This window comes from Streptomyces sp. NPDC058664, assembly GCF_042716635.1.
GTDB lineage: Bacteria > Actinomycetota > Actinomycetes > Streptomycetales > Streptomycetaceae > Streptomyces.
Genome location: NZ_JBHXRW010000054.1, coordinates 1 through 48,380, shown reverse-complemented (window position 1 = coordinate 48,380; position 48,380 = coordinate 1). Strand labels below are relative to the sequence as shown.

General features: G+C 70.3%; 51 protein-coding genes. 17 read left to right on the top strand and 34 right to left on the bottom strand.

Annotation, left to right across the window (positions count from 1 at the left end; translation table 11 throughout):
* Positions 1–127 precede the first annotated feature (127 nt).
* From ACFWUY_RS32155 to ACFWUY_RS32105, 11 genes are all read right to left on the bottom strand, one after another.
* On the bottom strand, positions 128–409 hold the full coding sequence (locus ACFWUY_RS32155) for an acyl carrier protein (RefSeq protein ID WP_384118134.1): 282 nt from the start codon (positions 407–409) through the stop codon (positions 128–130).
* A gap of 60 nt (positions 410–469) precedes the next feature.
* Positions 470–1,927, bottom strand: a complete 1,458-nt coding sequence (locus tag ACFWUY_RS32150; RefSeq protein ID WP_384118132.1) for a cytochrome P450 — start codon at positions 1,925–1,927, stop codon at positions 470–472.
* A gap of 49 nt (positions 1,928–1,976) precedes the next feature.
* Positions 1,977–3,227, bottom strand: coding sequence for a beta-ketoacyl-ACP synthase II (gene fabF / locus ACFWUY_RS32145; RefSeq protein WP_384118129.1), 1,251 nt, complete (start codon positions 3,225–3,227; stop codon positions 1,977–1,979).
* Positions 3,224–3,703: an SCP2 sterol-binding domain-containing protein gene (locus ACFWUY_RS32140; RefSeq protein ID WP_384118126.1), complete on the bottom strand. Its 480-nt coding sequence runs from the start codon at positions 3,701–3,703 to the stop codon at positions 3,224–3,226. Before ACFWUY_RS32140 ends, fabF begins: the two co-directional genes overlap by 4 nt.
* The gene (locus ACFWUY_RS32135) at positions 3,700–5,424 is read right to left on the bottom strand and encodes an FAD-dependent monooxygenase (RefSeq protein ID WP_384118123.1); all 1,725 of its coding nucleotides are present in this window, start codon (positions 5,422–5,424) and stop codon (positions 3,700–3,702) included. The genes ACFWUY_RS32140 and ACFWUY_RS32135 overlap by 4 nt, the downstream gene beginning before the upstream one ends.
* A complete protein-coding gene (locus tag ACFWUY_RS32130) occupies positions 5,421–6,431 on the bottom strand; it encodes a hypothetical protein (protein ID WP_384118120.1) in 1,011 nt (336 codons plus the stop codon). Before ACFWUY_RS32130 ends, ACFWUY_RS32135 begins: the two co-directional genes overlap by 4 nt.
* A gap of 4 nt (positions 6,432–6,435) precedes the next feature.
* Entirely contained in the window at positions 6,436–7,572 is a 1,137-nt protein-coding gene (locus tag ACFWUY_RS32125; protein ID WP_384118117.1) for a 3-oxoacyl-[acyl-carrier-protein] synthase III C-terminal domain-containing protein, read from the bottom strand.
* Positions 7,573–7,591: 19 nt separating this feature from the next.
* On the bottom strand, positions 7,592–7,852 hold the full coding sequence (locus tag ACFWUY_RS32120) for an acyl carrier protein (protein ID WP_384118114.1): 261 nt from the start codon (positions 7,850–7,852) through the stop codon (positions 7,592–7,594).
* 441 nt (positions 7,853–8,293) lie between these two features.
* The gene (locus tag ACFWUY_RS32115) at positions 8,294–9,511 is read right to left on the bottom strand and encodes an MFS transporter (RefSeq protein ID WP_384118109.1); all 1,218 of its coding nucleotides are present in this window, start codon (positions 9,509–9,511) and stop codon (positions 8,294–8,296) included.
* 7 nt (positions 9,512–9,518) lie between these two features.
* Entirely contained in the window at positions 9,519–9,986 is a 468-nt protein-coding gene (locus tag ACFWUY_RS32110) for an ArsI/CadI family heavy metal resistance metalloenzyme (RefSeq protein WP_384118103.1), read from the bottom strand.
* Between the two features lie 33 nt (positions 9,987–10,019).
* Positions 10,020–11,387, bottom strand: coding sequence for an NAD(P)-binding domain-containing protein (locus tag ACFWUY_RS32105; RefSeq protein ID WP_384118098.1), 1,368 nt, complete (start codon positions 11,385–11,387; stop codon positions 10,020–10,022).
* 153 nt (positions 11,388–11,540) lie between these two features.
* Here ACFWUY_RS32105 and ACFWUY_RS32100 point away from each other — a divergent pair, with 153 nt between their 5' ends.
* The gene (locus tag ACFWUY_RS32100) at positions 11,541–11,903 is read left to right on the top strand and encodes an ArsR/SmtB family transcription factor (protein WP_384118093.1); all 363 of its coding nucleotides are present in this window, start codon (positions 11,541–11,543) and stop codon (positions 11,901–11,903) included.
* Positions 11,900–12,400, top strand: a complete 501-nt coding sequence (locus ACFWUY_RS32095) for a GNAT family N-acetyltransferase (protein ID WP_384118091.1) — start codon at positions 11,900–11,902, stop codon at positions 12,398–12,400. Before ACFWUY_RS32100 ends, ACFWUY_RS32095 begins: the two co-directional genes overlap by 4 nt.
* A 95-nt stretch (positions 12,401–12,495) precedes the next feature.
* Here ACFWUY_RS32095 and ACFWUY_RS32090 read toward each other — a convergent pair whose 3' ends face one another.
* Positions 12,496–12,891: an ArsR/SmtB family transcription factor gene (locus ACFWUY_RS32090; protein WP_384118088.1), complete on the bottom strand. Its 396-nt coding sequence runs from the start codon at positions 12,889–12,891 to the stop codon at positions 12,496–12,498.
* A gap of 11 nt (positions 12,892–12,902) precedes the next feature.
* Positions 12,903–13,232 (bottom strand): metalloregulator ArsR/SmtB family transcription factor, encoded by a 330-nt coding sequence (locus tag ACFWUY_RS32085; protein WP_229902042.1) that lies wholly within the window; start codon positions 13,230–13,232, stop codon positions 12,903–12,905.
* 387 nt (positions 13,233–13,619) lie between these two features.
* On the opposite strand from ACFWUY_RS32085, the gene ACFWUY_RS32080 reads away from it, so the two are divergent.
* Positions 13,620–14,747, top strand: coding sequence for a permease (locus ACFWUY_RS32080; protein ID WP_384118085.1), 1,128 nt, complete (start codon positions 13,620–13,622; stop codon positions 14,745–14,747).
* Between the two features lie 131 nt (positions 14,748–14,878).
* On the top strand, positions 14,879–15,391 hold the full coding sequence (locus tag ACFWUY_RS32075) for a GNAT family N-acetyltransferase (RefSeq protein ID WP_384118082.1): 513 nt from the start codon (positions 14,879–14,881) through the stop codon (positions 15,389–15,391).
* A 79-nt stretch (positions 15,392–15,470) separates the two neighbouring features.
* Here ACFWUY_RS32075 and ACFWUY_RS32070 read toward each other — a convergent pair whose 3' ends face one another.
* The 7 genes from ACFWUY_RS32070 to ACFWUY_RS32040 all read right to left on the bottom strand — a co-directional run bounded on the left by ACFWUY_RS32070 (position 15,471) and on the right by ACFWUY_RS32040 (position 21,545).
* A complete protein-coding gene (locus tag ACFWUY_RS32070) occupies positions 15,471–16,292 on the bottom strand; it encodes an S-methyl-5'-thioadenosine phosphorylase (protein ID WP_384118079.1) in 822 nt (273 codons plus the stop codon).
* Positions 16,285–17,067 (bottom strand): acireductone synthase, encoded by a 783-nt coding sequence (gene mtnC, locus ACFWUY_RS32065; protein WP_384118076.1) that lies wholly within the window; start codon positions 17,065–17,067, stop codon positions 16,285–16,287. The genes ACFWUY_RS32070 and mtnC overlap by 8 nt, the downstream gene beginning before the upstream one ends.
* A complete protein-coding gene (locus tag ACFWUY_RS32060; RefSeq protein ID WP_384118073.1) occupies positions 17,067–17,642 on the bottom strand; it encodes an acireductone dioxygenase in 576 nt (191 codons plus the stop codon). The genes mtnC and ACFWUY_RS32060 overlap by 1 nt, the downstream gene beginning before the upstream one ends.
* Entirely contained in the window at positions 17,639–18,331 is a 693-nt protein-coding gene (gene mtnB, locus ACFWUY_RS32055; RefSeq protein ID WP_384118070.1) for a methylthioribulose 1-phosphate dehydratase, read from the bottom strand. Before mtnB ends, ACFWUY_RS32060 begins: the two co-directional genes overlap by 4 nt.
* A complete protein-coding gene (mtnA, locus tag ACFWUY_RS32050) occupies positions 18,328–19,353 on the bottom strand; it encodes an S-methyl-5-thioribose-1-phosphate isomerase (protein ID WP_384118067.1) in 1,026 nt (341 codons plus the stop codon). Before mtnA ends, mtnB begins: the two co-directional genes overlap by 4 nt.
* Before the next feature lie 36 nt (positions 19,354–19,389).
* On the bottom strand, positions 19,390–20,652 hold the full coding sequence (locus ACFWUY_RS32045; RefSeq protein WP_384118065.1) for an ATP-grasp domain-containing protein: 1,263 nt from the start codon (positions 20,650–20,652) through the stop codon (positions 19,390–19,392).
* Between the two features lie 584 nt (positions 20,653–21,236).
* Positions 21,237–21,545, bottom strand: a complete 309-nt coding sequence (locus ACFWUY_RS32040) for an ArsR/SmtB family transcription factor (RefSeq protein ID WP_384118062.1) — start codon at positions 21,543–21,545, stop codon at positions 21,237–21,239.
* Between the two features lie 88 nt (positions 21,546–21,633).
* Here ACFWUY_RS32040 and ACFWUY_RS32035 point away from each other — a divergent pair, with 88 nt between their 5' ends.
* Positions 21,634–22,047, top strand: a complete 414-nt coding sequence (locus ACFWUY_RS32035) for an arsenate reductase ArsC (protein WP_384118057.1) — start codon at positions 21,634–21,636, stop codon at positions 22,045–22,047.
* A 10-nt stretch (positions 22,048–22,057) separates the two neighbouring features.
* Here ACFWUY_RS32035 and ACFWUY_RS32030 read toward each other — a convergent pair whose 3' ends face one another.
* The 4 genes from ACFWUY_RS32030 to ACFWUY_RS32015 form a co-directional block, all read right to left on the bottom strand.
* Positions 22,058–22,429: an ArsR/SmtB family transcription factor gene (locus ACFWUY_RS32030; protein WP_384118052.1), complete on the bottom strand. Its 372-nt coding sequence runs from the start codon at positions 22,427–22,429 to the stop codon at positions 22,058–22,060.
* A gap of 88 nt (positions 22,430–22,517) precedes the next feature.
* On the bottom strand, positions 22,518–23,576 hold the full coding sequence (locus ACFWUY_RS32025) for an ArsO family NAD(P)H-dependent flavin-containing monooxygenase (RefSeq protein ID WP_384118049.1): 1,059 nt from the start codon (positions 23,574–23,576) through the stop codon (positions 22,518–22,520).
* The gene (locus ACFWUY_RS32020; protein ID WP_384118046.1) at positions 23,573–24,343 is read right to left on the bottom strand and encodes an aquaporin; all 771 of its coding nucleotides are present in this window, start codon (positions 24,341–24,343) and stop codon (positions 23,573–23,575) included. The genes ACFWUY_RS32025 and ACFWUY_RS32020 overlap by 4 nt, the downstream gene beginning before the upstream one ends.
* 43 nt (positions 24,344–24,386) lie before the next feature.
* On the bottom strand, positions 24,387–24,701 hold the full coding sequence (locus ACFWUY_RS32015) for an ArsR/SmtB family transcription factor (RefSeq protein WP_384118043.1): 315 nt from the start codon (positions 24,699–24,701) through the stop codon (positions 24,387–24,389).
* Between the two features lie 71 nt (positions 24,702–24,772).
* On the opposite strand from ACFWUY_RS32015, the gene ACFWUY_RS32010 reads away from it, so the two are divergent.
* Both ACFWUY_RS32010 and trxB read left to right on the top strand, forming a co-directional pair.
* Complete coding sequence (locus ACFWUY_RS32010; RefSeq protein ID WP_384118040.1) at positions 24,773–25,192, top strand: arsenate reductase ArsC; 420 nt, start codon at positions 24,773–24,775, stop codon at positions 25,190–25,192.
* A 5-nt stretch (positions 25,193–25,197) separates the two neighbouring features.
* On the top strand, positions 25,198–26,196 hold the full coding sequence (gene trxB, locus ACFWUY_RS32005; protein ID WP_384118137.1) for a thioredoxin-disulfide reductase: 999 nt from the start codon (positions 25,198–25,200) through the stop codon (positions 26,194–26,196).
* Between the two features lie 361 nt (positions 26,197–26,557).
* Here the strand turns inward: trxB and ACFWUY_RS32000 are convergent, their stop codons facing one another.
* The 5 genes from ACFWUY_RS32000 to ACFWUY_RS31980 all read right to left on the bottom strand — a co-directional run bounded on the left by ACFWUY_RS32000 (position 26,558) and on the right by ACFWUY_RS31980 (position 31,704).
* Positions 26,558–26,893 carry an ArsR/SmtB family transcription factor gene (locus ACFWUY_RS32000; protein ID WP_384118037.1) on the bottom strand — a complete coding sequence of 112 codons (336 nt, stop codon included), beginning with the start codon at positions 26,891–26,893 and terminating at the stop codon, positions 26,558–26,560.
* 318 nt (positions 26,894–27,211) lie between these two features.
* Positions 27,212–28,000, bottom strand: a complete 789-nt coding sequence (locus ACFWUY_RS31995; RefSeq protein ID WP_384118034.1) for a methyltransferase domain-containing protein — start codon at positions 27,998–28,000, stop codon at positions 27,212–27,214.
* Positions 28,001–28,019: 19 nt separating this feature from the next.
* On the bottom strand, positions 28,020–29,126 hold the full coding sequence (locus ACFWUY_RS31990) for a GTP-binding protein (RefSeq protein WP_384118031.1): 1,107 nt from the start codon (positions 29,124–29,126) through the stop codon (positions 28,020–28,022).
* A 37-nt stretch (positions 29,127–29,163) separates the two neighbouring features.
* Entirely contained in the window at positions 29,164–30,423 is a 1,260-nt protein-coding gene (locus tag ACFWUY_RS31985) for a GNAT family N-acetyltransferase (RefSeq protein ID WP_384118028.1), read from the bottom strand.
* Between the two features lie 30 nt (positions 30,424–30,453).
* Entirely contained in the window at positions 30,454–31,704 is a 1,251-nt protein-coding gene (locus ACFWUY_RS31980) for an RCCLKC-tail radical SAM protein (RefSeq protein ID WP_384118025.1), read from the bottom strand.
* Positions 31,705–32,564: 860 nt separating this feature from the next.
* On the opposite strand from ACFWUY_RS31980, the gene ACFWUY_RS31975 reads away from it, so the two are divergent.
* The 4 genes from ACFWUY_RS31975 to ACFWUY_RS31960 all read left to right on the top strand — a co-directional run bounded on the left by ACFWUY_RS31975 (position 32,565) and on the right by ACFWUY_RS31960 (position 38,099).
* Positions 32,565–33,476, top strand: a complete 912-nt coding sequence (locus ACFWUY_RS31975; protein ID WP_384118022.1) for a phosphate ABC transporter substrate-binding protein — start codon at positions 32,565–32,567, stop codon at positions 33,474–33,476.
* 2 nt (positions 33,477–33,478) lie between these two features.
* A complete protein-coding gene (gene pstC / locus ACFWUY_RS31970; protein ID WP_384118019.1) occupies positions 33,479–35,311 on the top strand; it encodes a phosphate ABC transporter permease subunit PstC in 1,833 nt (610 codons plus the stop codon).
* Complete coding sequence (locus ACFWUY_RS31965) at positions 35,299–36,033, top strand: ATP-binding cassette domain-containing protein (protein WP_384118016.1); 735 nt, start codon at positions 35,299–35,301, stop codon at positions 36,031–36,033. Before pstC ends, ACFWUY_RS31965 begins: the two co-directional genes overlap by 13 nt.
* A gap of 1,166 nt (positions 36,034–37,199) precedes the next feature.
* On the top strand, positions 37,200–38,099 hold the full coding sequence (locus tag ACFWUY_RS31960; RefSeq protein ID WP_384118012.1) for an IS5 family transposase: 900 nt from the start codon (positions 37,200–37,202) through the stop codon (positions 38,097–38,099).
* Positions 38,100–38,111: 12 nt separating this feature from the next.
* Here the strand turns inward: ACFWUY_RS31960 and ACFWUY_RS31955 are convergent, their stop codons facing one another.
* Positions 38,112–38,588, bottom strand: a complete 477-nt coding sequence (locus ACFWUY_RS31955) for a hypothetical protein (protein ID WP_384118009.1) — start codon at positions 38,586–38,588, stop codon at positions 38,112–38,114.
* A gap of 134 nt (positions 38,589–38,722) precedes the next feature.
* Positions 38,723–39,631, bottom strand: a complete 909-nt coding sequence (locus ACFWUY_RS31950; protein WP_384118007.1) for a sulfurtransferase — start codon at positions 39,629–39,631, stop codon at positions 38,723–38,725.
* Positions 39,632–40,030: 399 nt separating this feature from the next.
* On the opposite strand from ACFWUY_RS31950, the gene ACFWUY_RS31945 reads away from it, so the two are divergent.
* From ACFWUY_RS31945 to ACFWUY_RS31920, 6 genes are all read left to right on the top strand, one after another.
* Positions 40,031–40,969 (top strand): ABC transporter substrate-binding protein, encoded by a 939-nt coding sequence (locus tag ACFWUY_RS31945; RefSeq protein WP_384118004.1) that lies wholly within the window; start codon positions 40,031–40,033, stop codon positions 40,967–40,969.
* 126 nt (positions 40,970–41,095) lie between these two features.
* Positions 41,096–42,136: an ABC transporter substrate-binding protein gene (locus ACFWUY_RS31940; protein WP_384118000.1), complete on the top strand. Its 1,041-nt coding sequence runs from the start codon at positions 41,096–41,098 to the stop codon at positions 42,134–42,136.
* A complete protein-coding gene (locus ACFWUY_RS31935; protein WP_384117997.1) occupies positions 42,136–42,912 on the top strand; it encodes an ABC transporter permease in 777 nt (258 codons plus the stop codon). The genes ACFWUY_RS31940 and ACFWUY_RS31935 overlap by 1 nt, the downstream gene beginning before the upstream one ends.
* Complete coding sequence (locus ACFWUY_RS31930; protein ID WP_384117994.1) at positions 42,909–43,703, top strand: ABC transporter ATP-binding protein; 795 nt, start codon at positions 42,909–42,911, stop codon at positions 43,701–43,703. The genes ACFWUY_RS31935 and ACFWUY_RS31930 overlap by 4 nt, the downstream gene beginning before the upstream one ends.
* Positions 43,700–44,794, top strand: coding sequence for a phosphotransferase enzyme family protein (locus ACFWUY_RS31925; protein ID WP_384117987.1), 1,095 nt, complete (start codon positions 43,700–43,702; stop codon positions 44,792–44,794). Before ACFWUY_RS31930 ends, ACFWUY_RS31925 begins: the two co-directional genes overlap by 4 nt.
* 825 nt (positions 44,795–45,619) lie before the next feature.
* Positions 45,620–46,192 (top strand): hypothetical protein, encoded by a 573-nt coding sequence (locus tag ACFWUY_RS31920; RefSeq protein ID WP_384117979.1) that lies wholly within the window; start codon positions 45,620–45,622, stop codon positions 46,190–46,192.
* 215 nt (positions 46,193–46,407) lie between these two features.
* Here the strand turns inward: ACFWUY_RS31920 and ACFWUY_RS31915 are convergent, their stop codons facing one another.
* The 3 genes from ACFWUY_RS31915 to ACFWUY_RS31905 all read right to left on the bottom strand — a co-directional run.
* Positions 46,408–47,361: a hypothetical protein gene (locus ACFWUY_RS31915; protein ID WP_384117973.1), complete on the bottom strand. Its 954-nt coding sequence runs from the start codon at positions 47,359–47,361 to the stop codon at positions 46,408–46,410.
* A gap of 167 nt (positions 47,362–47,528) precedes the next feature.
* Entirely contained in the window at positions 47,529–47,798 is a 270-nt protein-coding gene (locus ACFWUY_RS31910; protein ID WP_384117967.1) for a hypothetical protein, read from the bottom strand.
* Between the two features lie 319 nt (positions 47,799–48,117).
* Positions 48,118–48,380 (bottom strand): DUF1214 domain-containing protein (locus ACFWUY_RS31905; RefSeq protein WP_384117964.1); only part of this gene is annotated, 263 nt, incomplete at its 5' end.

The window sequence follows — 48,380 nt, the reverse complement described above, 5'->3', positions numbered from 1 at the left end:
CCGCACGCTAACCCGGCCCCTACCGGAATCCGGGGAGCCCGCGCACACGGCGGCGGGGCCGGGCCCCCGGGGGGGGGGCGCCCGCCCCCCCCCCCCACGGCCGGCCGCGTGAGCCGCGGGCAGGTCGTCAGAACGCGGCCTGCGCGGTGCGCTTGTCGGTGATCAGCTGAAGGACCTGGGTGAGCGACGAGAGCTGCTTGAAGTCGCTCTCCTCCATCTTGACGCCGTACTGCTTCTCCAGCCGGACGACGATCGCCAGCGCCATCAGGGAGTCGACCTCCAGGTCCCGTACGAAGTCGGCGTCGTCCGTGACCTCCTCCACGTCGAGCTCGAGGACGTCGGCGACGAGGGAGCGCAGCTCTTCCTTGTCGAGTGCGATGTCGAGTGCGATCCGGGTGTTGTTCGACATGTGCGGGTGTTCCCTTCGGATGTGTGTCGGTGAGGGTGGCTGCTCATGGACGCGACACGCTCAGCGGCGCCTGGCGGTCACCGGCAGGCCGTGCCGCGGCCGGATGGTGATCCTTGCCAGCGGGTCGACCACGTACCCGGGAACGGGCTCGAACTCCCAGTTCCGCCCCACGGTGGCCAGCGCCATGACGCCCTCCATCCACGAGAAGGTGTTGCCGATGCACTGCCGCGGACCGCCGCCGAAGGGAAGGTAGGCGAGGCGCGGGCGTCCGGGCTGTACCGCGTGGCCGGTGAGCTCGTCCGCCGCGTCGGAGGGCCGCGGGTCCTTGAGCCAGCGCTGCGGGGCGAAGCGCTCGGGCTGCGGCCACCACCGGGGGTCGCGGTGGTTCACCCACGGGACGATCGCGACGAAGCTGTCCTTGGGGATCCGGTGGCCGAGGAGCTCGAAGTCGTCCAGGGGACGGCGGGCCATGCCCATGATCGGCGGGTAGAGGCGCATCGCCTCGGAGAGAACCGCGTCGGTCCAGGCGAGGCGGGGCAGGTCCTCGACCGTGGGCAGCCGGTCGCCGAGCACCTCGTCGATCTCCTCGTGCATCCTGGCCCGCGCCTCGGGGTGGTGGCCGAGCAGGTGGTAGGACCAGGTGAGCGCGTTGGCCGTGGTCTCGTGACCGGCCATGAGCATGGTGATCGCCTCGTCCCGGACCTGGTGGTCCTCCATCGGCTCCCCGGTGTCGGCGTCACGCGCCGCGAGCAGCATGGAGAGCAGGTCGGCGCCCTGGCCGTCGCCCTGCCTGCGCTCCGCCATGAGCCGGTAGACGATGGCGTCGAGCTTGTCCCGGCCCGCGAAGAAGCGCTTGTTGCCGGGCAGCGGCAGCTTCGCCAGATAGCGGGCGAAGGGCAGGGAGTCCCAGCGCAGCGGGCCTTCGTCGCGCGGGATCGCGGTGCGGACGGTGCGGGCCACATCGCTGTCGAGCGAGACGTCGAAGATCGTGCGGGCCACGACGGAGAGGGTCAGCTCGATCATCTCGACCGACATGTCGAGCCGGTCCCCGTCCTTCCAGCCGGACTGGATGTCGTCGGAGAGCTCGGCGAAGGCACGGCCGTAGCCGGCGATGCGCTCGTGATGGAACATCGGCTGTATCAGCCTGCGCTGCTTGCGGTGGTACTCGCCGTCGCTGGTGGTCAGGCTGTTGCCGAAGATCACCGAGAGCGGGGCTTCCCACTTGCCGCGTCCGGCGCTCATGGTGGCCTTGGTGAAGTTGCGGTGCGAATTGACCAGGACCTCGTGGACCGCCTCCGGGTCGCTGACCAGGTACAGATCGCGCAGGCCGAGCGGGACGCGCACGAGGGGGCCGTACTGGTCGCGCAGCCCGGTGAAGTAGTCCATCGGATTGCCGGACATCGCGATCAGGGCGCGCAGCCGGCCGGTGGGACCGGGGACGGCGGTGGCCGTGGGGGTGCCGGCCGTGGGGACGGTGGAGACCTGGGTCATCGAGGTGCCTTCCTGAGGTGTGGTCACGAGTGGCGCCGTGTGCTCGGTCGTCGGCCCGACGGGGCGTGGTGCGGAGTCACTCCCTGACGAAGCGTCGGAGGGCGAGCGCGACGTTCTGCCCGCCGAAGGCGAAGGAATTGGAGAGGGTCGCCCGGACCTCGTACGGGCGGGCGGTGTTCGGCACGTAGTCGAGGTCGCACTCGGGGTCGGCCGCGTCCTGGTTGATGGTCGGCGGGATGACCCCGCGATCGATGGACAGGGCGCAGAACGCCGCCTCGGTCGCGCCGGCCGCGCCCAGCAGATGACCGGTCATCGACTTGGTGGAGCTGACGGCCAGGTTCCCGCTGTGCGTGCCGAAGGCGGACTTGATCGCCTTCGTCTCGGCGGCGTCGGAGAACGGGGTCGAGGTGCCGTGGGCGTTGACGTGGTCGATCTCGTCGGGCTTGAGGTCGGCCTCGCGGAGCGCGGCGAGCATGGCGCGGGCGGCACCCTGCCCGGTGGGGTCGGGGGCGGTGACGTGGTGGGCGTCGCTGGTCTGGCCGTAGCCACAGACCTCGGCGTAGACGTACGCGCCCCGCGCCCCGGCCGACTCCGCGGTCTCCAGGAGCAGCATGGTGGCGCCCTCCCCCATGACGAAACCGTCCCGGTCCGCGGTGAACGGGCGGGAGGCTCGGCCGGGTTCGTCGTTGCGGCGCGACAGCGCGCGCATGTTGGCGAAGCCCGCGACCAGCGGCGAGGCGATGCACGCCTCGGAGCCGCCCGCCAGTGCGGCCCCGGCATAGCCGTCGCGGACCATCCGGTAGGCCTGCCCGATCGCGTCGGCCGAGGAGGCGCAGGCGGTGACCGGTGCGGCGCCGGGGCCGCGGAAGCCGAAGCGCTGGGCGACCGTGCCCGCGCCCATGTTGACGATGGAGCTGGGCACGAAGAACGGAGAGACCATCTGGGGCGCCGCCGCGTCCTTCAGCACCCCCGCCATCATGGTGCCGGCGCCTCCGATGGCGCTGCCGATCACGGTGGCGGCGCCGTCCCGGTCGATGCCGTCGAGGCCCGCGCGCTCCACGGCGAGTTCGGCCGCGGCGATCGCGAAGTGGCAGAACCGGTCGAGGCGTCTGGCCTCCTTGCGGGTCAGCCAGTCGGTCGGGTCGAAGTCCGTCACCTCGGCGGCGATGCGCACCGGCAGCCGGCCGGCGTCGAAGCCCCGGATCGGTCCCACGCCGGAGGTTCCGGCGAGCAGCCGCGTCCAGACCGTCTCGGTGCCGGTGCCGAGCGGGGTGACCATGCCGATGCCCGTCACCACCACCCGGTGGCGCCCCGGGACGGTGTTCATACGGGTTCACCCGGTTCGGCGAGCCCGAAGAGGGACTCCATCCGCATCGCGAGGTGCACGTCACCCTGGATGTGCAGCCGGCCCTGGAGCAGCAGGTCCATGCCCTTGGCCGCGGCGGAGGCCATCTCCACGAAGCCGACCGCGTCGAGGGCGAGGGTGACCGCGGGTGCGCCCGAGTTCCCCGTCCCGCGCACGTCGCAGGCGTCCTCGGTCAGTACGAGGTCGTACGCGACGGTGTCGGCCGGTGCCCTTTCGACCTCCCAACGGGCGGTCCGGGGACCGTCCATAGGGCCTCCGGTGTAGCGCTCGGGCATCCGCTCGAAGACCGTGCGCAGCACGTCCTCGCCGTCGGGTGTGGCCAGCCAGGCCGCGAGGTCCTCGCGCGGCAGCCCGGTAAGGGCGGCGCGGACTTCGGGCAGTGCGCCGGAGCGCAGTCCGGCGACTCGCTCCGGGGAGAGGGGGGGTCCGGCCGTCATGAGGGCTCTTCCGTTCGTGCGGGCAGGGGCCCGCTGTCGACAAGTCGGTCGGCGGCCTGCCGGAGTTCCCGCCTCGGGGAGACGCCGGGCAGCCGGGCGAGGACATGGCCGTCGGGCCGTACGAGAACCGCTTCCGCCCCCCGCAGGGCGTAGATGTCGGCGAAGGCTCCGCTGACATCGCGCAGCCGGGGTCCGTCCGGGGTGACCACGTCCGCTGTGCTCGTGTCCGCTGTGATCACGGCCGCCGTGAGGGGCAGGCCCATGAAGGTCGGGGTCTCCTGCGCCACTCGCCGCCAGACGTCTCCCTCAGCCCCGGTGAGCAGGGCGAAACCGGTGCGGGCCAGGTCGGTCGTGGAGATCCGGTCGCCGGCCCGGTCGAGCCAGGCGTGCGGGGCCCGGTGGCCGGCCCGGGCGGTCGGCACATAGGTCACCACGTCCTGGACCACCGGATCGCCGGGGCCCGGTGCGTAGGTGAAACCCAGTGTCTGTCCCTCGAAGTCGAAGTGTGGCCGGTGCTCTTCGATGTTCCGGGCGAACTCCGCCGGGTCGGCGTCGGATTGGAGCAGCGCCCGCTTCTGGAGGGCGTTGACCTCGCTGTGCCGGGCGTTGAACTCCGCGACCGGGCGCCGTTCACGCTCGTACGAGTCGAGCAGCGCGTCGGGGGCACCGCCGCGCAGCACCGCGGCCAGCTTCCAGGCGAGGTTGTGGGCGTCCTGGATGCCGGTGTTCATGCCGAAGCCCCCGGTGGGCGGGAAGGTGTGGGCGGCGTCCCCCGCGGCGAGCACCCGCCCGTCGGCGCTGCGCCAGGAGGCGAGCCCGGTGGAGCCCATCACCCAGTTCCGTACGGAATGCACGCGCAGCCCCTCGATCGCTTCGCGTGACTCGCCGATGGCGGCCTCGATCAGCTTGTGGTGATCGACTCCCTGCTCGAAGTAGGTGTGCTCCTCCTCGGCGGTGAGGGCGGGGATCTCCAGGAGCCATTCGCCGCGCACCGGGTCGACGGTGACGAGGACGCCCCGCACGGTGTCGTTGAGCACCCAGTACAGGGCGCTCTCCCGGCCGGCCGTCCAGGGCGACAGGTCGGCGCTGAAGTGGATGTCGAGGAGCCTGCCGAGCGGCGTGGACGCGGTCTGCCGCAGGCCCACCGTCTCGCGCAGCGTGCCGTGCAGCCCTTCGGCCAGGACGGCGTAGCGGGCCTCGACGACGGTGGGGCGCTCGCCGGAGGCCGTCACCCTGACACCGGACGGAGTCCGGGTCAGCCCCTCGGCCCTGACCCCGCGGATCAGTCGTGCGTTCTCGGGGAGCAGGTCGACGAGCAGCGCTTCCACCCGGTTCTGCGAGCAGATGACGGGAAGGACCGGGCTGTTGACGGCCCGCTGCATCAGGGCGTCCGCCGAGGCGATGATGTCGAGGCCGGCGAGCTCGGTGCCGGCGAGCTCGGTGCACCAGGTGATGCGCGCCGTCTTCTCCAGGGGCACGCCGGCACGGCGCACCTCGGCATCGACGCCCAGGTGCCTGAGCAGCTCCATGGTGCGCGAGTTGATCACCGTGGCGCGGGGGTGACCGGACGGTGCGGGGCGGTGCTCCAGGACGACCGTGCGGACGCCGAGTCCGGCGAGGAAGTGGGCCGCGGCGAGGCCGGTGGGCCCGCCACCGACCACCACGACGTCGGCCTCCACCCGCGCGGCGGCCTCCGGCTGATGCGATACGGCTGCGGTCATCGGCGTACCTCTCCAAGACGGGCGACGACCGGTGCCAGGCGCCGGGCCACCGCGGCGTCGAAACCGGCCTTGAACAGGACGCGGGCGACGACGACCGCGGGCAGTCCGGCCAGGATGGCGCCGGCCAGCCAGAGCACGAACACCCCGGTCAGCGCGGTGCGCTGGACCTCGCCGCGCCGGTCGGCGGCGCGGATGACCCGGCCCCAGACCCGGAAGACCTTCCCGGCCAGGAGGTCCGCCGCGGCCAGCGGAGGGTGCACGGGGGCCGCGTCATGGGCGGCCAGGACGTCACGGACCCGGTCGGCCAGGGCGTCCTCGGAAACGGCGTGGGCCGCGGATTCGCCCTGGTCCGGGACGAGTTCGTTTTCCGCCGGGGCGAATTCGTTTTCCGCCGGGGCGAGTTCGGCGAGGCGCTCACCGAGGAGCGCGAGCCGGTCCAGCTCGTCCATGCCGACACCGGCACGCGGGAACCCCCAGGACGCCTCCCGCTTGCCGGCGAGCAGCCAGCGCAGCGTGGTGACGAAGGTGACCCCGGCGGAGGCGGTGTCCACTGCGGCGATCGTGCCCAGGTAGCGGCCGCCCGCGGCCTGGAGCAGCCGCTGCACCTCGACGGCGGCCGAGTACCACATGTTCCGGCAGGCAACCAGGCCGATGACGGCACGCCCGTCGAACGCCTTCGGTTCGGAGCCGACGAGCGCACGCATGGGCAGCGCCGGAGCCAGGAACCAGACGGGGAAGGCGAAGACGACCAGGTCCGCCTCGTCGTTCCCGGCCACCGGCGGCCGGGCGGTGATCCCGGGCGCCCCGTCGGGATCGACAGAGGCGGGAAAGACACCGAAGAAGCGGCGTATGGGCCAGGGGAAGGGAAAGGGTTCCCGCGGCCTGATCTCGACCTTGCGTATGTCCCAACCCGCCTTTTCCAGCGGGTCAGTGACGGCGGAGACGGATTCCAGGAGCTGACCGGTCTGTGAATACCAGTAGACCGTCACTCGGGGCTGTGCGTTCACGGCCTCAGACCTCTCCGGCGGAGACGGCCGTCAGATGCGCGAAGGAGATCGCGAACCGGCCGGACTCGGGAACCATCACCAGAAGCTTGTCTCCGGGCGACACCAGGCCCTCGCTGAGCATCTCCTCCAGGATCACGTAGATGCTGGCGGATCCCGTGTTCCCGACCCGGGTCAGATTGCTGTACCACTTCTCGACGGAGGGACCCCTGACCTTCTTCCGCTCGATCTCCTTGAGCACCATGGACTTCATGCGCTCACTGGAATAGTGCGCGGGGAACCAGGCGAGCTCGTCCGGGTCGAAGCGGCCCTCGTCGAGCAGTCGCTGGTATTCCTTGACCCCGATCCGCACGAGGTGCGGCAGCAGGCCCAGGTTCTGGCGCAGTGCCAGCGCGCCGTCGACGGCGGCGTCGGCCGCGGAGGGGTGGTCCCACCAGGTCCGCTCCGCCGAGTTGTCGGCCGAGCCCATGTACATGCAGGTCTGCTCGGTGTTGGCGTAGGAGGTGAGCGAGATCCAGTCGATCCGCAGGCTCACCCCGTCGGCGGCGGGGCGGTCCTGTACCAACGCGGCGCCGGCGCCGTCCGAGAGCATGTAGCGCAGGAACGCCATCTCCATGGCGATGGCGCCGTCGTCCGAGACCGGCCGGACGTCGGCGAACCGTTCGCTCCTCAGGAAACGCGAGGCCAGTTCGGATGCGGAGGCGATCGCGTTCTTCTTCTCCCCGGCCGCCACCTGGAGGTAGGCGTTCTTGAGCGCCATCATCCCGGAGCTGCAGATGCCGTGGGTGGTGACGATCTCGCAGGGCGGGCTGCCGAGTTCGCCGTGGATGCCGCTGGCGATACCGGGCGCGACGAGGTCCGGGACGGCGGTGGCCGCCGCGATGAGGTCGATGTCGTCGAGCGTGATGTCCGAGCGGTCCACCGCCTGGCGGATGGCCGCGACCGCCATGTCGGTGTTGGAGAACAGGGTCCTCTGCTGCTTGTCGATGGCGTAGTGCCGTGACTTGATCCCGCAGTTGCCGAGGATCTGCTCGCGCAACTCCGAACTCGCCCGGCCCACGCTGCCGATGTAGTCCTCGATCTCCTCGTTGGGCACCGGTTCGCCGGGCAGGAAGCGTCCCATGGCGGTGATGTAGGCAGGCATTGCGGAGACTCCCCGTGATCTAGGCGGTTGCTTTGGACTCGACCTTGGAGACGGCGAAATCCAGGACGTCACCGACGGTGCGGAGCGAACCGATGCGCTCGTCGTCCATCGAAATGCCGTACGCACCCTGAAGGGTCTGCGCCATGGCGACGAGGTCGAGAGAGTCGATGCCGATGTCGTTGTAAAGATCGGATTCCTCGGAGAGTTCGTCCGGGTCGGCATCGCACTTGGCCAGGAGGAATCCCGTGATATCCGCGTAGAGATCGTCCCTCAAAGACATGTTCACCTCCCGTGCCCCACCCCCTGTGCGGCATGGGATTCACTCTGACCCAGGCCGCGGGACGGGGCATCGGAGAGGCTCACGCGGCCGTCCTGAATTTTTCCCGCTCGGCCCTCGATTCGATCTTCGACCCGCTCCCTCGAATCCGCGCCGATCACCACGTCACGGTTCGGCCGCACGAAAGCCTTGCCCTGGACGCGGCAACCGCGTCACCGCGCACCTTCTCCCGCGATGCGAAATGCGCTGTGCCTGACGGCAAGCCCACGCAAGACGGCCGGCAGGTCTGCCGATCAGCGTGGGTCGGCGACCTCGACCTCGACCTCGAGAATGAGCGTCCGTGGTGGAACCCGTCGCCCCCGCACCGCCGCGCGGGCGCCCTCTCGTACCGCTCGCAAGACCGAAGCGGCAGGACGAGGGCATCTTCAAGGATCTGGATCGGACCTAGTTCTTGCCTCGTACAGATGTAGCCGTGGCCACGAGAGCAGACGCCGTCGCGAGACTGGCAAGCACTCCGAACAACTCTGGGTAGCCTCCCAGAATCGAGGCAAGGGTGGTTGCCGCGAAGGGTGCGAGAGCTGAGGCTGTCATGGCTGGGGCACTCAGGATCGCGGAGAGCCGACCGTAGTGCTGTGTGCCCCAGCGGTCGGTGATCGCGGTCGCCTGGAGGAGGGTGAGGTTGCCGCGGACCATGCCTGCCGCGATGGACACCGCGATCACCAGGCCGTACGGGCCCGGCGTGACGGCGAGAGCCGCAGTGGTCAGGGCGCCGAGTGCGAGGAGGGTCGTGGTGCGGACTGTCGTCCCGGTATGGCGGGCGAGCAGCGCGTAGAGGGTACGGCCGAGAGTCTGGCCCGCGCCGCCGAGGCCGAGAGCCCAAGCCGCTTGGGATGTGGTGTAGCCACGTTCGAGCAGGAGCGGGACGAGAGTGACGACGACGGCGTACATCGCGAAGGCCGAGAGCGTGAACGCGACCGCGAGCAGGAGGAACGGTCGGCTTCGGGTTACGGCGCCGGGGCTCGCGTCCGTGCCGGCCGGGGAGGGTGGTGCCGGGGGCCAGGGGGCTCTGAGGGCAATCGCGTGGGCCGGGATCGTGACGGCGGCGAGAATCGCCGCCAGCACCAGATAGGTCTCGCGCCACGACAATCGGTCGGCCAGGGCGGCGGTGAGCGGCGCGAAGACCGTGGAGGCGAGGCCGCCTGTGAGGGTGACGATCGTGAGGGCGCGGACGTGATCGGGGGCCCACCAGCGAGTGAGTGCGGCGAACGCGGGCTGGTAGAAGGTGGCCGCCATGGCAAACCCGCCCAGCAGCCACCCGGCGAAGAACACCGGCAGGTTCGGCGCCAGGGCCACGGTCACCAGACTCAGGACCCCGGCCACGGAGCCTGCCGTCATGACCGTGCGTGGGCCGCGGCGGTCGATGATCCGGCCGACCCGGATTCCGGCGAGGCCAGAGATGACCAGGGCGAACGAGAACGCGGCCGTCGTGGCGCCGGTGGACCAGCCGCTGCCAGCGGTGATCTGCGGATTCAGGACCGGGAAGGCGTAGTAGACGATGCCCCAACTGGTGATCTGGGTGGCGCAGAGCGCGGGCAGGACGGCGCGCGGCCGCGACCGGTCCCCTGTTCCGGTCGCGGCTCCGCGGGTGTGAAGGTCGGCCATCGAGAGGTCAGCAGCATCCGCCGGTGGTGACCGGTGCACTGGCCTCGTTCTCGGCGGTGGCCGCCGTGCCGGCGCAGCAGGTGCTGCCCTGCTGCTTGGTCAGGGTGTCGGCGTCGGCCTTGACGACATACACCTCCCACGGTTCGCGGCCGGGGCCGTGCACCCACACCTTGTCCTGAAGGGCGTAGCAGCAGGCGGTGTCGTTCTCCTCCGTCGTCGACAGGCCCTCCTCCGCCAGCCGGGCGGTGGCGGCGTGGACCGCCTCGGTGGTGTCGACCTCCACGCCGAGGTGGTCCATACGGGTGTCCTCGTCGTCGGCGCCTTCGATGAGGACGAGCTTGAGCGGCGGTTCCGCGACGGCGAAGTTGGCGTAGCCGTCACGGAGCTTGGCCGGCTCGGTGCCGAAGAGCTTGGTGTAGAAGGCGACGGAAGCCGCCAGGTCGGGAACGCGCAGGGCGAGCTGTACGCGGGACATCGTGTTCCTCCAGCTGTGGGTGGACGGGTGGGGTCAGCAGCCGCCGGAGGCGGCCGGGGCTCCGGCGTCGATCTGGATCGTCGTCGGGGTCGCGCAGCAACCGCCGCCGTCGTCCGTGGTGTCGGCGGGCTGGTCGAAGAGGCCGGCGCCGCCGCAGACGCCGGTCTCGGGGAGGACGAGTTCGACGCGCTCGGCGCCCTCGCGGTCACCGGCGAGGGCGGCGACGACCGAGCGGACCTGCTCGTAGCCGGTGAGGGCGAGGAAGGAGGGAGCGCGGCCGTAGGACTTCATGCCGACGAGGTAGACGCCCTCTTCCGGGTGCGCCAGCTCCTTCACACCGTGCGGGTAGACGGTGCCGCAGGAGTGCTGGTTGGGGTCGATCAGCGGAGCCAGCTCGACGGGGGCCTGGAGGCGGTCGTCGAGACCCAGGCGCAGTTCGTCCAGGAAGGTCAGGTCGGGGCGGAAGCCGGTCAGGACGATCACCTCGTCGACCGGGTCGAGCCGGCGGCCGTCCTCGGCGACCAGAACCAGCCGTTCGCCGTCGCGTTCGATCGCGTCCGTGCGGAAGCCGGTGACGGCGTCCGCGTGCCCGTCGTCGACGGCGGCCCTGGCGGCGAGACCGAGGGCGCCCCGGGCCGGGAGCCGGTCGGCGGTGCCGCCGCCGAAGGTGGAGCCGGAGATGCCCCGGCGCAGGATCCAGGTGGCGTGCGTGCCGGCGCCGTCCTCGGACGTGGCGAGGCCGGCGAGCGAGGCGAGTGCGGTGAAGGCGGAGGCGCCGGAGCCGATGACGGCGGTGCGCTTGCCGGCGTGACGGGCCCGCACGGCGGGGTCCTCGAAGTCGGGTACCCGGTAGGAGATCCGGTCGGCCGCCGCGCGTTCGCCGACGGCCGGGAGGCCGTCGCCGCCGGCGGGGCTCGGGGTGGACCAGGTACCGGAGGCGTCGATCACGGCCCGGGCGAGGAGGCGTTCCTCGCGTCCGTCGCCGTACCGGACGTGGACGGTGAAGGGCTGGGTCCCGCGGTCGGCGTCGACGATCCGGTCGCGGCCGGTACGGGAGACGCCGGTGACCCGGGCGCCGAGGCGCACCCGGTCGCCGAGGACGTCCGCGAGCGGCTGGAGGTAGCCGTCCGCCCAGTCCCCGCCGGTCGGGTACGTCCCCGCGTCCGGCCTCACCCAGCCGGTGGGAGCGAGCAGCTTCTCGGCGACCGGGTCGGTGACCTCGCTCCAGGGAGAGAAGAGCCGCACGTGGGACCACTGCCGTACGGCCGCGCCCGCCCGGGTGCCGGCCTCCAGGACCAGGGGCTCCAGGCCCCGGTCGAGGAGGTGCGCGGCGGCGGTCAGACCGGTGGGCCCGGCCCCGATGACCACGACGGGCAGCTGGTCGGTGGCGGTGGAGTTCACGGCGATACCCCTTGTGATTCGACGTTCGTCAATCTCTTACGTCTCCAGCATGGCGGTTGATTCGATGAACGTCAACATAGACATTTATCGAATTCTCCTGCCCCGGGACCCCGAGCCCTGGGTGGCTGATTCGACATGTGTCAACATAGATGCATGTCGAACGTGAAGGCGCCGCCGCTCCTGGAACCCGCCGTCGAGCCCTGCTGCCCGCCGCTGAACGAGCGGCCGCTGACCGCCGAGGAGGCCGAGCGGACGGCCGTCATGTTCAAGGCGTTGGGCGATCCGGTCCGGCTGCGGCTCTTTTCCGCCGTCGCCTCGCACGAGGGCGGCGAAGCGTGCGTCTGCGACATCTCCGACGTCGGCGTCTCCCAGCCGACCGTCTCCCACCACCTGAAGAAGCTCAAGGAGGCCGGCCTGCTCTCCTCCGAGCGGCGCGGCACCTGGGTCTACTACCGCGTCGAGCCGGCCGTCCTCGCCGCCATGGGAGCCCTCCTCGGCACGGCGGCCGCCGCATGACGGCCCCGGTGACCGTCGCACCGCTCACGGCCGACCACGCCGACGAGGTCGTCGCGATCTACCAGGCCGGCATCGACGAGGGCGACGCCACCTTCGAGACCGTCGCCCCGACCTGGGAGCGGTTCGACGCGGCCAAGCTGCCCGAGCACCGCTTCGTCGCGCTCGACGAGGACGGCCGGGTGCTCGGCTGGGTCGCCGCCACCCAGGTCTCCGACCGGTGCGCGTACGCCGGAGTCGTCGAGCACTCCGTGTACGTGCACCCTGACGCACGGGGACGCGGCGTCGCCTCGGTGCTGCTGAAGGCGCTCATCGACTCCACCGAGGCGGCGGGGATCTGGACCGTTCAGTCCGGCATCTTCCCCGAAAACACCGCCAGCCTCGCCGTCCACGCCCGTGCGGGCTTCCGGGTCATCGGAACGCGTGAGCGCGTCGGCCGTCACCACGGAGTCTGGCGCGACACCGTCCTCGTGGAGCGTCGCAGCCCGCACATCGACTGACGCAGTCGAGCACGGGCGCGCGGATACATGCAGGCAGTCACGCCGCGGCAGAACCGGCGCCGCCGCCCCGGCTTCAGGGGTGGCGGCGCCGAACGTCAGGAGGCCTGGGCCGCCAGAGAGATCTCTTCCTTGCCCGCCTTCTCGGTGTCGGCGAGAAAATCACCGAGCGAGGCCAGGACGCCGGGCGCCGGACGGTAGTACACCCAGGTGCCGCGCCGCTCGGAGGTGAGCAGGCCCGCTTCCCGGAGCTTCTTCAGATGGTGGCTGACCGTGGGCTGGGAGACGCCCACGTCGGCTATGTCGCAGACGCATGCCTCACCGTTGGGGTGTGAGGCCACTCTGGACAGGAGGCGGAGCCGGACGGGGTCGGCCAGCGCCTTGAACATCGCCGCCATGATCTCCGCGTCCCCTTCGGACAGCGCGGCGCTCACTATGGGTGGGCAGCAGGCGGTAGCGGTCGCACCGGATGTGGGCGGGGTCGACTTGGTCAAGGGGCCGGTCCTCACGCCGAGGCCGCGGGGCGGCCCATGACGGCGTCGGCAGCACTGGGGAAGCAGGCCACGCAGGCGACGTTGATGGAGTAGAGCATCGAGGTCCCCTGGCGCTCGCGCAGGACGAACCGCACGTCCGCGAGCAGCTTCAGGTGGTGGGACACCGTCGACTGTCCGACGCCCATCCGGTCCACGATCTCTCCGACACTCATCGGCCCGGTCGCCAGCGCGAGGAGATTGAGGATCTGCACGCGAGTGGGATCGGAGAGGGCCTTGAACCAGGTTGCGTAGGACTCGGCCGTGCTTCGGTCGATCAGCTGGGCATTCATCGTACCGCTCATGATCCATCGATGTTATTCGATGACCGCCCGCGACGGCAAGGTTCGTTCCGCATGGAGAAGGCCCACGGAGGCCCGTCGGTGCCTCATGTACGCCCGAAACCGCCGGCACGAGCGACTGTGTAGACGCCACATGGAAGGTGGCCGCATCGGTGCGACCTGGGAACAAGCTCCACTCCCTGGCTGCCGCCACCGAAAGCGCGAGACGGATCCCTTCGGCGCGACGAGGGACATCGGATCCCCATTGCCGGGCATCTCTTTAATCGTCTATCATCGATATTCGATAAAAGGGATGCCGATCGAGCCTCCCCACGCGGCTCGCCACGTCCCCCGTACGTACCTTCACGGCGCCGCTCCCCTCATGTGTCACCGTCTCAGAGAGGTTCACCCGTGGACGAATTGCGGGCCCTTGGCCTGTTCATCCTGTTCGAGGTGCTGCACTATCTCCCGTGGTTCCTGGTCGCCATCGTCCTGGGAATCGCCGTACAGCGTCTGTCGATCGACGTGGTCGCGCGCCGCAGCTTCGCCCACGGGCGCAAGGGCGTCCTCGGCATCGCCATCGTCACGGCCATCGGAGCGTTCAGCCCCTTCTGCTCCTTCACCGTGATCCCGCTGATCCGCCGCTTCCTGATAGCCGGCGTCCCGCTCTCGGCCGTGATGGCGTTCTGGATCGCCTCCCCCTCCATGGACCCGGAGATCTACGCGCTCTCCGCCGCCCAGCTCGGCTTCCCCATCGCCACCGCCCGTCTCATCGGCGCCCTGGCGCTGAGCTTCGGCGCGGGCCTCATCGTTCTCGCGCTCGAACGGCGCGGACGGTTCGCGGACCCACTGATCGCCTCCACGGAGGAGAAGGCGCCGGCGAAGAGCTGCTCGCAGGAGGCGGTGACCGTGCCGGAGACCGCGTGCTCGGCGGCGAAGGCGACCGTGCCCGAGACCGTGGCCGTCGGAGGCGGAAGCGGCAGCGGTGGCAGTGCTGCCGGCGGGTGCGGCGGTGCCGCCCAGGAAGCCGAGCCCGTTCCTGCGGCCGGTGGCTGCTCCACCGCCGCGCGGAACGACGCGGACGACGACGGCACCCCGTGGCGCGTGCTCGTGCGGCGCGACATCAAGAACCTCCGGGCCGGCGAGATCCTGAAGGAGATCGTCAGCGACTCGCTGATCCTGGGCAAGTGGCTGCTCCTGGCCATCGTCCTCGAGGCCCTGATCGTCCGTTACGTACCCACCGATGTCGTCTCGGGCATTCTCGGCACGGACGGCGTCCTCTCCGTGCTGGTCGCCGGACTCATCAGCGTCCCGCTCTACCTCAACGGCGTCGGCGCCATCCCGGTCGTCGAGGGCCTCCTGGACCAGGGCATGGTCGCCGCGGCGGGCGTCACCTTCCTCCTCGGCGGTGCCATCACGACGATTCCGGCCATGGTGGCCGTCAAGAGCGTCGTCAAGACGAAGGTCTTCGCCTTCTACCTCGGCGTGGGCCTCCTCGGCAGCGTGGGTATCGGCCTCGTCGCGCTGCCCCTGCTCTGACCCAGTACTCCTCCTCACCCCCCACCCACGCTCCTGCGGCGGCCCCCGACGCCGCAGGAGCGTCGCCGTACCCGCTGACGAACACCGTGCGTACCCCGTCCGGCGGAAACGCACCGAGGCAAGGAGCACGCATGACCACACCCCCGCGTCCGGACGTCACCCTGGTCCCGATGACCGACGACCACGCGCCGGCCGTCATGGCGATCTACCAGCAGGGCATCGACGAGGGCAACGCCACGTTCGAGACCACCGCGCCGCCGTGGAGCGCGTTCGACACCGCCAAGCTCGCGGCGCACCGGCTCGTGGCGCTGGGTCAGCGGGGGCGGGTGGTCGGCTGGACAGCGGTGTCGCGTGTCTCGAGCCGGCCCGCGTACGCGGGGGTCGTCGAGCACTCCGTGTACGTCTGTCCCACGGCGCGCGGAACCGGCGTGGGGCGCACGCTCCTGGAGGCGTTGATCGTCTCCACGGAGAAGGCGGGGATCTGGACGATCCAGGCGGGCATCTTTCCCGAGAACAGCGCGAGCCTCGCCCTGCACGAGTCCACCGGGTTCCGTGTCCTCGGTCGTCGGGAACGCGTGGCTCGCCATCACGGAGTCTGGCGCGACGTCCTGCTGGTGGAGCGCCGCAGCCCGGTCGTGGAATGACGATGCCGGTCACCGTGGTGACCGGCATCGGGCCGCAGATTCGTGGGCGGTGCGGATCGTGCCCGCGCCGACCACGGTGTCAGGGAAGCTCGAAGGGCAGATCCATGCCGTCGAGCGCCGCTGCACATCCGCAACGCCTCTCGCGGTCCAGGACGGAGACCGTCTGCAGGACCAGGTCCTTCAGGCGCTCCACGTTCGCGCCGAAGACCCGGAAGACCTCGTCCTGGGAGACGCCCTCCCCTCGCTCCACGCCGGCGTCGTAGTCGGTGACGAGGGCGAGGGAGGTGTAGCAGAGGGCGAGTTCGCGCGCGAGGACGGCTTCCGGGTGCCCGGTCATGTTGATCAGCGACCAGCCGGCCGACGCGTACCACTGGGACTCCGCCCGGGTGGAGAACCGGGGCCCCTCGACGACCACCATCACGCCGCCGTCGTGGACGTCGGCTCCGGCCTCACCGGCGGCCTTGAGCACGGCCGCTCGCCCGGCGGCGCAGTACGGGTCGGCGAAGGAGACGTGCGCCGCGCCGTGGTCGAAGTACGTCTGGACACGGCCCGTGGTCCGGTCGACGAGCTGGTCGGGGAGGACCACACTGCCGGGACCGAGGGAGCGGCGCAGCGAGCCGACGGCACAGGGGGCGAGGACCTGCCGTACCCCCAGCGAGCGCAGCGCCCACATGTTGGCGCGGTAGTTGATGCGGTGCGGGGGGAGCTCGTGGTGGCTGCCGTGCCGGGGCAGGAAGGCCACTCTGCGGTCGCCCACGGTGCCGACGGACACCGCGTCGGAGGGCGCGCCGTACGGGGTGGTGACCTCGACGCGCCGTACCGACTCCAGGAGTTCGTAGAAGCCGCTGCCGCCGATGACCGCGATGTCGGCCTTCGGCACCGTGTCGGACGGATCACTCATCGCTTGGGTCCTCCTGCGGGTGCGTGTCGACCGGCACCGTCGGTCTGCCCGGGCCGGGTCGGGAAACGAGTGGGGTAAGGGAGGCGACGGCCGCGTGACCTGGCACGGCCGCGCGTTCGTCGTCGGGGCGGCGCACGGCCACCGTCTGCCAGCCGGCCTCGGCCGCGGCGTCGAGCTCGGCACCGACGTCGCTGACGAACAGCAGGTCGGCGGGTGCGTGTCCCAGGTCCGCCGCGATCGCACGGTAGGAGTCGGCGTCCGCCTTGGGGCCGGCCGTCGTCAGGTCGAAGTAGCCGTCGAGCAGCGGGCGCAGGTCGCCGTGGGCGGTGTGGCCGAACCAGTCCCGCTGGGCGGCCACGGAGCCGGAGGAGTAGATGAAGCGCTCTGTGCCCTGTGCCTTCCAGTGCTCCAGTGCGGGCGGCACGTCCGGGTACACGTGACCGTACAACTCGCCCGCCGCGTAGCCGCCGGACCAGATCAGTCCCTGCAGCGTCTTCAGCGGCGCCGCCTTCACATCGGCGTCGGCCCACTGCTCCAGGAGCGCCAGAGCACTGGCCTCGTCGTGGGCCGCCCCGGTGTGGGTGGTGACCGCGTCGAGGATCTGCTTCCAGGGCTCGGTGCCGCGGTGAGCGGCGAGCCAGGGGGCGAGCCGCTCACGCGCGTAGGGGAAGAGGACGTCACGTACGTGGCTGAGGGAGCCGGTGGTTCCCTCGATGTCGAGGACGACGGCCCGCGGCCCGTTCTCGGGAACACGTGCCTGTCGGCTGCCCGGCATCAGCCTTCCCGCAGGAGCGCGTCGAGGCGGGGGAAGCCTTCGGCGATGGGCTCCTGGGTGAAGTCGCCCACCCAGCCGTCCTCCTTCTCGAAGAACCGGACGGCGCAGAAGTCCGGTACGGGTCCCATGTCGAACCAGTGCCGGGTGCCGGCCGGAACCGACAGCAGGTCACCGGCCTCGCACACCACGGCGTACACGCGGTCGTCCAGGTGCAGGTAGAAGCAGCCGGTGCCCTGGGCGAAGAACCGGACCTCGTCCTCGGCGTGCCGGTGTTCGTCGAGGAACGTCGACCGTGCCTCGGCCGCGCGCTCCTGCCACTCCGCTCCCTCCTCGGGGTGCAGTCGGGCGACATCGACGAGGCGCAGCCCGTGGTCGGCGCACAGCTCGTCGACCTCGGCCCGGTAGGCGTCGAGCAGTTCCTCGGACGATGTCTGCGGCGTCACCTCTGCGCGTAGCGGCCAGCGGGTGAAGGAGACCGACCGTTCGCGCAGGGCCTGCGCGATGGCCTCCTCGTCGCGGGTGCGGAGCAGCACGGTGTCCGGTGCGTCGTCCGGCATGATCTGCAGCAGTGTCATGGCGCGGTCCTGTGGTCGGGTGCCTGCGCGGCACGGGAGACATGCAGCTCGGCGTGGGAGAGCACGAGCAGTTGGCAGAGCGACTCGAGGCATTCGAGCCGGTTCTTCGCCTGGCCCAGCGAGTCGCCCCACGCGGTGATGCCGTGATCGGCCAGGAGGAGCCCGGGCGGGCCTTCCCGGTCCGCCGTGAGGTGGGCGGCCACGTCGTCGGCGATCCGGTCGACCTGGGGCCAGTTGGGGAACACCGGCAGGTCCGTGAAGGCCGGGTCCTTCAGTCCCAGGCCCTTGAGCAGCTCGAAGCGATCCACTCGTACCGAGGAGACAGCGTCCACGGCAGCGGCGCGGTGGGCGACGACGGTGGCGTACGGGGAGTGGACGTGGATGACGGCGCGGGCGCCGGTGGCGCGGTAGACCGCCGCGTGGATGGAGGTCTCCGCCGAGGGGCGGACCTGGCCGGGATGGGATGCCTCGCCGGTGCGGGCGTCGACCTCCACCACGTCCCGGGCGGTCAGCTCGCCCTTGTCCCGCCCGCTCGCCGTGATCAGTGCCCGGCCGGGATCGTCGGGCAGCCGCATGGAGATGTTGCCGGACGTGCCCGGCATCCAGCCGCGCTCGTACAGGGTGCGGGAGATGTCGGCCAGCCGCTGGGCGGTCTGCTTGCCCGCGGCGGTGGACGGCGCGTAGGTCATGCGCTCACCTCGGATGCGTGGTGGACACCGTGCTCGGAGACGATGGCGGTGATCAGGGAGGCGGGGGTGACGTCGAAGGCGGGGTTGTACGCGCGTGTACCGGGCGGGGTGGTGCGGATTCCGCCGTAGGAGGTCACTTCGTCGGCGGCGCGTTCCTCGATGACGATGTCCCGGCCGTCGGCGAGGGACCTGTCCCAGGAGGATTCGGGGGCGACGACGATGAACGGGATGCCGTGGTGGGCGGCTGCGATCGCCAGTGCGTAGGTACCGATCTTGTTGGCCACGTCCCCGCGCGCGGTGATGCGGTCGGCTCCGACGAGGACGCAGTCGACGAGCCCCTGGCTCATGGCCGCGGCGGCCGCGCTGTCGACGCACACGCGGTGCGGCACACCGGCTTCGGCCAGTTCCCAGGCCGTCAGCCGGGCGCCTTGCAGGAGCGGTCGGGTCTCGTCGACGAGGACCTCGGTGACCCTTCCGGCGTCGGCGAGGGCGAGGATCGTACCGAGCGCGGTGCCCACGGCGGCGGTCGCGAGCCGGCCGGTGTTGCAGTGGGTCAGGAGCCTCAGGGACTCCTGCGGGCAGCGGTCCAGTACGGCCTGGACCGCGTGAACGACCATCTGCCGGTTGACGGCCCGGTCCTCGTCGATCATGGCGGTGGCTTCGGCCAGGACCGCGTCCGGGCCGTCGGCGAGCTTTGCGAGAGCCCGGTCGACGGCCCAGGCCAGGTTGACGGCCGTCGGGCGGGCGGCGGCGAGCCGCTGTGCGTCGGCGCGCACGGCCTCCTGCCCGTCGCCGGTGACGCCCGGTGAGCAGTGGGCGTACGCCGAGAGCGCGACGCCCAGGGCGCCCGCGAGACCGATGGAGGGGGCGCCCCGTACCGCGAGTGTCGTGATGGCGGTGATGACGTCGTCCACGGTGTCCAGGCGCAGGAGCCGCCTCTCGTGGGGCAGCGCCCGCTGGTCGAGGGTGACGACGGCATTGCCGTCCCAGCGCAGTGACGGCTGGTCGGAGGGCTTGCTCACGGGCGGCGGCTCCTTGGGCCTGAAAGGTGGAACCGGTCAGTCGGTCAGGGGGCGCGACCGCAGCTCGACCAGGGTGGGCGCGGCATCCACGTCGGCGGTCACCTGCTCGTGCTCCTCGCCGACGGCGATGACGTAGCCGTACCGGTTCATGTACGCCCGGGGCGGGAGGGCCAGCCGGGTGCCGGGGCCGGCCGTGGCGACCGCGCTGTGCACCGTGGGCCCGAAGAGGTCGTTACGGACGGTCACTTCGACCGCCTCGCAGTCGGCCTCCGGGTAGAGGAACCTGATGGCTGCGGTCCTCTGCTCCTTCGGCGCGGTCTCGGGGGTGAGCCCGGCCGCTACGTGGGCGGCCGCGACCGCCGGGTCGGTCCCGGTGGCGAGCATCCCGATGAGCGGGATGAAGTCGCCGCCGAGGCGCGCGTTGATCTCGACGAGGCGCGGCCCCTTGGGGGTGAGCTTGAACTCGGTGTGCGTGGCGCCGTGTTCGAAGCCGAGTGCCTTGTGGATGCGGTGCAGTTGGTCCAGGAGTTCGGAGTCCTGGAGGAGGGGGTCGGCGGCGTCGACGGTGTGGCCGGTCTCTTCGAAGTACGGGTCCATGCCGACCTGCTTGCGCGCCACGATCATCGGGGTGCACACGCCGTCGACCACGACCGCGTCGACGCTGATCTCGGGACCGGTGAGGTACTCCTCGACCAAAACGTCGGCTTCGTAGCGGGGCACTCCGGGCCAGTTGGCGGAGCCGGCCGCCTCGAACGCCGCTTCGACAGCGTCGCCGTGGTCCGCCCGGACGACACCGAGGCTGCCGGCGAGTCCACGGGCCTTGACCACCACGGGGTAGCCGGTCGCGTCGGCCGCACGGCGCGCCTCCGCCGCCGTGGAGACCGGGGTGCAGGCCGGCTGCGGCACGTCGGCCGCCGTCAGCCGTGCCCGGGTGGTCGCCTTGTCGCGGCAGGCGAGCACCGCGTCGGGTGCGCTTCCGGGCAGGCCGAGCGCTTCGGCGAGGCGCGCGGCGGCGTGCACGAGGGACTCGTCGTAGGTGAAGACCCCTGCGACGGGAAGCTGTTGCATGACCTTCCTCGCCTCGGCGAGGAGTTCGTCGAGGTTCTTCGTGTCGAGGAGTGAGGTCCCCTCCACGTACGGCAGTTGCCAGCTCGGCTCGTGGGCGTCGAGGAGCCACAGACGGAAGTGGCGTGAGACGGCCGCCACGATGTACTCCCTGTAGCGGCGGTCACCGCTGCCCATGAGGAGCAGGACCGGTGCCTCGGTGGTAGACGAGTGCGGGTGGGGCGTGGCGGCCATGGTGGGGAACCTTTGCGTCGACGTGTGGTCGGGGCCGAGGCCGGCCGACGGAGCGGGGCAGAGCCCAGGTCGGCAACGGCGCTGTCGGCCGACGGCCGGAACCCTGCCAGCATTGAGCGATGTATGTCAATAGATCGATGAATGGCTGAAGGATCACCCCTTGCCGGACGTCGCCGCCACAGGCACCCCTGCCCCGATTCGCCCACCTCTGTGAGTGCTCGCGAAAGCCGGTCAGGTTACCCAGTGTGGGCGTTCACGCAGATGAGGCCAGTAAGGACCAAGGATGCCCACGCGCCTTGCAACTCCTGCGGATTTCGCCGTCAGGACTGCGAAGTGACGCCTGGTCCTCACGAAACGCGGCAAAAATCGATCGGTGACCATCGATGATTCAGACGTGGCAGATGACTCCGGGTTCAATCCGCCCAACGCGGTCGCCGGCGTGGTCAAGCCACCTGCGCCGGGGTCGCCAGAGAGGCGGGAAGGGAGTAGCGTTCGCGCACGGATCGCGATCCGCAGCCCGCGGGGTCGCGGGCGAGCGGGCGTCGGGACGGCCCGGGCGCTCCGAAGGAGAAGCGGCCGGACTTTCAACCGCAAGGCCGCCGGGCCACAGAGGCTTCGTGTGTCCCGTCGGCCAGACCACCGAAGAACGTGGCCAGATCGGCCGGCACCTCGGGGCGCAGCCGGTAGTAGGTGAAACGCCCGCAGGGCTCGGTCTCCACGACACCCGCTTCCCGGAGAACCCGGAGATGGTTCGACAGGTTCGTCTGCCGCGCGCCCGTCTCCTCGACGAGATGAGTCGTACACAGCGACTCACGGGCAAGCAGGCACACGATGCGAAGCCGCAGAGGGTCCGCCAGGGCCCTCAGCAGTTCCGCGTTCACCGACGTCCGCATGGCCTGATCGTGACACACCGAGCACAACCGGTGTCAACCACCAGATTCCTGAACGCCCCTGGATAGCAACCCATTTGAGGAGACGCAGGTGTCCTGGATGCCCTCTGTCCTGTTCGTCTGCATACACAACGCCGGCCGGTCCCAGATGGCCGCCGTGTGGCTTCGCCACGTGACCGGCGACCGGATCGAGGTCCGTTCGGCGGGCTCCGCCCCAGCTTCGGCGGTGAATCCGGCGGCGGTCGAAGCGATGCGCGAAGTCGGCATCGACATGTCCGCGGAGGTCCCCAAGATCCTCACCATGGAAGCCGTCGGCGAGTCGGACGTGTGCGTCACGATGGGCTGTGGGGACACCTGCGAGGTCTTCCCCGGTAAGCGCTACCTCGACTGGAAGCTCGACGATCCGGCCGGGCAAGGGGTGGAAGCGGTGCGTCCCCTCCGCGACGCCATCAGGGACCTCGTCGAGAATCTCATCGTGGAGATGGACGCTGCGGCGGCACGTTGAACCAGAACGGTCAGCAGTCGATACCTCGGGGGAAGGCGTGCTTCCTGAGCCCCCGAAGAGCATCCCAGCGGATCGAGAACCAGGCCCAGGTTCCGCGCTGTTCACGACGCAGCAGCCCCGCGGTCGTGAGGATCTTGAGGTGACGGCTGACCGTCGGCTGGGCCAGGTCGAGCGACTCGGTCAGGTCGCAGACGCAGAGCTCTCCGGCCGGCGCCTGGTCGATGAGGTGGACGATCTGCAGACGGGTCTGGTCGGCCATCGCCTTCAACTGGGCGGTCAGCACCTCGACCTCGTCGCGGTCGATCAGCAGCCCTGGGGAGCACGGAACACAGCGCTCCTCGTTCACGTCCTCGATCGGTATGCCCGCCAACGGAGTTGCCATCCGGACACCATACGAGCTGACAAGATCGCACGGCGAATCCGAGGATCGATATCCGTCAGGCGTTCACCGTTCGTCCACCCGCGCAGCCTCATCGCAGAAGGGCCGCGATGGCCCGGGCGGCTTCACGGGCGGGACGGCCGACACCGACCAGGGTGGCCGAGGCGGGGCCGGTCCAGTCGCCGTAGCCGAGCAGATGGAGACGGGGCTCGCCGACAGCCTCCGTGCCCCGGGTGGGGATGTGTCCGCGAGGACCGCGGAGCCCGAGCGGGGCGAGGTGGGCGAGAGCGGGACGGAAACCCGTGCACCAGATGACCGCGTCGGTCTCGGCCCGCGTGCCGTCGGCCCACTCCACGCCGGTCCCGGTGAGGCGGGTGAACATCGGCTGTGCCTTGAGGAGTCCGGCGTCGCGGGCCGCACGCACCGGTGGTACGGCGACGATGTCGCCGAGCGAAGCCACTCCGCCGACATCGGTGCGGCCTTCGTCGAGGGCCCGGCGGCGGGCGGTGGCGTGGTCGAAGAGGGCGCGGCCGTCGATGTCGTCGGCGAGGAACCGCGCGGGGCGCTGGGTGACCCAGGTGAGGTCGGCGCCGTACGCGAGGTCGGCGGCGATCTGTGCTCCGGAGTTCCCGCCTCCGACGACGATGACCTTCTTTCCGGTGAACTCGCCGGGACCGCCGTACTCGACGGTGTGCAGCTGCCGCCCCTGGAACGCGTCGCGACCGGGGACGGCGGGAAGGAACGGTCGTGACCACGTTCCGGTGGCGCTGACGACGGCGCGGGCGTGCCAGGTGCCGGAGTCGGTCTCGACGCGGAGGTGCCCGCCGTCGCGGCGGACCGCCTGGACCCGGACGGGCCGGTGGACGGGAAGCCCGTAGCGCTGCTCGTAGTCGGTGAGGTACCCGACGACGTGGGCGGCGTCGGGATACGTCTCTCCCTGCTGCGGCGGCATGAGGCGGCCGGGCAGGGAGGAGTACGCGGCCGGCGAGAACAGGCGCAGCGAGTCCCAGGTGTGCTGCCAGGCCCCGCCCGGTGTGGGCTGGGCGTCCAGGACGGCGAAGTCGAGACCGCCGAGGCGGCGCAGGTGGTAGCCGGCGGCGAGCCCGGCCTGCCCGCCGCCGATCACCACCACGTCCACGACCCGCGTCATTCGCCGGTCGTCCTGCCGCGCATGAAGACGACCGCGACCAGCGCCAGGCCCACGACCGCGCCGATCAGCTGCATGCCGATGAACGCCGGGACGGAGGCCGGGGCGATGCCGGCGAAGGTGTCGGTGAAGGCACGGCCGATGGTCACCGCCGGGTTCGCGAACGACGTCGACGAGGTGAACCAGTAGGCCGCGCCGATGTACGAGGCGACCGCGACGGGCGCGAAACGCAGCCGGTCGGTACGGGCCAGGCCGAAGATCAGCAGGATCAGGCCGGCGGTCGCCACGACCTCGCCGAGGAGCAGGTTCCCGGCGGAGCGGTCGTGCGTGGACCACTTCACCAGCGGCTCGCCGAACATCGCGTCAGCCAGGATCGCGCCGAGAATCGCGCCGACGATCTGGGCGGGGACGTACACCGCGAGCTCACGCCCGTTCACACCCGCGCCGCCCCGGCGGGCGGTCCACCACTCGGCCAGGGTGACCGCCGGGTTGAAGTGGGCGCCGGAGACCGGGCCGAGGAGAGCGATCAGTACGCCGAGCCCGAACACGGTGGCGGTGGAGTTGGCGAGGAGCTGCAGCGCCACGTCGTCGGTGAGCTGGGTGGCCTGGATGCCGGAGCCGACGACGATCGCCACGAGGGCGGCGGTGCCGACGAGCTCGGCGGCCGCACGTGCGACGAGCGGGGTACGGGGCGGGGTCGCGCCGGGCGCGGGCTGCGGTGACGTGTCGGTGGCTATGGCGTCGCTCGCAGCGGGCTCGGTGGCGGTCACGGGCTGGATCTCCTCGGACAGGTGAAGCAAAAAAGGGGGAGGGTCAGGGGCAGGAGCGCTTGAAGTTCGCCTCGGCGGTCAAGCGCGCGGTCTGCGCGAGTGCGGCGAGCTGCCCGGCGAGCTGCTCGATGACGTCCGGCTTGAGCCGGTAGTAGGTGAACCGGCCACAGGGCTCGGTCTCCACCACTCCCGCCTCGCGCAGCACGCGCAGGTGGTTGGAGAGGTTGGTCTGCTTCGCGCCGGTCTCCTCCACGAGGTGGGAAGTGCAGAGCGTCTCGCGGGCGAGCAGGGTCACGATCCGGAGGCGCAGGGGATCGCCCAGAACCCGGATCAGATCAGTATCGACTGACGTCATCATGTACTGATACTCTCACATCACCCGGAGCTGACACCAGCCAGGGCTGACCTCTCGGCAGCAAGGAAGACCCGATGACCACCGCACCGCTCGCCTCCGTGCTCTTCGTCTGCGTCCACAACGCCGGCCGTTCCCAGATGGCCGCCGGATTCCTGAGCCACCTGGCCGGCGACCGCATCGAGGTCCGCTCCGCCGGCTCGGTCCCGGGCGACCGGGTCAACCCGGCCGCCGTCGAGGCGATGGCCGAGGTCGGCGTCGACATCTCCGCCCAGCGGCCGAAGGTCCTCACCACCGAGGCGGTCCAGGCGTCCGACTACGTCATCACCATGGGCTGCGGCGACGCCTGCCCGGTCTTCCCCGGCAAGAAGTACCTCGACTGGGCCCTGGAGGACCCGGCCGGCCAGGGCGTCGAGGCCGTCCGCCCGATCCGCGACGAGATCAAGGTCCTCATCGAGGGCCTCGTCGCCGAGATCGACGCGAAGCAGAAGGCGTGACCTCTGTGACCGACCCGACCGCGACCACCGGTGACGACGTCCGTGAGGTCATCGTCATAGGCTCCGGCCCCGCCGGATACACCGCCGCCCTGTACACGGCCCGAGCCCAGCTCAAGCCCCTGCTCTTCGGCAGCTCGATCTTCGTCGGCGGCTCACTCACCACCACGACCGAGGTCGAGAACTTCCCCGGCTTCCCCACCGGCATCGACGGCCCCGACCTCATGGACAACATGCGGGCCCAGGCCGAGCGCTTCGGCGCCGAGATGATCGACGACGACATCGTCTCCGTCGACCTCACCGGCGAGATCAAGGAAGTCACCGACTCCGAGGGCACCGTCCACCGCGCCAAGGCCGTGATCATCGCGACCGGCTCCGGCTACCGCAAGCTCGGCCTCCCGAACGAGGACGAGCTCTCGGGCCGCGGCGTCTCGTGGTGCGCCACCTGCGACGGCTTCTTCTTCCGCGACCGCGACATCGTCGTGGTCGGTGGCGGAGACACCGCCATGGAGGAAGCCACCTTCCTCACCCGCTTCGCCCGCTCCGTCACCGTCGTCCACCGCCGCTCGACCCTGCGCGCCTCCAAGGCCATGCAGAACCGGGCCTTCGCCGACGACAAGATCTCCTTCGCCTTCGACAGCGAGATCGCGGAGATCAAGTCCGAGAGCGGCATGCTCGCCGGCGTCGTCCTGCGCGACACCTTCACCGGCAAGACCCGCGACCTCGACGCCACCGGCCTCTTCATCGCCATCGGCCACGACCCGCGCACCGAACTCTTCACGGGCCAGACCGACCTCGACGACGAGGGCTACATCCGGGTGGAGGCGCCCTCCACCCGCACGAACCTGCCGGGAGTCTTCGCCGCGGGTGACGTCGTCGACCACACCTACCGCCAGGCCGTCACCGCGGCAGGCTCCGGCTGCCAGGCCGCCCTCGACGCGGAGCGATACCTCGCCGCCCTTGCCGACAGGAGCAAGGCCGCCGCGAGCGTCGCTGTCACAACCTGAGGCCACCCCGAGGCCCATGCTGTCGACGCTCCCCATGAACACCAGCTTCTGCCCGTCACGTTGGCGGACCTGACGGGCAGGAGCTGGCCCTCCGCTCCGGTCGGCATGGTGAGTCGTACTCCAGCCGGCCTTCCCTCTGCTCTTCGGCCACGAGCGAGCACGAGGAGCCGGCAACGAGACTCGTTGCCGGCTGATCTGCTCGGACCTGCGACCTGCGACCTGCGACCTGCGACCTGCACAAGGCCACCACACTCGATGTTCGAGCGTCCATGCCCGGATCATGCCCTGAGGAGGGCCTGCTGCCGAGGTGAATGCGGACGGATGCCGACGACTGCGGCACGGCAGCGGCCGAAGGGGTTCTTCAGCTGGATTCCGGTTCCCGGCAGGAGTGGACGGGGGCGCCGATGAGGATGTCGGCGGCGCTGGGGAACTCGGTGATGCAGCGGGGGTTGATGGCGTACCGGATGCTGGCACCGGCACGGCGCCTGGTCAGGAAGCGGACGGTGTGGAGGATCTTCAGGTGGTGCGAGACGGTCGACTGGTTGAGTCGAAGATGGTCGACGATCTCACCCACCGGCACGGGCCCCGGCCGGCCGCTCAGGAACCGCATGATGCGGATGCGCGTGGGGTCGGCCAGGGCCCGGAACCAGCGGGCGTACTCCTCGACGGTCTCCCGGTCGAGTGACGTTTCGGGCATGGAAATCCTTAGCGGGCCATGAGGGTCACCGCCGTCGCGCCGGCCGCGGCGAGCAACGGACCGGCCGTGCGATCAGGAGCTTGGTCGTCTGGCCGCGATCGCGAACGAGTAGAGGCAGCCGAGGGGTGGCGACGGTCTCCTGGGCGGTGGCCGTGCGGTGCCGCGTCCCCGTGGCGTCCATCAGGGGCACGAGTCCGTGGGGACGTCGTTGCCCCTGTCGGCCGTTGCGCGCACCGGGATCGGCGCGCGGACGAGCACGACCGTGCGAACCGTGGCCGGAGCTTGGGCTCCGGCCACGGCCCGGGTGTGACGTCGTGGTCAGCAGCAGGTGCCGCCGGGCGCGCACTCCTGCGCGCCGGCGGTGCTGTCGACGGGCTTGTGGGCACGGATGATCGCGGCGTGGAGGCCGTCGGCCGCCTCCTGGGTGAAGACGACCTCCGCGTCCTTCAGGCCGACCGCGTCGAGGAGTTCCTTGTACTCGGAGACGGACAGCGCGCCGGCGATGCACTGGCTGTGCCCGCCGCGCTCAGCTCGCTCCTCGGGGCTGAGCCGGTCCTCGGCGACGACGTCGCTGATGCCGAGGCGGCCACCGGGGGTGAGGACGCGGGCCATTTCGGCGAAGACGGCGGGCTTGTTCAGCGACAGGTTGATCACGCAGTTGGAGATGATCACGTCGACGGTGTCGGCCGGCAGCGGGATGGACTCGATCGTGCCCTTGAGGAGGACGACGTTGTCGATCTCGGCGTCCTCGACGTTGCGGGCGGCGAGGGCGAGCATCTCCTCCAGGAAGTCCAGTCCGAAGACCCGGCCGTCGGGGCCGACGCGCCGGGCGCTGAGGATGACGTCCAGGCCGCCGCCGGAGCCGAGGTCCAGGACCGTCTCGCCCTCGCGCAGTTCGGCCACGGCGCTCGGGTTGCCGCAGCCGAGGCTGGCGAGGAGGGCGGCGTCCGGGGCGGTGCCTGGGCCGATCTCGTCGTACGCGGCGGGGCCGAAGGTCTGCGGGTCGGGCGAGCAGCAGGCGCCGCTCGTCTCGGCTTCGGCGGCCTTGGCCCGGTAGTACTCCCGGACCTCTTCCTGCAGGCTGCCGGCGGTGGTGGTGTCGCTCATGACGGGTGGTCCTTCTCGGTCAGGCGCCGGCGGGGGCGAGGCGGTGCACGGGGCGCGGGTAGGAGGGCTTGAACGACACCGGGGTGGTCGCCGAGGAGGTGACGGCGGTGGCGAGGTCGGCGGCCTTGACGGCCTCGGTCACGGCCGCGTCCAGGGCGTCGGGCTCGCAGGCGACCCGGGCGTTGACGACGGCCCGGCCGGCCGGCGCGTGCGCGGCGGCGGCGCGGTCGAGGGTGGGCTGCGCGCCGGATTCGGTGAGGCTGAGCTTGGCGAAGTCCCCGTCGGCGGTCTCCACGGTGATCTTGGCGTGGCCGATCACGGCGTCGTGCTCCGCGGCCCAGCCGGACAGCTCCTGAAGGACGGTGCGGGCCCAGGCCGTCGCGTCGAAACCGTCGCCGGCGGCGGTGAGGTCGAGCTCCTGGTTCATCCAGGCGAGCTGGGCCTCGGCGGCCGCGTAGCGGTCGTAGTCGATGTCGAGGACGACGTCCCCGTTCGTCGCCGGTGCCTGCCACGCGTCGAGCAGGTTCTCCAGGTGAGCGCCGGTGGTGGCGGAGTATCCGACGACGGTCGCCTTCGGGTTGCTCGCGCGGAGCGAGGCGAGGAGGTCCTCGGCCCGGTCCGCCTTGATGGTGTCCAGCTTGTTCACGGCGATGACGTCGGCCTCGGTGACCTGCTGGCGGAAGAGGTACGACAGGTCCGACTCCGGCTCGCCCCGCTCGGCGGCGCGGGCGAACGCCAGGTGACGCAGCGGGTCGACCACGGTGGTCAGCGGGGCGACGACCATGTCGTCGCCGTAGTACTGGCGCAGCGGTCGTACGACGGTGGCCTGGAGGTCCGTACAGCTGCCGACGGCTTCGGCGATCACGGTGTCGACGCTGTCGGAGGCGACCAGTGCGACGATGGCCTCGACGAGGTCCTCGAACTTGCAGCAGAAACAGCCGCCGGTGACCTCGGCGACGCTGTCGAGCTTGCTCCGTACGAGCTTGGTGTCGACCAGTTCGACGCCCTGGTCGTTGGTGATGACGGCGACCTTGCGGCCCTGCTCCTGGAGCGCGAGCGCGGCGGCGGTCATGGTCGTGGTCTTGCCCGCCCCGAGGAATCCGGTCAGGGGGATGAAGGTGATCATGTGGTCCTTCTCGTCCTTGTCGTGGAGTCGGGTGGGGTCAGCCGCAGCAGCTGTCGCCGGAGCCGCCCAGGAGGGGCAGGTTCGCGGGCTGGGCCGGGGCGGGGGACGCGGCGCCGAACGCGACGCGCCGACTGTTTCCGAAGGCGTCGAGCCAGGCGCTCGCCTGCGGCCGCAGCGCCGGGTCGGAGAGCAGCATCGAGGTGCGGACTTCGCGCGGGGTACAGCCGCGCAGGGCCTTCGCCTGGTGGGCTCCGGCGCCGAACTCGACGGTGCGCAGGCCCTCGGCGTACGCGTCGCGGACGGGTGCGTCCAGGACGAGGGCGAAGTAGATGCCGCTGCGCTCACCGATCGCGGCGTAGTCGAAGCCGGCCCACTTCGGGAAGAGACGGTGGTTCTTCCGGATGGTGACGCAGGTGGCGACCAGCGCGCCGTCCTTGTAGCCGAGGTAGGCGCGGACGTCCGCGCCCTCGTCGATGAGCGCGGAGAGGATGCCGACGATGTGCTCGGGCTCCTCGCCGGCGCCGTTCTTCTCCCTGTTGAGACAGGTGAGTTCGGCGATGCGGGCGACGTAGGGGCGGATGTCGGTACCGTCGGCGCGCTCGATCGTCACGCCGGCGGCTTCGGCGCGGCGGACGTCGCCCTTGATGCGCTGGCGCTTCTTCAGCGGCAGGGCGGCGAGGTGTCCTTCCCAGTTCGGCGCGTCGAGGCTCATGAAGTCCTCGTAGCCCCAGAAGGTGCTGGACGCGCCGGCGGCGTCGAGCGCGTCGACGAGGGCGTCGTTACCGCGCCGGCTGGGAATCCAGGGGGCCACGATGCAGCGGATGCCGGCCTCGAAGGCGGCGGGCACGAGCTTGTCGATGATGGACCCCATCAGGGTGGGGGTCCAGAAGTTGTAGGCGACCTCGGTGCGGTAGCCCAGCGGGGAGCCGAGCAGGAGCGTCGGGAAGAAGGGCTCGGTTCCCAGCGCGTCGACCTCGGCGCTGCGCGCGGCGTCGGTCTCGGCTCCGCAGCACACCTCTTCGCCGGAGGGCGCCTGCCATCCGAGGTAGGTGCGCGGCTCGTGGTCGACGACCGGCGGGGTGGTGAGGATGTAGCCGGGGAGGAGTGCCAGTTCGCCGCGGGCGCGGTGGGCCAGGGTGTGCCAGGGCTGGGCCTCGGGGAGTACCTTCTCCGTGGCCCGCAGCCAGGTGGGACCGAGGTACGGCCACGAGTCGGTGAGGCCGGCGAGCTCGCCGGTCCAGTCCATGTCCGGGAGTGCCTGGCCGGTGGAGATGACGACGCGGGGTGATCCACCCATGTCAGTGTCCTTTTCTTGTGAGCGGGTGGGTCAGCACTTCACGCAGCAGCGGATCTTGCCGGCGTCCTCGGCGTCGGTGCGGCGCTCCTGCCAGAGCTCCTCGACGCGCTTGTCGGGGTGGGTCCACTCGACCCAGAAGCCGCGGTCGACGGTGGCGATGTCCTCCATCCAGGGCGAGGAGAGCAGCGGGGAGCCCTTGAACAGCAGCAGTCGGGTCTGCAGGGCGGTCGGGTCGGTGACGCGGGCGAGGCCCGTCTCGACCAGCCAGTCCTCGAAGCCGAGGAGCTCCTCGTACTCGATCCACGGGGTGAACGGGATGAACGTCGGGTACAGCTCGAAGCCGATCCGCTCGGCCTCGGCGACCGCCTCGCGCATGTGGTCGACGTCGATGTGCTTGTCGAAGATGCGCAGGATGCGGTTGGAGGGGAACTCGAGGGCGCAGGTGACGCGGCGCAGCCCGAGCGAGACGAGCTTCTCCAGTTCCTTGGTGTAGTCGAGGACGTGGTCGACGCGCGTCGTGAACTCGAAGGTGATCGGGCCGATGGCGTCGACGAGTCGCTCGACCACGCCGATGCCGATGGTGCGGGAGTTGAAGAACTCGGCGTCGATGAAGCAGAAGTGCCGGACGCCCTCCTCCGCGAGCTGCAGCGCGTCGGCCAGGACGCTGTCGGCGTCGTACGCGGCGACCCCGCCGTCGTAGGCGCCGTAGACGGAGCAGTAGGTGCACTTGTGGTGGCAGCCGCGGGACGCCTCGATGTTGCCCATCAGGCCGAACGGCGAGTGGTGCGCCGGGTAGTGCACGAGGGAGGGGAACAGGTCACGGGCGGGCTTGGTGACCGAGATGCGCCGACGCGGGGGCTTGGGCCGCATGCCCGTGCGGGTCATCAGGGCGGGCACCGCGTCCAGCGCGATGGTGCCGGCGGCGAGCTGGGCCAGCTCCTCGCTGATGAGCTCGGGCTCCTCCATGATGATGCCGTCGGCGACGTCGAGGAACTCCCGGTGGTTCATCTGCGCGTACTGGCCGAAGGTCACGACCGTGGTGCCGTACGCCTCCGAGACCCTGCGTGCCAGGGCGATTCCCCGCTCAAGGCCCTCGAACTGCTGGACCGAGACGAGCGTGAGGTCGAAGGGGCCCTCCGGAATGGCGTCGGGAAGCAGGTGCGCGTCCCAGCCGACGACGTCGGCGCCGTGGTGCTGCAGAGCGGCAGCCGCGCACGCGGACGTCAAGGGCTGGAGCTCCGCTTCGAACGCGGAGGCAACCAGAACACGGGGACTACTCACACTTCCCCCCAGGGAGTGATCAAGGAGCGTGACGGATCGAGATGGGGCCGGGTCAGAGCCCAGGTCGACAACGACGCTGTCGACCGACGGCCGGAACCCTGCCAGCGTTGAGCGATGTATGTCAATAGATCGATGAATGACTGAAAGGCCATCTCGCCGGCCCTCCGTTGCCGCAGAGAGTCGCTGCCCCGATTCGCCCTCCTCTGTGGCTGGTTGCGAAGAGAGGTCATTCGCTTGAACCCTGTTGTTCACACAGCTTGAAGCTGTCCAGGGCGAAGGTTTCGACTGGCGACCCACGCGGCTTCGGAATTCGCGGCCGACCCCGGGCAGCGCACCCACCACCCCGGTGTGTGACTCAAATTCAATCGCCGATCATCGATGATTTCCACCAATCAAGGTGTCGCCAGGGCGACTCGGAGGCGGTAACGTTCGCCCACGGCATCGCGGTCCGCACCCGGGGTCAGCGGGTGGACGGACACCGGTGCCTTGATGCTTCAGGCCCTTCGAAGGGGAGTGGGCCGAGCACCGAATCGTTCAGGCGCGTGAGCGCCCCACGGCAGCCCCTACGGTCCTGAGTGAGTTCAACGGGGAACGCGACAAGGATCGTAAGAACATCGGCTGCTAGCCATGAGCAGCCGTCATCCGCACGCCCGGTGTCCACCGCGCCGCCTTGCCGGAACACCCGCAGGCTCGCCCGGCGTCCGCCCGCTTCGTCCACGTGGCAGGGGGCCGCCGGCGGTCACGGCCGCACCCCTTCTACGTCCCGACCACAGACCTGCATGCCACAGGGGCGGCGCCCGTCACCGGTGTTCCCCGATTCCCGCCCCTCCCATCACCGCAAAGGCACCGCCATGTCTTTCATGTCCACCGAAATCCGCAGGAGAACACCGCGCCTCACCGGACGGCGTGTCCGCCAGGGCGCCTCCGCCGCCTCCGCCGCTCTTCTCCTCGCCGCCGCCCTGACCGGCTGCGCCGGTTCCGCGAAGGCCGGCTCGGACGCCATCCAGGCCAGCGGCTCCACCACCGTCGCCCCGGTCGCCTCCGACGCCGCCGAGGCGCTGAAGGCCAAGGGGCTGAACATCACCGTCGCCACCCAGGGTGGCTCCGCCGGCGGCATTTCCCAGCTCGGCACCGGCCAGATCAACATCGCCCTCAGCTCCAAGCCCTTGTCCGACAAGGACCACAAGGCGTACCCCGACACGGACTTCGTCACCACGCAGATCGGCGCGGACGCCGTCGGCGTCATCATCACCAGGGAAGTCGCCGACGGCGGGGTCAAGGGCCTGTCCAAGGCGCAGGTGGCGGGCCTGTTCGAAGGCAAGATCACCAACTGGAAGGAGGTCGGCGGCCCCGACCTCCAGGTCTTCGTGTACGACAAGGAGCCCGGTCGCGGCACCCGCGAGGTGCTCGACAAGTTCATCTACGGCAAGGGCGAGCCGCCGGCCCCGCCCAAGTCCGCGAACTACGCCGTCGTCGGCGGCAACCTGGAGACCCGCAACAAGCTGAAGTCCACCCGCGGTTCCATCGCCCCGCTGTCGACCGGCTTCATCGAGGGCCACCCCGAACTGGTCGCCGTGCCCCTGGAGGGCGTCGCTCCCACCCCGGCGAACGTGGCGTCCGGCAAGTACCCGATGACCCGTCCGCTGTACATGATCACCAACGGCAGGCCGAAGGGCACCGTCAAGCAGTACATCGACTACATCCTCTCGCCCGAGGGCCAGAAGCTGCTGCCCGAGCACGGCTACCTCACGCGCGAGCAGATGGGCCTCTGACGATGGGGCTCACTCTGGAGCGCCCCGCCCAGGCGCCCGGACCCGCCGTGTCGCGGCCCTCCTCCGGGAGCGGCCGCGGCAGCCGGGCGAGATGGGTCTGGGGATGGGCGTACAGCGGCGTCCTGTCCGTGCTGCTCACCCTCACGGTCCTGCTCGGCTACCTCGTCACGGGCGTCGCGAGCGGAACCGTCGACTGGGCGGCCCTGTTCGCCTCGTCCACCTGGAGTCCGGGGAACCTCGCCTTCGGCGGCCTGGCCATGATCTACGGCTCAGCGGTCGTGTGCGTCCTGGCACTGGTGCTCGCCGTCCCGGTCGGCTGGGCGGCGGCCGTCGCCTTGTCCGAGTACCTGCCGCCCCGCCTCGCCAAGCCTCTGCGCCTGAGCATCGAACTCCTGGCAGCGGTCCCCTCCATCGTCTACGGCCTGATCGGCATCATGGTGATCCGGCCGTTCGTGGCGGACCTCGGCGACGTACCGGGCGGCGACAGCCTGCTCGCCGCCGGCATCGTCCTCGCCGTGATGATCATGCCGACGATCGTGGCGGTCAGCGTGGACGCGCTGGCCGCCGTGCCCGGCCGGTACCGGGAGGCCGCGTACTCCCTCGGCCTGACCCGCCGCGAGGTCGTACGGTCCGCCGTCCTGCCCCAGGCCCGGTCGGGCATGCGCGCCGGCGTTCTCCTCGGTCTGGCCCGGGCACTGGGTGAGGCCATCGCGGTCTTCATGGTCATCGGCCGCGCCGACGGACGGCTGCCGGAGTCGCCGGGGGACATCTTCTCCTCCCTCGTGCGCCCCGGTCAGACGCTCACCACCAAACTGGCCGGCCCCGAGCCGATGCTCGCGGGCACCTCCGGCCCGTACTTCGCGGCGCTGTGCGGCCTTGGCATCATCCTGCTGGCCCTGGTCGCCGTCGCCACCGTGTGGGGCACCCGCGGCTCCACGGGACGGGCCGCGCGCGCTCCGCGTACCCGTCGGTCCTCCGCGTGGCTGCGCACTCCGAAGGACCGGCTCACCACCGTCGTCCGGCTCGGGGCCCTGCTGCTGCCCGGGACCCTGCTCGTCGGCATGCTCGGCATCCTGCTGGCCCGCGGCGGCGCGGCACTCAATCCGGTCTTCTGGTTCTCGCCCTCCGAAGGTGCGGCGGGTGGCGGCATTCGCGACCAGATCGTGGGTACGCTCCTGCTCCTCGCGACCACGGCGCTGATCGCGCTGCCGCTCGGCTACGGAGCGGGCATCGTGATCGGTACGCGTTCCTCCGCGAAGACCGCCCGCGTCCTGGAGACGCTGACCGTGGCGGTCGGCGGGACGCCCACCATCCTGCTGGGCCTCGCAGGGTACGTCCTCTTCTGCACGACCATGGGCTGGGGCCGTTCCTGGCTGGCCGGCGCCGTGGTGCTGGTGCCCGTGGTGGTGCCGGTGGTCGCCCTCACCACCGCAGGCAGGATCCGGAGCATGCCGGCGGAGATCACCGAGGCCGCGTTCGCACTGGGCCTCACCAGCTCCCAGTACGTCCGCTCCGTGGTCATCCCGTACACCTGGCCGGCCACGCTCACCGGCCTGCTGCTCGGCCTGGCCCGCGCGGCGGGCGAGACGGCCCCCCTGATCTTCACCGCCACGGTGTTCTTCGGGGCCCCAGCCCTCCCGACCGGCATCATCGACGCTCCGGTCCAGGCCCTGCCCACGCACATCTTCACCCTGTCGCAGGACTCTGGCGCCCCCGAGGCGATCGCCCAGGCGTGGGGCAGCGCCCTCGTCCTGGTCCTGATCACCGCGGGCCTGCTCAGCCTGGCGGTCTTCTTGCGCAACCGCTTCGAAGGAGCACGACGATGGACGACGTGACAATCGGTGCCACGACCATGGACAACAGGGTCGACAGGACCGTCATCGCGGTCCGCGACCTGCAGATCCTCGACGGCACGAAGCGCCTGGTCGGGCCGGTGACGTTCGAACTGGCCGCCGGATCCACCACCGGCCTGTGCGGTCCGTCGGGCGCCGGCAAGTCCACCGTGCTGCGCGCCCTGGTCGACCTGCTGCCCCACGGGCTCGGCCGTCAGGGCGAGGTGGAGGTCCTCGGCCGTCCCGTCCGGTACGGCAAGGGCGACGCCAACCTGCGCAGCACCGTCGTCCTGGTACCGCAGACCCCCGTGGTCTTCGGCGGCAGCATCCTGGACAACGCCCTGTTCGGCCTCCGCCATCTGGTGCGGGCGTCCCGGACGGAGCTGCACGACCGTGTCGAGCAGGCACTGCGCGAGGCCGGCCTGTGGAGCGAGGTCTCGGACCGGCTGGACGCTCCGGCCCAGACGCTGTCCAACGGCCAGCGCCAACGGCTCTGTCTGGCACGGGCCTTGGCCCTCGAACCGGCGGCCCTCCTGCTCGACGAGCCGACGAGCGCCCTGGACGAGCGGAGCCGCGACACGGTCGAGGAGTCCGTGGCGGCCCTGCGGGGCAACCGGACGGTCCTGCTCGTCTCGCACGACCCCGCACAGGTGGAACGGCTCTGCGACCGGACGGTCCGCATCGACCTGGCGCACACCTGCGAGCCTTCCGCAGCGACGGTCTGAGCGCTCGTCCACCCCGCCGGACCCGACGGAACCTGGGCCCGCCGCCGCGACGAAAGCGCGATGGCGGGGCCAAGAGCATGATCAGGGTCTCGGGGAAGGGTGGACAAGCACAGGAAGCTCCTGGCGACTACGGACGCTCTTGGCCGATGACCCGTCTACCAGGAGCTTCGCCGTTCCGCGGATCCGTCCAACACGCGACCGGCACCATCAGGTCGGAAAAGGCTCATGGTGCCGACCACCCCTCTTTTGTGCCAACTGTAAACCTTCGTCACAGCCTTGTGACCAAGACTGCTCCTTGGCACCAGGCAACGTTCGTGAGCTGCGCTGATGCCAAGGAGCGCCAGCGGCTGGAGGGGCAGACTCAGAGAGATGGTTGTCACTTTCGTACAGCGCAGGTCACGAGGTGTGTCACCCCACAACGAGCGTCCCATCCGACTGCAGACCTTCGGCGGCACGACAACAGACACGCGAGTGCAGCAGCTCCCTTTGGTGAGCACACCAGCGCAGGCACGGTCCGGGGCGGCGGACCCCTTCGACTCAGGCGTCTGTGTAGTCGGCAGAGTTGCGGCGTCGGCAACCGCGCGGACGCGATGGACGGCAGCCTTCGAACTAATGCCGTGCCGGAAGTTCCCTCGACTCGCAGTCCGCCCCGATCTGATCGGCATAAGGGCCAAGCCTCTGAAGCAGAGTTAGCATTCCGCCGCGGCGGGCGTTCCGAAGCTGGTTCGCGGCCTCGGTCACGGCACACGCGCCAGGTAGCCGCTCTCCAGTCGTGGTGTCTCGAAGCCGGGGACTGAACAGGTGGTAGCTCTGAGTCGCGCGAGCCCATGCGAGCACGGAAAAGCCCATGTGATGGTGGGACTGCGTGAAGCTGTGGCCCAAGTCGCGCGTGAGGTCCGTCCAGTCGCGTTCGGGAACGACCCATTGAGCCAGTTGCCGTCGCCGGCGCGCGTAGTCGTGTCGTTCTGGGCTTCGTTCCAGCTGTTCCGCAACGGCCTCCACGGCCGAATGGAAGAGCGGCCAGGCATCTTCTGGGCAGCGCTGCCTCAGCTGCCGCATGGAGGACCGCGCACAATTGACAGGCATGTCGAGGAGCCGAGCAGCTTCGACTAGGTCGTGTCCGGCGGGTCGCGTGACCGGCCCCTTGGTGGATCGTTTCGGTCGTCGTGGGGCGGGGTGATCTTTCGGATGAGGAATGGGCTCGGCTGGAACCGCATCTGCCGAGGAACGCGGGGCGGGGCGGGCGGTGGCAGTGCCACCGCCGGGTGATCAACGGGATTCTGTTCCGGCAGCGGACTGGCCTGCCGTGGCGGGATTTGCCGTCCCGTTTCGGGAAGTGGAAGACGGTTCATGACCGTCATCGCAGGTGGTCAGCAGACGGCACGTGGGAGAGGATCCTGCGGGCCGTCCAGGCCGACGCCGACGCCGATGCCGATGCCGATGCCGAGGGACTGATCGACTGGAGCATGGTCAGCGTGGACTCCACTTCCTGCCGGGCCCACCAGCACGCGGCTGGTGCTCACTCCCGCCCGCCGGGAGTCCCCGGCAGACGCAGCACGCCGGTCCAGCACCGGACCGACGAGGCCCTGGGCCGTTCCAGAGGCGGCCTGACCTGCAAGATTCATCTGGCGGGTGAGGGCGGACGTCGCCCCCTCGCCTTCGTCGTCACTCCCGGCCAGTGGGGCGATGCCCCACAGTTGATCCCCGTACTGGAACAGATCCGGGTTCCGCGGCCCGCCGGCGGACACCCGCGTACTCGGCCCGATCACCTCGGCGGCGACAAAGCCTATTCGTCGCGCCGCAACCGTCGTTATCTGCGGCGGCGCCAGATCGAGCACACGATCCCGGAGCCCAAGAACCAGCGTGCCAACCGCCAGCGGCGCGGCAGTAAGGGTGGCCGTCCGACCGGGTTCGACAGAGAAATCTACCGGCGCCGCAACGAAGTGGAGCGAACGATCAACCGGCCAAAGATCTTCCGTGCGGTCGCGACTCGTTACGACAAGAGAGCCTACGTCTTCCACGGGACGGTCACCGTCGCTTCGATCCGGCTCTGGCTGCGTACGTAGGTTCGCTCGGCCCTACTCCAGCAGGAGTTCGACGTCATCCGGGACCCAGGGGAAGGGGACGTTGGGCCATCGCGTGGCGGCCCACGCGTCGAGATCGACGGCGAGAACGGCATCGATGAAGGCCTGCGGCGGCCGGTAGCCGTGTGTGGTGATGTAGTGCGTGATCAGGAACGGAGCGGCATAGGCGACGCCGGGCACGCCTGGGATCCGGACCTCCCCGTTCCCTTCCGGAGCCTTCTCCTCAGGACACAGGTCGCACTCGTACACCCCGAGGCAGACGTTCATCCACTGGACCTCCTGAACGGCCTTCAGCTTCTCCACGAACACCGCGGGGACCGTTCCAGTGGAGTACGGCTTGCCGGCTTCCAGCCACCCGATGCTCAGGCGGGTGTACGCCGGGCGGTACCAGAGCGCGAAGAAGCCCGACTCCCTGTCCGTGAACTCATCCTCGTCCCGGTAGTCGTACTCGCTGAGATCTTCGTAGAACACCTGCGCATCATCGCTGCATCGCCTCTTTGGCGCCCAGGCGAGCTACGACCCATCGGACACGGCCGGGCCTTGCGGATCTCCTCGTCCGTGCGGCCGACGAAGTTCCACCTCAAGACGATCACCGACCTGAGTGATCAGCGCCCGAGCACGAGCGGTCGCGCGGGGTCCTGGGACCACTCCTCCAGCGAGCCGTCGTAGATCGCGATGTCGTCGCGACCTAGCAGCGTGAGCGCGAGAGCCGTTCCCGCCGCCGAGATGCCACCGCCGCAGTAGACAACGACGGGCGATTCATCGGCGGTGAGCACGGCGCCGACGCGGGCGGCGAGTTCGGCACGGGGGAGGAACCGTCCGGAGTCGTCGAGCAGGCCCCGGCCCGGGAGGCTACGGCTGCCGGGTATACGGCCACGGCGCGCGTAGCGGGTGGGGGCCGTGCCGTCGAAGCCGGACGGAGGGAGGGCGCAGACCAGGGTGCCGGGGCGGTCACCGCGGCTGATGGCGTCGACTTCGTCGAGACCGACCCACAGGCCGGGGCGGGGTACGAGGGTGAGCGGCCCGGAGTCGCGCAAGGGTTTCGCTTCACCGGTCGCGACCGGGTGCCCGGCGGCTTCCCAAACCTGTCGGCCACCATCGAGCACAGCGACCGGTACGGAGAGGGCACGCAGCATCCACCACAGCCGGGCGGCCCAGATGCCGCCGCCGCTGTCGTAGGTGACGACCGCGGTGCCGTCGCGCACACCGAGGCGTGGGAGAGCGGCTGCGAGCTCGTCGGGCGGGGGCACGGCGAAGTGGTAGGGCGCGCCGTGGTCGGAGAGGTCGCCGGTGAGGTCCGCGTGCCGGGAGCCGGGGATGTGCCGGTCTGCCCACTGGGCGTGTCCGCTGCCGGAGCGGTAGTCGCCGTCGTGGCGGGGCGAGGGCAGCAGCGCGGTGGCGTCGAGGATCACGAGCCCGGGGTCGTCGAGGTGGGCGGCGAGCCACGTCTCGTCGACCAGCGGACCGGGGAGCAGGGGCGCTGGCTGTGGCTGACCGGGGTGCTGGGCGTCCATGGCATGGATGCTAACCCCGATCCCCAACCACCCTGACCTGCACGTCTCGACCACCGGACGCCCGCGTCCCGCATTTCGGACCAGGCTTGCACGGCATCGGCTGTGCAGGGTTATGGTTTCGGTCATCTACGCGGGAGCCCCTACCCGGTTGGGCTGAGAGGGCGTCTGGGATCTGTTTCGGCGAGCACGCCGGACGGTCTCCATGGGGACGCCGACCGCATCACTTGAGTCGTCAGTGCCCGCGTAGGAGTACCGGTGTCCGGAGCAGTCGAGCAGCAGCGTCCCCCGACGTCCGTCGTGGCGACCCCCTCCTGTTGTTGACCCCACCGGTCTTCCCCTTTCTTCCCCCTTCACCTTCACCAGGCCCGCTCGCCTGAGTTCTGCATGCGGAGAACCTTCATGTCGCACGTCCGAGTCATGCTCGACTATTTCCACCCATGGCCGAATTCCGCCGGTTTCTACACCGCACGCGAGCGCGGCTGGTACACCGAGGCAGGGCTGGATGTGGAACTGGTCGTCCAGGATCCGGGGCGAGGGGACACGCTGGAGTATCTGGCGCGCCGCGAGGTCGACTTCGGCATCTTCCCGCCCAACCGGCTGTTCGCCCGGCGCGCCGCGCACCACCAGCCGCTGATCGCCGTGGCGGCCGTGAACCACCGTGCGCTGGAGGCCGTCCAGACCGTGGTGGACACCGGCATCACCCGCCCCCGCGATCTGGCAGGGCGCCGGCTCGCGTACAACCCGACCCCGCGCGGCCGCGCCATGGTCCGGCATCTGGTTGCCGCGGACGGCGGTGACCCGGATGCCGTGATCACTGTCGACGCGGGTACCCGCGAGCTGACGGTGGACGACATCGTGGCCGGTGAAGCGGACGCCACCTTCGGCAACTACTGGTCCTGGGACGCGCTCCGCGGCGATGTGCCCGAGGAGCGGCGGCTGACCTGGCCGGTCGACGAGATCGGCGCGCCCCGCTATCACAGCTATCTGCTCGGTACGAGCGAGGAGTTCGCCGACCGGGACCCCGGGCCGGTACGAGCCTTCCTCGCCGCCACCGCCCGCGGCTACGCGGCGGCGTCCGCCGACCAGGAGCGCACGCTGGCCCTGCTGGAGCAGGTGATCCCGTACTTCTCCCGTCCCCTCATCGCCCGCTCTCTCGCCCTGATCGCCCCGACCTGGACCGACGCCGAGGGCCGTTGGGGCCTGATCGACGAGGCCCGGATGGGCCCGTACGCGAACTGGCTGGCGCAGCATGGCGCGATCGCGCACGCCCGTGACTGGGAGCGGTCCTTCAGCAATGAACTGCTGAGCGGCAACGACCTGGCAAGCGTCGCCGAATGAGCTGCCAGGCAAGGAATCTGACACGGCGCATGGCCGTCGATCTGATGCGGGTGGACAGCGCGCTGTGTCGGGTGTGAGCCGGCACGTCGTACGCCCACACCCCGCCGCATGAAGGATCACCGCATCATGAGACGCCGCACCGCCATTCTCGCCACCGCCACCGTGACCGCCACTGTGCTCGCCACCGCCACCGGCTGCGCCGCCGAGGACGCCGCATCCGCCGCCGCGGGCAACGGCACCACCCCGGTCACCCTCGCTCTGGACTGGACGCCCAACACCAACCACACCGGTATCTATGTCGCCCAGCAGCTGGGCTGGTTCAAGGACGCCGGGATCGATCTGAAGATCGTCCCGTACGGCTCGACCGCGCCCGAGACACTGATCGCCAACCACAAGGCGGACTTCGGCATCTCCTACCAGGAGGGTGTCACCACCGCGCGCGCCGCCGGGCAGGACATCACCTCCGTCTACGCCGTCACGCAGAAGACGAACGTCACGGTCGCGGTCCGGGCCGACCGGGACGACATCGACTCGCCCAAGGACCTGGACGGCAAGACGTACGCCGGCTTCGGGGCTCCGTACGAGAAGCCGCTCCTTCAGCAGGTCATCCGGAACGACGGCGGCCAGGGCGACTTCAGGAACGTCACTCTCAACACATCGGCCTACGCGGCGCTCTACGCGGGCAAGGCGGACTTCGCGATGCCGATGCCGACCTGGGAGGGCCTGGAGGCCGAGCTGACGGGCAAGCCGCTCAAGAACTTCCAGCTCGCCGACTACGGCTTTCCCGCCGTCTACTCCACGCTGATCGCCTCCTCCGAGCAGTTCCTGACGAAGAATCCGGCACTCGCGAAGAAGTTCCTCGCGGCCGTCGCCAAGGGGTACGCATACGCGGCCACGAACCCCGACCAGGCCGCCGACCTGCTCATCAAGGCCAACAAGAGCGTGCTCACCAACCCCGAGCTGGTGAGGAAGAGCGAGCAACTGCTCGCCAAGGAGTACTACCGGGCGGCCGACGGCTCGGTCGGCGGGCAGAGCAAGGAGCGCTGGCAGAAGTTCGCGGACTTCGAGTTCAAGGCCGGGCTGCTGACCGACGCCAACGGCAAGAAGCTCACCAAGGCCCCGGACGCCTCGGAGTTCTTCACCACCGACTACCTGCCGGAGAACTGATGCTGCGCCGCGCCCTGACGGCCCTGTGGCCGCCGGCCCTGGTCGTCACCGCCCTCATCGGCGGCTGGCAGCTCTACACGAGCACCGCCGGCGTCGACCCGGCGACACTGCCCAGCCCTGCCCGGATATTCGGGCAGGGCTGGGAGAACCGGGCCGAGCTGTGGGACCACACGCTGCCCACCCTGCAGGAGACGGTGCTCGGCTTCGGGCTCTCCTTCATCGCCGCGTGGCTGGTCGCCGTCCTCCTCGACTTCTCCGCGGCTGCCCGCCGGGGCCTGTATCCCCTCCTTGTGGCCTCGCAGACCATCCCGATCGTGGCGGTGGCCCCGCTGCTGATCATCTGGTTCGGCTTCGGGTTGCTGCCGAAGCTGCTGGTGGTGACGTTGACGACGTTCTTCCCGCTGGCAGCCAATCTGGCGGCGGGTTTCGCAGCCACCGACCGGGAGGCGATGCGGCTGCTGCGCTCACTGGGCGCGGGCCGCCTGCGCGCCTTCCGGCTCGTCCGGGTGCCGAGCGCGATGCCGTACTTCTTCGCGGGGCTGAGAGTGAGCATCACCTACGCCGTCGTGGGCGCCGTCTTCGCCGAGTACGCGGGCGCCGAGAGCGGCCTCGGCATCTACATGCAGGCGCAGAAGAGCGCGTTCCGAACGGATCTGGTGTTCGCGGCGGTCGCGGTGACGGCGCTGCTGAGCATTGCGCTGTTCGGGACCACCTATCTGCTGCAGCGGCTCGTGCTGCCGTGGGAGCGGGCGTTGAAGAAGGAAGGCCGGGTATGAGCGGGCGCTACGGGCTCGAGGTGCGGGGCGCGGGGAAGAGCTTCGGCTCGCTGGATGTGCTGCGGGACCTCGAACTGACCGTGCGGCCGGGTGAGTTCGCGGCCGTCATCGGACCGAGCGGCAGCGGCAAGAGCACGCTGTTCAATCTCGTCTCAGGGTTGGATGTGCCGTCTTCCGGGGAGATCCTTGTCGAGGGTGAACCGGCCGGAGTACGGTCCGGCAAGGTCGCGTACATGCCGCAGAAAGATCTCCTCTTCCCCTGGCGGACGGTTCTGGACAACACCGCGCTGGGTCTCGAGGCCCAGGGTGTACGCCGCCGGGAGGCGCGGCACCGGGCGGACGCGCTCTTCGGCGCCTTCGGACTCGACGGCTTCCAGTCGGCGTACCCCTTCCAGCTCAGCGGCGGAATGCGGCAGCGCGCGGCCCTGCTGCGCACGGTCGTCCTGGAGCGGCCGGTGCTGCTCCTGGACGAGCCGTTCGGTGCACTGGACTCGCTGACGAGGACCGAGATGCAGCTGTGGCTCGCGGAGATGTGGCAGCGCTATCGGTGGACGGTCGTCCTGGTCACGCACGACATCCGGGAGGCGGTGCTGCTCGCCGACACCGTGCATGTGCTGTCCCCGCGCCCGGCCACGGTCGTCGAGCGGATCGAGGTGCCGCTGCCCCGCCCCCGTGGGCTCGATGTCCTCGCCGACCCCGAGTTCGCGGCGACCGAGCGGCACCTGCTGGACGTGCTTCAGGGACAGCGCGGGCTACAGGAGCGACGGGGGCGTCAGGTGGTGGCGAAGTGAGCCGACTCCTTGCCCATGGGATGGGGACCGAGCCGGTCGACCCGGACTGGCCGCCGCTGACCGAGGCCGAGGTCGAAGAGGTGGTCGGCCCCGCGCGCGTCCTGTGGCGCAGCCCGCGTCCGCTGTCCGCCGCCGCCCTGGTCGAGCGGGAGGGGCAGCGGCTGTTCGTGAAACGGCACCACCGTTCCGTACGCACGCCGGCCGGGCTGGCCGAGGAGCACGCGTTCCTGCGGCATCTGCGCGGGCGCGGGGCGCCGGTGGTGGAGGTGCTCGCAACGGCACGGCGTGGCGAGTGGGTGTACGAGGTGCACTCGGCCGGGGTCGGGACGGATCTGTATCAGGACGCGCTGTCCTGGTCGCCGTTCCGGTCCGAGGGACACGCCCGGGCGGCGGGGGCGGCGCTGGCCGGGCTGCATCTCGCGGCGGAGGGTTTCACGGCGCCGCGCCGGCGGCCTCAGCCGCTGGTGTCGTCCTTCACGGTGTTCGCCGGGACCGATCCGTCGGCGGCGCTGGAGTCGTACGTCGCCGAACGCCCGGCCCTGGCCACCGCCTTGGCCGGCCGGCCCTGGCGGGACGACGTACGCCGGGTCCATCTCCCCTTCCACCGGCGGCTGGCCCCGCACCTCCCCGGCCTCGAACCCCTGTGGACCCACAACGACTGGCACGCCTCGAATCTGCTGTGGGACGACGCGGCCGGGGAGGTCTCGACAGTCCTGGACTTCGGGCTGAGCGACCGCACCACCGCCGTGCACGATCTCGCCACGGCGATCGAGCGCAACACCGTCCAGTGGCTGGAGCCGTCCTTCCCGGTCCGGCTGGACCACGTGGACGCGCTGCTCGACGGGTACACGTCCGTACGGCCGCTCCGCCCGGGCGAGTCGGCGGCTCTACCGGAACTGCTGCCGCTGGTGCATGCCGAGTTCGCGCTGTCGGAGCTGGGGTACTTCCACGGGGTCACCGGCTCGGCGGAGAACGCAGAGCTGGCGTACGACTACTTCGTGGGGCATGCCGAATGGTTCGGCACGACCGACGGTGTACGTCTCCTTGAGCACGTACGCCACCGGGTGACCGTCGCTCAGCCGATGACTTAGAAGGCCGGCTCGTACGTCGTCGGGGCCGTCCGGTTCGGCGCTCGCGTGCCAGGACCGCTGTCGGCCGCCATGGCGGCCCCGGGGCGTCGTCGAGAGCAGGCCCAACGCGTGGCGGTGGACCCTGCTCCGTTGAAAGGCGTCTTGAGCGATCTGAGAGGAAGTTCGGGAGGGCGTGAGCGTGTACGTCCACGTCGACAACAGCTCGAGGTCGTACGAACGTCGCTGGACCTTCGAAGTCGCCAAGCAGCCCAAGGGGGGTGACGGTCGCCGCGAGTCGACGGCGACATGCTCGCCGTCGCGCTGGCGTCTCGGCACCGACAAGACGGTCGATGCAGCCGCCTGGTAGCTCCGCGTCGGCCGCCTCTCCCTTCACCTCACTCACCCGCTCGGTGCCCCCGGAAACCGGGACGCCTTCTCCGCGTGCACAGTGCCGGCGTATGCGGGCGGTCCTCTCCGTGATGCCGGGCATGCAGCCGGTGGCATTCCCGCTGGGAGAGGTGCGGGGCGTCGACCAGGGGCGGCTTCGTCGACGGCACGGGACGCGGAGTCCAACGTGGCCGGCTGAGCACACCGGAGCTCACGAGCACCACCGGCAGGCGGCGGTCCTGCTCGTCACACAGGAAATACGCCCCATCGGCGGACTCTCCATTCGCCGCCCCCGGCAGGCCAGGAACATCGCGATACCTGGTACGGCTGCTTCTCGCCCGCGAGTCCGGCTGCACCATCGCTCGATACGTGCTGGTATGGAGCGGTAGGCCCGCCCTGGCACGGCCGTGCCTGTGGTCAGGTCTTGATCCGGTCACTCATCCGCAGGAGGAGAGGCACATGACCTCCGACCCCGACTCGGGCGCGGAATCTGGGCAGGAATCGGTGGTCATCGCCAGCTTCGACGGCCACCGGGACGCCGAACGCATGCTGGCATCGCTCGGGCGGGGTTTCCGCCAGAAGGCCCGCAAGGGCGGAACGACTGCTGCCGTCATCAGAGCCAACACCGACGGGTCGCTGAAGCTGACACGGTCTCGCGTGACGGCAGCCAACGACCTCACTTACACCCTGATGTCCGTCTCGCTCGCGTGGACGGTCGGACTCACGGGAATCCGGTCGATTTTTAAAGGGGCCAAGGGCGGGGCCCATGCCGCGCATGTGCGTCAAGGGCACCTGCGGGCGGATGCACACCACGCTCACGAGATCCTCGCCGAAGTCGGCCCGCACGCGGTGATCGCGCTGGTCCGTTGCAAGGATCGAGACACGCGGAACATGGTCGCCGCAGCCGCCACCGACCGTGCGAGACGAAGCTGGGACGGCTCGCTCGCAGAATTCCTCGCCGCCCTCGATCCCGGAGGCACTCACGATTGGGTGCGCGCTGCCCTCGGCGAGCCCACCAGCACGAACCGCTGAGGCTTGCATCGAGCGCGCGGCACCACGGGTGCGATCAGCCATGATCGCCCGGACGCCCCCTCACCGCGGAGGAACTGCCGGAACGCGTCTCAGGTGTCGCTTCAATGACCGATACCGCTTCGGCCAGGCTTCGGAAGACCTGGGTGCTTCGCCCGAGCCCCTCGGTTCCACGTGCCAGTGGCTCATCGCGAGGATCGTGCGCCCATGGAACCCGGTCAGTCGGCATTCCCGAAGATCTCGGCGGCGGTGTCGATGGTCAGCCCGGAGCCGATGTGGGGGCCGCCGCCGACGTTGTACACACCGGAGATCCTCTGTGGGTAGGAACCGGCTTCGATGATCGCCTCGGACCAGGCGTCGAGGTGCTCCAGCAGCTCGTCCAGGTCGTCGCCGAGCGCGGCCAGTAGCGGCCGTTCGAGCTCGTCGGTGCGGACCTCGATCTCTTCGCGGAATGCCCGACCCGCGTCGGTGAGCTTCTCGTCGGCGGTCATCAGCCCGCGTTCCCGGAGCCGGTCGAAGCCGGCGTCCATGTCGGCGTCGGTCCATCCACGGCTGGGCGTGTAGGCGCGGGCCGGGAGCCCCCACCACTGTTCGGTGAGCAGGAGGATCTCCACGGCGTCGACACCGCCGACGGCCCAGGAGATGACGTGGCTGTCACCGCGGTGCTCGCGCACCAGGTCCGCCGCCCGCCACAGGTCACCCATCGGCCGACCGGGGAAGCCGAGCGAGCGCAACCCCGAGTAGACGCCCCGGGCGGGCCACGGCGCCGCGTCGGCGGCCCGCCGCAGCAGTTCGGTGACCCGGGCGAGACCCTCGGGCTGCTCGCCCAGGACACGCTGCAGCATCGTTGTCGCGCCCTGTTGCCGGGCCTCGAGGATGGCCTTCCGGTCGGTGATCTGCCACCCCGCGTGAACGCCGGGCACGACGGCCTTCGGGTTGAAGCAGCCGAAAGCGGCGGCCACGACCTCTCCCGGCACCTGGCCCATGCACGCGCCACGGCTGGTGAAGTAGGCCTTCATCTCCGGTCTGGCCACGCCGTCCTGGGCGACCGGGCTCGGGTCGAAGCCGAGTGCTTCGTACGCTGCATGTGCCTCCGGGGCGAAGTACACCCCAGCCGCCACCGGCTCCACCGCATTGCGCAACCGCCGGGCCTTCTCTTGGTAGTCCGTCATCGTGTGACGCTCCTTGACTGACTGTCCGAGTGCTCCTTCGAGGTGCCGCGTGGCGCCCGCCGTGTTCCGGGAGAGCACGTCGCAGGACCGCTGTGCCGCTGTCCTGGCATCCTCGACGACCCACAGCGCAGGACTGGCTGGGCCGCGGTCGTGACGAATGGTCACACCTATCTCTGTTGTCGAGGGTGGCGGTCCGCGCGGCGGCGACGCATGGTGAGGACACAGGCAAGCATGCCGAGGCCCCAGGCGATCAGAAGGGCACCCCATAGCGGCATGGTCACTTCGGGAATGAGAAGGCGGATCTTGATTTCGCCTCTATTTTCGGAGATGAATACCAGAGCGATCGCGGTGATCAGCACGAAGGGTGCGAGTCGACGGACAGCAGGGCGGGAAAAGAAGGGCGTGTGCGCCTTCTTTGCTGTGCTGGTCTCGGCCATGATTGCCTCTCAATGACGCTGCCCTGACCCGAGCGACTGCCGTGTGAGGGCGCTGCCGCGAGGCGGCAACGCATAGGCGGCCGGTGCCCGGATGTAGGCGGCATGCTGCGACGGCGCGTGCTTCCCCCGGCACGTGCAACCTCTCCCGCGAGATGCGGGCGAACCGGGTCCCAGGCCGCCAGGCGCTTGCTCTTGGCACGCTCGAATCCTTCCCGGGTGGCGTCTCCCTGGCATCGTCCGGAACAAATAAGGGGATGGCCATCCATGGTTCGCTCCGATCACGAGACGCCAGGGGCGACGCCACTCCACCGCCTCCGTGTCAGTCGGCGGGTTCGACCTCGCTGGGTCGCCAGGTCTTGTCGAAGAAGGGCTGCTCGGGGCTGTAGAGACGCAGGACGGCGAACCAGCCCTTGCCCGGGGTGGTCTGGATCCAGGTGCCCTCGGCCGCGTCGTCGGGTCGCTCGGGGGCGAGGTGGAGGGTGGTGGTGCCGTCCGGGTTCGCCGCGGCGGCGGGGCCGGGGAAGGTCTGGCTGCCCGCCCAGGGGTATCGCTGCGGGGTCTGCAGCATGGACCGGGTCTGGT

Excerpts from the sequence above, each read along its gene's own strand:
- ACFWUY_RS32135 (WP_384118123.1), bottom strand. The coding sequence starts at position 5,424 with ATGACCGCAGCCGTATCGCATCAGCCGGAGGCCGCCGCGCGGGTGGAG.
- mtnC (WP_384118076.1), bottom strand. The coding sequence starts at position 17,067 with ATGCCGGGCAGCCGACAGGCACGTGTTCCCGAGAACGGGCCGCGGGCC.
- ACFWUY_RS31950 (WP_384118007.1), bottom strand. The coding sequence starts at position 39,631 with ATGGACGCCCAGCACCCCGGTCAGCCACAGCCAGCGCCCCTGCTCCCC.
- ACFWUY_RS31985 (WP_384118028.1), bottom strand. The coding sequence starts at position 30,423 with ATGGGTGGATCACCCCGCGTCGTCATCTCCACCGGCCAGGCACTCCCG.
- ACFWUY_RS31910 (WP_384117967.1), bottom strand. The coding sequence starts at position 47,798 with ATGGCCGAGACCAGCACAGCAAAGAAGGCGCACACGCCCTTCTTTTCC.
- ACFWUY_RS32125 (WP_384118117.1), bottom strand. The coding sequence starts at position 7,572 with ATGCCTGCCTACATCACCGCCATGGGACGCTTCCTGCCCGGCGAACCG.
- ACFWUY_RS32110 (WP_384118103.1), bottom strand. The coding sequence starts at position 9,986 with ATGTCCCGCGTACAGCTCGCCCTGCGCGTTCCCGACCTGGCGGCTTCC.
- ACFWUY_RS32045 (WP_384118065.1), bottom strand. The coding sequence starts at position 20,652 with ATGGCCGCCACGCCCCACCCGCACTCGTCTACCACCGAGGCACCGGTC.
- ACFWUY_RS32120 (WP_384118114.1), bottom strand. The coding sequence starts at position 7,852 with ATGTCTTTGAGGGACGATCTCTACGCGGATATCACGGGATTCCTCCTG.
- ACFWUY_RS31935 (WP_384117997.1), top strand. The coding sequence starts at position 42,136 with ATGCTGCGCCGCGCCCTGACGGCCCTGTGGCCGCCGGCCCTGGTCGTC.
- ACFWUY_RS31965 (WP_384118016.1), top strand. The coding sequence starts at position 35,299 with ATGGACGACGTGACAATCGGTGCCACGACCATGGACAACAGGGTCGAC.
- ACFWUY_RS32015 (WP_384118043.1), bottom strand. The coding sequence starts at position 24,701 with ATGATGACGTCAGTCGATACTGATCTGATCCGGGTTCTGGGCGATCCC.
- ACFWUY_RS32070 (WP_384118079.1), bottom strand. The coding sequence starts at position 16,292 with ATGAGTGATCCGTCCGACACGGTGCCGAAGGCCGACATCGCGGTCATC.
- ACFWUY_RS32010 (WP_384118040.1), top strand. The coding sequence starts at position 24,773 with ATGACCACCGCACCGCTCGCCTCCGTGCTCTTCGTCTGCGTCCACAAC.
- ACFWUY_RS31920 (WP_384117979.1), top strand. The coding sequence starts at position 45,620 with ATGACCTCCGACCCCGACTCGGGCGCGGAATCTGGGCAGGAATCGGTG.
- ACFWUY_RS31915 (WP_384117973.1), bottom strand. The coding sequence starts at position 47,361 with ATGACGGACTACCAAGAGAAGGCCCGGCGGTTGCGCAATGCGGTGGAG.
- pstC (WP_384118019.1), top strand. The coding sequence starts at position 33,479 with ATGGGGCTCACTCTGGAGCGCCCCGCCCAGGCGCCCGGACCCGCCGTG.
- ACFWUY_RS32060 (WP_384118073.1), bottom strand. The coding sequence starts at position 17,642 with ATGACACTGCTGCAGATCATGCCGGACGACGCACCGGACACCGTGCTG.
- fabF (WP_384118129.1), bottom strand. The coding sequence starts at position 3,227 with ATGAACACCGTCCCGGGGCGCCACCGGGTGGTGGTGACGGGCATCGGC.
- ACFWUY_RS31945 (WP_384118004.1), top strand. The coding sequence starts at position 40,031 with ATGTCGCACGTCCGAGTCATGCTCGACTATTTCCACCCATGGCCGAAT.
- ACFWUY_RS32100 (WP_384118093.1), top strand. The coding sequence starts at position 11,541 with ATGTCGAACGTGAAGGCGCCGCCGCTCCTGGAACCCGCCGTCGAGCCC.
- ACFWUY_RS31930 (WP_384117994.1), top strand. The coding sequence starts at position 42,909 with ATGAGCGGGCGCTACGGGCTCGAGGTGCGGGGCGCGGGGAAGAGCTTC.
- ACFWUY_RS32155 (WP_384118134.1), bottom strand. The coding sequence starts at position 409 with ATGTCGAACAACACCCGGATCGCACTCGACATCGCACTCGACAAGGAA.
- ACFWUY_RS32085 (WP_229902042.1), bottom strand. The coding sequence starts at position 13,232 with ATGAGCGGTACGATGAATGCCCAGCTGATCGACCGAAGCACGGCCGAG.
- ACFWUY_RS32025 (WP_384118049.1), bottom strand. The coding sequence starts at position 23,576 with ATGACGCGGGTCGTGGACGTGGTGGTGATCGGCGGCGGGCAGGCCGGG.
- ACFWUY_RS32000 (WP_384118037.1), bottom strand. The coding sequence starts at position 26,893 with ATGCCCGAAACGTCACTCGACCGGGAGACCGTCGAGGAGTACGCCCGC.
- ACFWUY_RS32040 (WP_384118062.1), bottom strand. The coding sequence starts at position 21,545 with ATGCGGACGTCGGTGAACGCGGAACTGCTGAGGGCCCTGGCGGACCCT.
- ACFWUY_RS32075 (WP_384118082.1), top strand. The coding sequence starts at position 14,879 with ATGACCACACCCCCGCGTCCGGACGTCACCCTGGTCCCGATGACCGAC.
- ACFWUY_RS31940 (WP_384118000.1), top strand. The coding sequence starts at position 41,096 with ATGAGACGCCGCACCGCCATTCTCGCCACCGCCACCGTGACCGCCACT.
- ACFWUY_RS31975 (WP_384118022.1), top strand. The coding sequence starts at position 32,565 with ATGTCCACCGAAATCCGCAGGAGAACACCGCGCCTCACCGGACGGCGT.
- ACFWUY_RS32095 (WP_384118091.1), top strand. The coding sequence starts at position 11,900 with ATGACGGCCCCGGTGACCGTCGCACCGCTCACGGCCGACCACGCCGAC.
- ACFWUY_RS31995 (WP_384118034.1), bottom strand. The coding sequence starts at position 28,000 with ATGAGCGACACCACCACCGCCGGCAGCCTGCAGGAAGAGGTCCGGGAG.
- ACFWUY_RS32115 (WP_384118109.1), bottom strand. The coding sequence starts at position 9,511 with ATGGCCGACCTTCACACCCGCGGAGCCGCGACCGGAACAGGGGACCGG.
- ACFWUY_RS32140 (WP_384118126.1), bottom strand. The coding sequence starts at position 3,703 with ATGACGGCCGGACCCCCCCTCTCCCCGGAGCGAGTCGCCGGACTGCGC.
- ACFWUY_RS32030 (WP_384118052.1), bottom strand. The coding sequence starts at position 22,429 with ATGGCAACTCCGTTGGCGGGCATACCGATCGAGGACGTGAACGAGGAG.
- mtnB (WP_384118070.1), bottom strand. The coding sequence starts at position 18,331 with ATGACCTACGCGCCGTCCACCGCCGCGGGCAAGCAGACCGCCCAGCGG.
- ACFWUY_RS31990 (WP_384118031.1), bottom strand. The coding sequence starts at position 29,126 with ATGATCACCTTCATCCCCCTGACCGGATTCCTCGGGGCGGGCAAGACC.